General features: G+C 47.5%; 57 protein-coding genes and 1 other annotated feature (1 of these 58 cut by a window edge). Of the genes, 33 read left to right on the top strand and 24 right to left on the bottom strand.

The features are described from left to right. Positions 1-351: 351 nt before the first annotated feature. Complete coding sequence (locus KNQ18_RS14225) at positions 352-1,701, top strand: FAD-dependent oxidoreductase (RefSeq protein WP_058713917.1); 1,350 nt, start codon at positions 352-354, stop codon at positions 1,699-1,701. Between the two features lie 287 nt (positions 1,702-1,988). Here KNQ18_RS14225 and KNQ18_RS14220 read toward each other — a convergent pair whose 3' ends face one another. Next, positions 1,989-2,471 (bottom strand): VOC family protein, encoded by a 483-nt coding sequence (locus KNQ18_RS14220; RefSeq protein ID WP_214772248.1) that lies wholly within the window; start codon positions 2,469-2,471, stop codon positions 1,989-1,991. A gap of 131 nt (positions 2,472-2,602) precedes the next feature. Here KNQ18_RS14220 and KNQ18_RS14215 point away from each other — a divergent pair, with 131 nt between their 5' ends. The 8 genes from KNQ18_RS14215 to KNQ18_RS14180 all read left to right on the top strand — a co-directional run bounded on the left by KNQ18_RS14215 (position 2,603) and on the right by KNQ18_RS14180 (position 10,688). Continuing rightward, positions 2,603-3,487: an SDR family oxidoreductase gene (locus tag KNQ18_RS14215; RefSeq protein WP_214772250.1), complete on the top strand. Its 885-nt coding sequence runs from the start codon at positions 2,603-2,605 to the stop codon at positions 3,485-3,487. 341 nt (positions 3,488-3,828) lie between these two features. Beyond that, positions 3,829-4,380 (top strand): maltose acetyltransferase domain-containing protein, encoded by a 552-nt coding sequence (locus KNQ18_RS14210; RefSeq protein WP_035395634.1) that lies wholly within the window; start codon positions 3,829-3,831, stop codon positions 4,378-4,380. Positions 4,381-4,477: 97 nt separating this feature from the next. After that, positions 4,478-5,362 (top strand): hypothetical protein, encoded by an 885-nt coding sequence (locus tag KNQ18_RS14205; protein ID WP_251133431.1) that lies wholly within the window; start codon positions 4,478-4,480, stop codon positions 5,360-5,362. 19 nt (positions 5,363-5,381) lie between these two features. Further along, positions 5,382-6,065 (top strand): response regulator transcription factor, encoded by a 684-nt coding sequence (locus KNQ18_RS14200; RefSeq protein WP_214772252.1) that lies wholly within the window; start codon positions 5,382-5,384, stop codon positions 6,063-6,065. After that, positions 6,062-7,333, top strand: a complete 1,272-nt coding sequence (locus tag KNQ18_RS14195) for a HAMP domain-containing sensor histidine kinase (protein ID WP_149427992.1) — start codon at positions 6,062-6,064, stop codon at positions 7,331-7,333. Before KNQ18_RS14200 ends, KNQ18_RS14195 begins: the two co-directional genes overlap by 4 nt. A 67-nt stretch (positions 7,334-7,400) precedes the next feature. Beyond that, on the top strand, positions 7,401-8,474 hold the full coding sequence (locus tag KNQ18_RS14190) for a site-2 protease family protein (RefSeq protein ID WP_149427993.1): 1,074 nt from the start codon (positions 7,401-7,403) through the stop codon (positions 8,472-8,474). A gap of 150 nt (positions 8,475-8,624) precedes the next feature. Continuing rightward, entirely contained in the window at positions 8,625-10,013 is a 1,389-nt protein-coding gene (locus KNQ18_RS14185) for an MATE family efflux transporter (protein WP_149427994.1), read from the top strand. A 108-nt stretch (positions 10,014-10,121) separates the two neighbouring features. After that, complete coding sequence (locus KNQ18_RS14180; protein WP_053452136.1) at positions 10,122-10,688, top strand: 3'-5' exonuclease; 567 nt, start codon at positions 10,122-10,124, stop codon at positions 10,686-10,688. Between the two features lie 415 nt (positions 10,689-11,103). Here KNQ18_RS14180 and KNQ18_RS14175 read toward each other — a convergent pair whose 3' ends face one another. The 3 genes from KNQ18_RS14175 to KNQ18_RS14165 form a co-directional block, all read right to left on the bottom strand. Next, complete coding sequence (locus tag KNQ18_RS14175) at positions 11,104-12,219, bottom strand: NADH-dependent flavin oxidoreductase (RefSeq protein WP_058265686.1); 1,116 nt, start codon at positions 12,217-12,219, stop codon at positions 11,104-11,106. Between the two features lie 92 nt (positions 12,220-12,311). Further along, entirely contained in the window at positions 12,312-14,402 is a 2,091-nt protein-coding gene (locus KNQ18_RS14170) for an MMPL family transporter (protein ID WP_214725094.1), read from the bottom strand. Positions 14,403-14,471: 69 nt separating this feature from the next. Further along, positions 14,472-15,266 (bottom strand): hypothetical protein, encoded by a 795-nt coding sequence (locus KNQ18_RS14165; RefSeq protein ID WP_082663182.1) that lies wholly within the window; start codon positions 15,264-15,266, stop codon positions 14,472-14,474. Positions 15,267-15,381: 115 nt separating this feature from the next. On the opposite strand from KNQ18_RS14165, the gene KNQ18_RS14160 reads away from it, so the two are divergent. Continuing rightward, on the top strand, positions 15,382-15,555 hold the full coding sequence (locus tag KNQ18_RS14160) for a YycC family protein (protein WP_023469668.1): 174 nt from the start codon (positions 15,382-15,384) through the stop codon (positions 15,553-15,555). A gap of 46 nt (positions 15,556-15,601) precedes the next feature. On the opposite strand, the gene KNQ18_RS14155 is transcribed toward KNQ18_RS14160, so the two are convergent. Next, positions 15,602-16,084: a site-2 protease family protein gene (locus KNQ18_RS14155; RefSeq protein WP_058265683.1), complete on the bottom strand. Its 483-nt coding sequence runs from the start codon at positions 16,082-16,084 to the stop codon at positions 15,602-15,604. 180 nt (positions 16,085-16,264) lie between these two features. Continuing rightward, complete coding sequence (gene pulA, locus KNQ18_RS14150; RefSeq protein ID WP_251133430.1) at positions 16,265-18,271, bottom strand: type I pullulanase; 2,007 nt, start codon at positions 18,269-18,271, stop codon at positions 16,265-16,267. Positions 18,272-18,382: 111 nt separating this feature from the next. Here pulA and KNQ18_RS14145 point away from each other — a divergent pair, with 111 nt between their 5' ends. Next, positions 18,383-18,877, top strand: coding sequence for a YajQ family cyclic di-GMP-binding protein (locus KNQ18_RS14145; RefSeq protein ID WP_023469671.1), 495 nt, complete (start codon positions 18,383-18,385; stop codon positions 18,875-18,877). A 109-nt stretch (positions 18,878-18,986) separates the two neighbouring features. Here KNQ18_RS14145 and KNQ18_RS14140 read toward each other — a convergent pair whose 3' ends face one another. Next, positions 18,987-19,772 (bottom strand): 3-hydroxybutyrate dehydrogenase, encoded by a 786-nt coding sequence (locus KNQ18_RS14140; RefSeq protein WP_023469672.1) that lies wholly within the window; start codon positions 19,770-19,772, stop codon positions 18,987-18,989. 121 nt (positions 19,773-19,893) lie between these two features. On the opposite strand from KNQ18_RS14140, the gene KNQ18_RS14135 reads away from it, so the two are divergent. From KNQ18_RS14135 to KNQ18_RS14125, 3 genes are all read left to right on the top strand, one after another. Beyond that, positions 19,894-20,772: a LysR family transcriptional regulator gene (locus tag KNQ18_RS14135; RefSeq protein WP_050678448.1), complete on the top strand. Its 879-nt coding sequence runs from the start codon at positions 19,894-19,896 to the stop codon at positions 20,770-20,772. 91 nt (positions 20,773-20,863) lie between these two features. Further along, a complete protein-coding gene (locus tag KNQ18_RS14130; RefSeq protein WP_023469674.1) occupies positions 20,864-21,277 on the top strand; it encodes a carboxymuconolactone decarboxylase family protein in 414 nt (137 codons plus the stop codon). Positions 21,278-21,353: 76 nt separating this feature from the next. Then, positions 21,354-21,947 carry a metallophosphoesterase family protein gene (locus KNQ18_RS14125; protein WP_214725099.1) on the top strand — a complete coding sequence of 198 codons (594 nt, stop codon included), beginning with the start codon at positions 21,354-21,356 and terminating at the stop codon, positions 21,945-21,947. A 62-nt stretch (positions 21,948-22,009) separates the two neighbouring features. Here the strand turns inward: KNQ18_RS14125 and KNQ18_RS14120 are convergent, their stop codons facing one another. Together KNQ18_RS14120 and argS are read right to left on the bottom strand one after the other, a co-directional pair. After that, entirely contained in the window at positions 22,010-22,615 is a 606-nt protein-coding gene (locus KNQ18_RS14120) for a hypothetical protein (protein WP_214725101.1), read from the bottom strand. A 30-nt stretch (positions 22,616-22,645) separates the two neighbouring features. Further along, positions 22,646-24,328: an arginine--tRNA ligase gene (gene argS, locus KNQ18_RS14115; protein ID WP_214725102.1), complete on the bottom strand. Its 1,683-nt coding sequence runs from the start codon at positions 24,326-24,328 to the stop codon at positions 22,646-22,648. Between the two features lie 60 nt (positions 24,329-24,388). Then, positions 24,389-24,607, bottom strand: a binding site (T-box leader). A 129-nt stretch (positions 24,608-24,736) separates the two neighbouring features. Between argS and KNQ18_RS14110 the strand changes: the two genes are divergently transcribed. Next, entirely contained in the window at positions 24,737-26,413 is a 1,677-nt protein-coding gene (locus tag KNQ18_RS14110; RefSeq protein ID WP_214725105.1) for a GGDEF domain-containing protein, read from the top strand. Positions 26,414-26,428: 15 nt separating this feature from the next. Beyond that, positions 26,429-27,211 (top strand): alpha/beta hydrolase, encoded by a 783-nt coding sequence (locus KNQ18_RS14105; RefSeq protein WP_215085222.1) that lies wholly within the window; start codon positions 26,429-26,431, stop codon positions 27,209-27,211. A 61-nt stretch (positions 27,212-27,272) separates the two neighbouring features. Here KNQ18_RS14105 and trhO read toward each other — a convergent pair whose 3' ends face one another. After that, positions 27,273-28,187, bottom strand: a complete 915-nt coding sequence (gene trhO / locus KNQ18_RS14100; RefSeq protein WP_082627445.1) for an oxygen-dependent tRNA uridine(34) hydroxylase TrhO — start codon at positions 28,185-28,187, stop codon at positions 27,273-27,275. 238 nt (positions 28,188-28,425) lie between these two features. Here trhO and KNQ18_RS14095 point away from each other — a divergent pair, with 238 nt between their 5' ends. From KNQ18_RS14095 to KNQ18_RS14080, 4 genes are all read left to right on the top strand, one after another. Then, positions 28,426-29,073 carry a TVP38/TMEM64 family protein gene (locus KNQ18_RS14095; protein WP_023469681.1) on the top strand — a complete coding sequence of 216 codons (648 nt, stop codon included), beginning with the start codon at positions 28,426-28,428 and terminating at the stop codon, positions 29,071-29,073. Positions 29,074-29,336: 263 nt separating this feature from the next. Further along, the gene (locus KNQ18_RS14090; protein ID WP_023469682.1) at positions 29,337-29,663 is read left to right on the top strand and encodes a DUF485 domain-containing protein; all 327 of its coding nucleotides are present in this window, start codon (positions 29,337-29,339) and stop codon (positions 29,661-29,663) included. Beyond that, entirely contained in the window at positions 29,660-31,216 is a 1,557-nt protein-coding gene (locus tag KNQ18_RS14085) for a solute symporter family protein (protein WP_149428001.1), read from the top strand. The genes KNQ18_RS14090 and KNQ18_RS14085 overlap by 4 nt, the downstream gene beginning before the upstream one ends. 114 nt (positions 31,217-31,330) lie before the next feature. Next, positions 31,331-32,188 carry a sulfite exporter TauE/SafE family protein gene (locus KNQ18_RS14080; RefSeq protein ID WP_214772254.1) on the top strand — a complete coding sequence of 286 codons (858 nt, stop codon included), beginning with the start codon at positions 31,331-31,333 and terminating at the stop codon, positions 32,186-32,188. Positions 32,189-32,243: 55 nt separating this feature from the next. On the opposite strand, the gene KNQ18_RS14075 is transcribed toward KNQ18_RS14080, so the two are convergent. Further along, the gene (locus tag KNQ18_RS14075) at positions 32,244-33,620 is read right to left on the bottom strand and encodes an alanine/glycine:cation symporter family protein (RefSeq protein ID WP_214729074.1); all 1,377 of its coding nucleotides are present in this window, start codon (positions 33,618-33,620) and stop codon (positions 32,244-32,246) included. A gap of 144 nt (positions 33,621-33,764) precedes the next feature. Here KNQ18_RS14075 and KNQ18_RS14070 point away from each other — a divergent pair, with 144 nt between their 5' ends. The 3 genes from KNQ18_RS14070 to KNQ18_RS14060 all read left to right on the top strand — a co-directional run bounded on the left by KNQ18_RS14070 (position 33,765) and on the right by KNQ18_RS14060 (position 37,229). After that, positions 33,765-34,982, top strand: a complete 1,218-nt coding sequence (locus tag KNQ18_RS14070; RefSeq protein WP_035395605.1) for a PucR family transcriptional regulator — start codon at positions 33,765-33,767, stop codon at positions 34,980-34,982. A 121-nt stretch (positions 34,983-35,103) separates the two neighbouring features. Beyond that, a complete protein-coding gene (ald, locus tag KNQ18_RS14065; protein ID WP_029342897.1) occupies positions 35,104-36,228 on the top strand; it encodes an alanine dehydrogenase in 1,125 nt (374 codons plus the stop codon). 140 nt (positions 36,229-36,368) lie between these two features. After that, positions 36,369-37,229 (top strand): tetratricopeptide repeat protein, encoded by an 861-nt coding sequence (locus KNQ18_RS14060; protein ID WP_064300681.1) that lies wholly within the window; start codon positions 36,369-36,371, stop codon positions 37,227-37,229. Positions 37,230-37,232: 3 nt separating this feature from the next. On the opposite strand, the gene KNQ18_RS14055 is transcribed toward KNQ18_RS14060, so the two are convergent. Beyond that, a complete protein-coding gene (locus tag KNQ18_RS14055) occupies positions 37,233-37,880 on the bottom strand; it encodes a diacylglycerol/polyprenol kinase family protein (protein WP_064300682.1) in 648 nt (215 codons plus the stop codon). A 115-nt stretch (positions 37,881-37,995) separates the two neighbouring features. Between KNQ18_RS14055 and KNQ18_RS14050 the strand changes: the two genes are divergently transcribed. Continuing rightward, complete coding sequence (locus KNQ18_RS14050) at positions 37,996-38,619, top strand: DUF1836 domain-containing protein (protein WP_149428005.1); 624 nt, start codon at positions 37,996-37,998, stop codon at positions 38,617-38,619. Positions 38,620-38,664: 45 nt separating this feature from the next. Here KNQ18_RS14050 and KNQ18_RS14045 read toward each other — a convergent pair whose 3' ends face one another. Further along, a complete protein-coding gene (locus KNQ18_RS14045) occupies positions 38,665-39,141 on the bottom strand; it encodes an LURP-one-related family protein (protein ID WP_023469691.1) in 477 nt (158 codons plus the stop codon). 171 nt (positions 39,142-39,312) lie between these two features. Then, the gene (locus tag KNQ18_RS14040) at positions 39,313-39,840 is read right to left on the bottom strand and encodes a restriction endonuclease (RefSeq protein WP_023469692.1); all 528 of its coding nucleotides are present in this window, start codon (positions 39,838-39,840) and stop codon (positions 39,313-39,315) included. 162 nt (positions 39,841-40,002) lie between these two features. On the opposite strand from KNQ18_RS14040, the gene KNQ18_RS14035 reads away from it, so the two are divergent. After that, a complete protein-coding gene (locus KNQ18_RS14035) occupies positions 40,003-42,138 on the top strand; it encodes an ATP-binding protein (protein WP_215085220.1) in 2,136 nt (711 codons plus the stop codon). Next, on the top strand, positions 42,138-43,202 hold the full coding sequence (locus KNQ18_RS14030; protein WP_251133429.1) for an SDR family oxidoreductase: 1,065 nt from the start codon (positions 42,138-42,140) through the stop codon (positions 43,200-43,202). The genes KNQ18_RS14035 and KNQ18_RS14030 overlap by 1 nt, the downstream gene beginning before the upstream one ends. A gap of 52 nt (positions 43,203-43,254) precedes the next feature. Here the strand turns inward: KNQ18_RS14030 and KNQ18_RS14025 are convergent, their stop codons facing one another. Next, complete coding sequence (locus KNQ18_RS14025; RefSeq protein WP_035395598.1) at positions 43,255-44,646, bottom strand: TrkH family potassium uptake protein; 1,392 nt, start codon at positions 44,644-44,646, stop codon at positions 43,255-43,257. 160 nt (positions 44,647-44,806) lie between these two features. On the opposite strand from KNQ18_RS14025, the gene KNQ18_RS14020 reads away from it, so the two are divergent. From KNQ18_RS14020 to motB, 3 genes are all read left to right on the top strand, one after another. Then, positions 44,807-45,046, top strand: coding sequence for a hypothetical protein (locus KNQ18_RS14020; RefSeq protein ID WP_023469697.1), 240 nt, complete (start codon positions 44,807-44,809; stop codon positions 45,044-45,046). Between the two features lie 98 nt (positions 45,047-45,144). Then, positions 45,145-45,930, top strand: coding sequence for a flagellar motor stator protein MotA (motA, locus tag KNQ18_RS14015; RefSeq protein WP_029342903.1), 786 nt, complete (start codon positions 45,145-45,147; stop codon positions 45,928-45,930). Then, positions 45,905-46,672, top strand: a complete 768-nt coding sequence (gene motB / locus KNQ18_RS14010; protein WP_029342904.1) for a flagellar motor protein MotB — start codon at positions 45,905-45,907, stop codon at positions 46,670-46,672. The genes motA and motB overlap by 26 nt, the downstream gene beginning before the upstream one ends. Before the next feature lie 42 nt (positions 46,673-46,714). Here motB and KNQ18_RS14005 read toward each other — a convergent pair whose 3' ends face one another. From KNQ18_RS14005 to KNQ18_RS13980, 6 genes are all read right to left on the bottom strand, one after another. Beyond that, complete coding sequence (locus tag KNQ18_RS14005) at positions 46,715-47,248, bottom strand: DUF420 domain-containing protein (protein WP_023469700.1); 534 nt, start codon at positions 47,246-47,248, stop codon at positions 46,715-46,717. 3 nt (positions 47,249-47,251) lie between these two features. After that, entirely contained in the window at positions 47,252-48,679 is a 1,428-nt protein-coding gene (locus KNQ18_RS14000; protein ID WP_215085216.1) for a dihydrolipoyl dehydrogenase family protein, read from the bottom strand. After that, complete coding sequence (locus tag KNQ18_RS13995) at positions 48,676-49,053, bottom strand: DUF1499 domain-containing protein (protein ID WP_050678428.1); 378 nt, start codon at positions 49,051-49,053, stop codon at positions 48,676-48,678. The genes KNQ18_RS14000 and KNQ18_RS13995 overlap by 4 nt, the downstream gene beginning before the upstream one ends. Positions 49,054-49,146: 93 nt before the next feature. Next, positions 49,147-50,532 (bottom strand): sensor histidine kinase, encoded by a 1,386-nt coding sequence (locus KNQ18_RS13990; protein WP_035395592.1) that lies wholly within the window; start codon positions 50,530-50,532, stop codon positions 49,147-49,149. Further along, positions 50,529-51,221, bottom strand: coding sequence for a response regulator transcription factor (locus KNQ18_RS13985; RefSeq protein ID WP_023469704.1), 693 nt, complete (start codon positions 51,219-51,221; stop codon positions 50,529-50,531). The genes KNQ18_RS13990 and KNQ18_RS13985 overlap by 4 nt, the downstream gene beginning before the upstream one ends. Before the next feature lie 20 nt (positions 51,222-51,241). Then, a complete protein-coding gene (locus KNQ18_RS13980) occupies positions 51,242-52,447 on the bottom strand; it encodes a hypothetical protein (protein WP_251133428.1) in 1,206 nt (401 codons plus the stop codon). A gap of 178 nt (positions 52,448-52,625) precedes the next feature. Here KNQ18_RS13980 and KNQ18_RS13975 point away from each other — a divergent pair, with 178 nt between their 5' ends. Next, positions 52,626-53,456: a Cof-type HAD-IIB family hydrolase gene (locus KNQ18_RS13975; protein WP_215085212.1), complete on the top strand. Its 831-nt coding sequence runs from the start codon at positions 52,626-52,628 to the stop codon at positions 53,454-53,456. Positions 53,457-53,829: 373 nt separating this feature from the next. Here KNQ18_RS13975 and KNQ18_RS13970 read toward each other — a convergent pair whose 3' ends face one another. Continuing rightward, positions 53,830-54,489 carry a uracil-DNA glycosylase gene (locus tag KNQ18_RS13970; RefSeq protein WP_215085210.1) on the bottom strand — a complete coding sequence of 220 codons (660 nt, stop codon included), beginning with the start codon at positions 54,487-54,489 and terminating at the stop codon, positions 53,830-53,832. An 80-nt stretch (positions 54,490-54,569) separates the two neighbouring features. On the opposite strand from KNQ18_RS13970, the gene KNQ18_RS13965 reads away from it, so the two are divergent. After that, complete coding sequence (locus KNQ18_RS13965) at positions 54,570-55,295, top strand: WecB/TagA/CpsF family glycosyltransferase (protein WP_149428012.1); 726 nt, start codon at positions 54,570-54,572, stop codon at positions 55,293-55,295. A gap of 231 nt (positions 55,296-55,526) precedes the next feature. On the opposite strand, the gene KNQ18_RS13960 is transcribed toward KNQ18_RS13965, so the two are convergent. Both KNQ18_RS13960 and KNQ18_RS13955 read right to left on the bottom strand, forming a co-directional pair. Then, positions 55,527-56,159, bottom strand: a complete 633-nt coding sequence (locus tag KNQ18_RS13960) for an NAD(P)H-dependent oxidoreductase (protein WP_023469709.1) — start codon at positions 56,157-56,159, stop codon at positions 55,527-55,529. A 145-nt stretch (positions 56,160-56,304) separates the two neighbouring features. Further along, a complete protein-coding gene (locus tag KNQ18_RS13955; protein WP_029342913.1) occupies positions 56,305-56,763 on the bottom strand; it encodes a MarR family winged helix-turn-helix transcriptional regulator in 459 nt (152 codons plus the stop codon). Between the two features lie 171 nt (positions 56,764-56,934). Between KNQ18_RS13955 and KNQ18_RS13950 the strand changes: the two genes are divergently transcribed. Continuing rightward, positions 56,935-57,195, top strand: a complete 261-nt coding sequence (locus KNQ18_RS13950) for a hypothetical protein (RefSeq protein WP_023469711.1) — start codon at positions 56,935-56,937, stop codon at positions 57,193-57,195. A gap of 17 nt (positions 57,196-57,212) precedes the next feature. Further along, on the top strand, positions 57,213-57,472 hold the 5' portion of the coding sequence (locus KNQ18_RS13945) for a LacI family DNA-binding transcriptional regulator (protein WP_064300693.1). It continues 694 nt past the right edge of the window; only the first 260 of its 954 coding nucleotides appear in the window; its start codon is at positions 57,213-57,215; its stop codon lies beyond the right edge, outside the window.

The following is a 57,472-nucleotide window of genomic DNA, read 5'->3' as shown; positions in this document are numbered from 1 at the left end:
TTCATCTATTTTCGCTCTCCCTGATTTTTATAAGCCATTACCGTCTGTTCGTTATGACCGGTACTGCTAAAAATCAGGTAAGCTGAATAGATGATTGGTCCTCTCGGTATCCATCGGTTTCCACCCCTTCATTAAAAATCTATTTTCATTATAACCCGAATTTCAGTAACTAAAACAGTTTTACGCATTCTTCACATAATCCAAACACTTTTGCTCACTCATTCACAATTTAGACAAGATTATGCTCAATGTTGAACAAACTACTTGAAAACGACCTTGTGAAGGATTACACTAAGTATATCAAATGAATGTGATATTTATCACAAACAAAACACAAAGGAGACTTTACCCATGAAAGTAGCAGTCATCGGATGTACACACGCAGGAACAGCAGCAGTCAAAGAACTCGCTTCACAACAAGACGTCGAGATCACCGTTTATGAGCGGAATGACAATGTATCGTTTCTCTCTTGTGGAATCGCGCTTCACGTCGGTGGTGTCGTCAAACATGCGGAATCGCTTTTCTACTCATCACCAAGTGAACTCGCTGAACTCGGCGCTGAGATGCGTCTGAAACATGATGTACTTGAAATCGATAGTGAACGCCAAACGATCGTTGCGAAAAACCTCATGACTGGTGAAGTCGTTCACGATACGTACGATAAACTCATCATGACGACTGGATCATGGCCAATCATTCCGATGCTTCCCGGCATCGAATTGAATCAGATCGAGCTCTGTAAAAACTATCACCACGCTCAAACAATCATTGAAAAAGCGACAGATGCAGAGCGGATCACAGTCGTTGGTGCAGGGTATATCGGTGCTGAACTCGTCGAAGCGTTTGAAGCATACGGAAAAGACGTCACGTTCATCGATAGTGCGGATCGCATTCTCAACAAATACCTCGACCGCTCGTTCACTGACGTCATCGAACGTGAATTGACAGACCGTGGTATTCGCCTCGAACTCGGACAAACCGTCCAAAGCTTCAAAGGGGAAAACGGCGCCGTGACACACGTCGTCACAGACAAAGGAACGTTTGAAACGGACCTCGTCATTCTCTGTGTCGGTTTCCGCCCAAGTACGGAACTCTTAAAAGGACAGGTCGACATGCTACCGAACGGTGCCATCATCGTTGACGATTATATGCGGACAAGCAACCCGAACATCTTTGCTGCTGGTGACAGCTGTGCCGTCTATTACAATCCAGCTCGGACACATGCCTATATTCCACTCGCAACGAATGCTGTCCGGATGGGAACATTAATCGGTAAAAACTTACGCGCACCAAAGATTCGTTACCAAGGAACACAAGGCACATCTGGTCTTCGCCTATATGATTTGAACATCGCGTCGACTGGTTTGACAGAAGAAGCGGCACCCTTGTTCGGACTCGAAGTGAGTAGCACGACAGTCACAGATGCGTATCGCCCAGAGTTCATGCCAACAGCAGAAGACGTCCAATTGAAGCTCGTCTTCGAGACAGCAACCCATCGTGTCGTCGGTGCACAAATCATCTCAAAAGTGGATTTGACACAAGCGATGAACACACTGTCAGTCGCGATTCAAAATGATATGACACTTGAAGAGCTCGCTTTCGTCGACTTCTTCTTCCAACCGCACTACAACAAACCGTGGAACTTGCTGAATCAAGCAGCTCTGCAAGCGATGAATGAGCGTCAATCCGCTCGTGTCTAAGCGCATTACACGATCAATCAAATGAGGCTGACTTAAAAAAAGAATGACGCGTCTTTTCACGCCCTTTCCTCAGGCGAGACACAAGCCAGTTTTCCTGCTTCGTTGAAGCAGGAAAGCGGGTCTTGTTCGTCTCTGACAGCGCATAAATGCGCTTGTTCCTGTAGGAGTGGCGTGTGACGCGTCATTCTTTTTGTTACGAGATAAGGATGGCAGATCATCATTCTGCCACACTTATCTTTGTAGAGACTGACTTTTGAGTCAGCCCCGTTTTAGACTGAAGACACCAGTTATATCGTCTTTTTCTCCGATTCAGTCTCAAATAGATGTTGCCAGTCTTGATACGGCATCGTGCCATTCACTGTTTCCATATCAAAGCGTAACGGTGCAATCAATTCGAGCGAATTGCCATCTGGATCCTCGAAGTAGATCGCCGCGTGCGCATGTGGATGGTTATCGAGAACAAGCGGTTGATCGGCTGCCGCTACACCAAAGGCGGATCGGACTTCAATCCCTCTCTCCTTTAACCAGTCCTGTGCTTTATCGATATTTTCTTGCTCCATCCGAAACGCCACATGTCGAATCGATGGATGATACGGTAACTCGGCTTGACCAGCTCTCCATAAACCTAACCAACTCTTGCCATGCTCGATCCAAAAGAAAGCGACGCGTTCATTTCGGAACGCACATGCTAGACCTAATTTTTCGTAAAAGACAATCGATCGTTCAAGTTCTTTGACCGGTAAATGAGCTTCATACAGTCCAGTAATCATCTTCTTCACACTCCTTTTTTTCTAGTGTAAACCATCAATTTCCAAATTTACTATCATCAGAAACGTTTAATCCGACCTGTTGAGGGAACATACACCCTATACCAAAACCAACTTTCAGGAGGAATGTTTACATGGCTGCATCGAAAAATCCGTTAACCCAATACTTCAATGACGATTTCCCAAAACAATATCAGGACGCACCAGCGGTTCAAGCAAAAATGGAACCTGTTCCCGATTGTGGCGAAGAGAGTTATAAAGGCTCTGGCAAATTGATCGGCAAAAAAGCACTGATTACGGGTGGCGACTCCGGCATCGGCCGAGCAGCAGCAATCGCCTACGCTCGTGAAGGGGCTGACATCGTGCTCAACTACTTACCAGAAGAACAACAGGATGCTGAAGAGGTCAAAGCACTCGTTGAAGCAGCGGGACAAAAAGCATATCTCTTACCTGGTGATTTAAGTGATGAATCGTTCTGTGGACAACTCGTCAAAGAAGCACACAAATCGCTCGGCGGGCTCGACATTTTGGCACTTGTCGCTGGTAAACAACAAGCTGTCGAAGATATTCTCGACCTGTCAACGGAGCAATTACGTAAGACATACGAAATCAATGTCTTCTCCCTTTTCTGGGTCGTCAAAGCAGCCTTGCCACTCTTAAAAGAAGGGGCTTCGATCATCACGACGACATCCGTTCAAGGATACAACCCAAGCGCGAACCTCTTGGATTATGCATCGACGAAGTTTGCCATCAACGGGTTCACGCGCGGACTCGCTAAACAAGTCGCGCCAAAAGGAATCCGTGTCAACTCCGTCGCACCTGGTCCGATTTGGACACCACTTCAAATCTCGGGCGGTCAGCCAAGCGAGAACATTCCAGAGTTCGGACAGGAAACACCACTGAAGCGCAGTGGTCAACCGGTCGAACTGTCGGATGTGTATGTTTTCCTCGCTTCAGACGCTGCGAGCTATGTTACAGCGCAAATCTATGGTGTCACAGGCGGAATCGAATTAGCATAAGAATTGCATTTGACGGGAATGACTCAAAAGTCAGTTTCTACAAAGACCAGGGTGGCAGAATGATAATCTGCCACCCTTTTCTCGTAAAAAAAGAAGTGCTCGTTACACGCGACTCCTACAGGAAAAAGCGCATTTTTGCGCTGTCAGAGACAAACAAGACCCGCTTTCCTGCTGAAGAAAGCAGGAAAGCTGGCTTGTGTCTCGCCTGAGGAAAGGGCGTGAAAAGACGAGTCACTCTTTTTTGAGTCAGCCCCCTTTACGTATATCTTAACGGGATATCAGTTGCATCACCGGGTACCATTTAGTCTAATGAAAGTATTAACGATGAAGGAGTGAATCAGATGACTGAAAAAGAAAAGATGATTCAAGGGGAACTCTACTTAGCACAAGATCCGGAACTCGTAGCTGACCGTATCCGAGCACAATCGCTCTGTTATGAGTTCAATCAATTGAGTGTTCATGATGGGACTAAACGGAAAGCACTTCTTCAACAATTATTCCAGACGGAGCAAGCCGACTTTTACATTGAACCGACCTTTAAATGTGATTATGGCTATAACATCACATTAGGGGCTCGCTTTTATGCCAATTATGACTGTGTCTTGCTCGATATTTGCCCGATTACGATTGGTGACAACTGCATGCTTGCTCCAGGAGTACATATCTATACTGCGACCCATCCACTCGATCCTGTCGAGCGCAACAGCGGTTATGAATTCGGAAAACCGGTCGTCATCGGAAATAATGTCTGGATCGGTGGACGTGCGGTCATCAATCCCGGTGTGACGATCGGAGATAATGCTGTCATCGCCTCAGGTAGTGTCGTCGTCAAGGATGTACCGGCAAACAGCGTCGTCGGTGGAAATCCAGCCCGAGTCATCAAAACAATCTAATTCTCATCAAATTCTAATCTGTTCCTCAGCTTCCTTTCACATGGTCTGGTTATTCTATGTATAAGAACAACAGCCACTACTAAAGGAGGACATCATCATGACTGAAAAACGAACAGATAAAGGGAATAAACGTTTCAAAAAAGGAATCGCTACACTTGCCGTAACGGGTACAGTCTTAACAGGAGCCGGAGCGTTTCTTCTCTTCACAGGTCCAGGACACTCTCTCGTCAACTCGACGGTCACCACTTCACAGCAGGCAGAGCAAAAAGTCGAAGCTGCTTCGCGCCAAGTCGAACAAAAGCTTCCTGCTTCGATGCGTGACGATCAAGAAATCGAAGGCACATTGCAAAAAGTATCGGATCGTTCGATGACGATTGACGTCAACGGTGACACTCAGACGTATGACTTTGCTTCGTCAGTCGAACGCGAAGCCGTGCAAGAAGGCGATTGGGTCAAAATCGATCTGAATGCGAATCAGCAAATCACGGAACTTGAGCGAGAAGATCAAGATGATCGGAATGACCGAGAGGACGATGGCAATCGCTCAGATGATTCATCGGATGATGCGAATGAACGATACGGCATCCTTCGTGCCCTATCACAAAGTGAATTGACACTCGAACAAGATGGACAAGAGACGGTCTACGCGATTGCGGATCGTGCGGAACGCGACGCTGCGAAATCTGGGGATATCGTAAAAATCGAATTGAATGCGGACGGTCAAGTCCGTGAAATCGACCGTGACGATGACGACGAGGATCGTAATGCTACACGCGACGAAGACCGTGACGATGCACGGGAGCAAGAAGTCCGCGGCACGCTCGCTAAAATAACGAATCAAGAGATCATCATCGAACAAAACGGTGCACAAAAGTCATACTCTCGTGCATCAAACATGGAACAAGATGATGACGTCCGCGTCGGTGGTTCCGTCAAACTTGAGTTGAACGCGTCAGACGAAGTAACAGAAATCGATGAATGATCATTAAAGGAGGATGTTTATGCCAACCACCATCTTAATCGTTGAGGACGATGCGAAAATCGCACGCCTCCTTGAACTCGAACTCCAATATGCCGGGTACGCGACACGTGTCGCCTCTAACGGAAAAGATGGTCTCGCTGCCGCTGAGCATTCGGTTGATCTCGTCTTACTCGACGTGATGATGCCGGAGCTGAGCGGCTTCGAGGTGTTGCGCAGGCTCCGCGGAAAAGGCATTCATGTCCCCGTCATTATGCTAACAGCACGTGGAGAAGTTTACGATAAAGTCGCAGGACTCGATCTTGGTGCGAATGATTATGTGACGAAACCGTTCGAGATGGAGGAACTCCTTGCCCGGATCCGGGCGTTACTCCGCACTCCGGCTTCAACGAATAACGCATCGCGCACGTTACAGTTCGCTGATCTTGTACTCGACCTTGATCGACACGAAGCATTTCGCGATGAATTGCGACTCGATTTGACACCACGTGAGTTCGAACTCCTGACGTATTTACTCGAAAACAAGGAACATGTCCTGACACGCGAACAAATCCTAAATCGCGTCTGGGGGTACGATTACTTCGGCGAGACGAATATCGTCGACGTCTACATTCGTTATCTTCGGAAAAAAGTCGATGCCCACCCTCCTGCTTTGATTCAGACCGTTCGTGGAGTGGGGTATGTGCTACGGGAGGCGACGTCATGAAGCTTCGAACGAAACTTGCTTTATCCGTCACCGCCTTCACGACACTCTTATTGTTACTTTCGTTCATCGTCGTGACCTTCGTCGTCCGCAATCATTTGATTGAATCCCGTTATACGCAGCTTGAACAGGCAGAGGAATTGATGGAGGATGATTCATCGGTCCGGGCATTACTGACGCTTCATGAAGATTCCGTCGTCTTATCGAACGAAGATGGACGATGGGTCATTTCAAACGATAAAGAGGATGACAACTCTTCTACCGTTAACGGAGACGTACGAGCAAGTGACCTCCCTGGTATCCCGCGCTCGAACGAACCTTTCAAGTCTGGCGATTGGTTCGGTATCGTCTATCAGGATCAAGCCTATTTATTCGAAGATGAAAGCGTCGATGATACGGTCTCGACACTCATCTTGACCTTCACCATCGTGTTGGTCGTCGGAATCGTCATCGCGTTCATCAGTAGCTTCTGGATTGCATATCAGACGCTTCGCCCGCTCAGGCAACTGAATGATACGATGCAACGGATCTCGTCTTCTGGAACGCTTGAGACTGTGCAGACCGAACGCGATGATGAGATCGGTCGCCTCGGTCATGTCTTCAATCAGATGATTGGGCGTGTCGATCAGACGATGGAACAACAACGGCAGTTCGTCGCCGATGTCTCGCATGAGATGAAGACACCGCTGACCGTCATCGAAGGGTATGCGCAATTATTGAAGCGATGGGGCAAAACGAAGCCGGACGTCCTTGATGAATCGATTGAAAATATCTTACAGGAGACGCATGCGATGCGGACGACCTTGATCGAGCCCATGCTCGAACTGTCTCGTCTCGGTTATGAAGAAACGTCTGTCGAAGAGATTGACTTAGCCGAGCTTGGGAGCGAACTCGCTGATCGGATGTATCACGCGACAGGGACGATCATCCCTGTTGATGCCTCTGGAACAATCCTGGCGAATCGCGAAGCGGTGCTACGCATCTTGACGATTTATATCGATAACGCCCTGAAATATGCCACTTCTCCTGAATTGCATCTGCGCAAGGAGCGACTCGCTGTTCTTGATCGAGGAACATCTCTAACGAACGAAGAACGTACCCGGTTATTTGACCGGTTTTACCGACTTGATGCAGCACGCGATCGTTCAGGAAGTGGACTCGGATTGTCGATTGCTGCTGCACTTGCGACGACACACCATTTTCAGGTCGGTAGTGAAGCGCGTCAGCCAGATGGCAGTTGTTTCTATCTGATTCCCGAGCAGTCTAAATGAAACTTTTTCTACATTTGTGTCGTACACTTAAGGAAGAACGTCACATGATGAAAGAAGGAATTTCACGATGGCTAAAAAACGTTGGGGTGGACTTGCTGTTGCCGGCGCCTTTCTCTTAACGAAAGGAAAGGTCATCCTTGCCTTATTGAAACTTTCGAAGTTTGGAGGCACTCTGATTTCGTTCGGAGTTTCGCTTCTCTTTTACGCTCAAGTATTCGGTGTCTGGTTCGGAGTCGGATTGCTCTATCTCCTATTCATTCATGAGATGGGACATCTACTCGCTGCGAAACGACTCGGTTTTAAAACGGGTCCCGCGATTTTCGTACCGTTCATGGGAGCCGTCATCGGAATCAAAGATACGTTCCGGACACCAAAACAAGAAGCGATTCTTGCGTACGGTGGACCACTCGCGGGTCTTGTGTCCCTGATTCCGCTTGCGATTGGATACGCTGTGACGGGAAATGACTTTTGGCTCGTCATCTTCCATCTCGGAGCTCTATTGAATCTCTTCAACCTACTTCCCGTCAGTCCGCTTGACGGCGGACGGATTCTTGCGGGACTTCCGATCATCGTTTGGGTCGCTGGTCTTGCTGCCTTGATTGCTTACGGCATCACGAACTTCAGCCTGATTCTGCTCTTGATTGCTTTCTTCGGCGGCAGTGCTGTCTGGAAACGGTATAAGTTCGCAAAACAATATGAGGCGAACCGATCGACCTTGATGTTATACCGTGCTGCACGCGAACGCGTCTTACGCGCAAAGGCGGAGCAGGAACGTGCAAACGCTGAAGTCGTTCTTGCACCGGAAGTGGAGGAAGAACAAACGGTCGAAAGTACGTACGATCCGATTGCTTGGTCGCTTCGTCTCGATTTACAAGATTTGCGACAAGCGAGTCCAGAAGAGGCACGTCAGGAAGCGGACGATCTGTTACGGTATCAATATGATGCTGCGAACGACTACGATGCGTTGTTGCGACGAATCGATCAGCGGATCGAACCGCTCCGACTCGCTGAAGAGTCGGTCCAGTATCACCAGATGCCGAAAAAACAACAAACGATCACCTTACTCGCTTACTTGGCGCTCGGTGCCATTTTATTCATTGCTTTCGAGTACTCGAAAGGGTACTTGCCTACACCATCTTAAAACGAGTTCCATCGGATGCGCTTCATGGCGCATCCTTTTTTCATGGAACGAACACATTGACTAGAGTGATTTCTTGCATCTCTTCATAGAAGCGACTACTCTGAGTAAAACCCTACTTACCACTTGTCTAAAAAAGGAGGCTCTCCTTCCATGAATAAAAACACTGCCCGTTTGGGTGAAGCACCTGTCAACCAGCTCTTACTTAGTCTCTCCTTGCCGGCAATGGTCGGGATGCTCGTCACGGCACTCTATAATATCGTCGATACGATTTTCGTCGCTCAAGGCATCGGTACGGCTGCCGTTGCCGCTGTCGGAATCGCTTTCCCCGTCCAGCTCGTGTTGATGGCAATCGCCAACTCGATTGGGATCGGGGGGGCTGCGATTGCGTCACAACGGCTTGGTCAAAAACAGACGGATGGTGCCAGTCGTGCTTATGCGAACGTCTTGATAGCGGTTTTCTTCATCAGTATGCTCGCCATCATCAGTGCTTTCATCTTCGTCGAACCGTTACTTCGTCTCTTTGGAGCGACAGATGAAATCATGCCGTATAGCATCGATTTCTTACGCGTCCTCTTGATCGGATCTCCTTTCTTCATGTTGACGATGGCGTCGAGTGCAATGTTACGCGCAGAAGGACGCGCGAACTATCAGATGCGCGTCATGTTGACGACGGTTGCCATCAACATCGTCCTGACACCTCTGTTCATCTTTGGTCTTGATTGGGGCATCCAAGGTGCTGCACTCGGGACAGTCGTTGCGCAAATCGTCGGTGCTGCACTTGTTTTCCGATTCTTCTTTACGAAACGTCGGCAAACGGGGTTAACACTCGATCGGAATGCTTTCAAACCCGATTTCCGTTTAACGTTTCGGATGATGCAAATCGGATCATCGTCGTTCATCATGCAAGTCTCCCAATCGATTTTGTTCATCACCGTCAACCACATGCTCGTCCGGTACGGGGGTACGACAGAACTAGCGACGTTTGCGGTCATCAATAAGTTCATGGCGCTTGTCGGTATGCCGATCATGGGGATCGTACAAGGGATGCAACCGATCGTCGGGTATAATTTCGGTTCTCGGCAATTTAGCCGGATGTCGCTTGCCATCAAACTCGCAATCCGTTACGGCTTATCGTTATCAATCAGCTTGTGGTTACTGATTCAACTGTTCCCCCGTTTTTGGGTCGGCTTGTTCACGGAAGAAGCAACACTGCTGCAGGAAGGCTCGAGTGCGATGCGCATCTTATTCGCTCTATCGTTCGTCTATGGGATTCAAATGATTGTCAACGGGATGTATCAATCGCTCGCCAAAGCAAAAGTCGCTTTATTCTTGTCCTTGTCACGCCAAACGTTATACACGATTCCACTCGTCCTAATCTTACCCCTGTTCTTCGGTGTCAATGGTGTCTGGTTCGCTTTCCCGATCGCTGATGCGATGGCTGTCTTGACGGCCCTTGTCTTCGCCTATAAAGATCGCGTTCTGTTATTTAAGCCGGAGGAATACGTCGCAGAGGAACAAAAAGTCGCCACCGCGAAGTGAATGGAAGAGATATCAGATCATCTGCCTTGCAGATGGTCTTTTTTGATGGACTTCTATAATACGAACATGTATTCTGTTACTAGTGAATGACAGAAAGGAGCCTGCTACATGTATACATTAGCGATTGACTTTGAAACGGCAAATCGGAATAGCCGAAGTATTTGTGCGTTTGGTTGGTCCGTTCTCTCTAACGGTCGCGTCACGGAGAGTAAACAGGTCTTAATCAATCCAGAAGAAAACTTCGATGCCGGAAACATCCGGGTTCATGGAATTCGTCCGAGTGATGTCTTCGATGCACCGACGTTACCTGAAGCGATGGAAGCACATGGCTTATACGATTTAATTGCAGGTGCTCAACTGGTCGTCGCCCACAATGCATCATTTGATATGGGGGCGCTCCAAAAAGCGATTCAAAAATACGATATGTACCAGATGCCTGCTTTCACGTACGGTTGCACGGTCAAGTTATCCCGCAAACTGTATCCGTGGTTGCCGAACCATCGATTGAATACGATGGCAGAATTCCTCAACGTCTCTTTCCAGCACCATGATGCGAAAGAGGATGCCTACGTCTGTGCCTTGCTCTTAAACGATATGTTGGAACGAACGAATCTACAGGATCCGGTCACCTTGCATACGTTTTGTGGCGTTCGGATGGGACAGGTTGCCTATTAATAAACAAAAAAATTGTAGACAACAGGGCTGACTCCAAAAAATGATGCATCTTTTCACGCCCTTTCCTCAGGCGAGACACAAGCCAGTTTTCCCGCTCTATTCGAGCAGGAAACGGGTCTCGTTTGTCTCTGACATCGCATAAATGCGCTTTTCCCTGTAGGAGTGGCGTGTGGCGCGTCATTCTTTTTATACCGAAGGATCAGAGAAGCGTTTTGTTCACTCGACATCGCTTCCTAGGGAAAAACAAGCAAGAGCGACCCTGCAGCGAAGCGAAGCGGCGCGATGCTTGTCCCAGGAAAATGATGCGAGACGAACAAAAAAGCGCAATCCTTCTCGTTAGAGAAAAATTGCACTTTACCTTCAGTCTCAAAGCACTCTAGACACGAGATCTAGAGTGCTTTTTGATGCTGTTCTATTATTTGCTTGTTTGTTTGATCGGGAACCAGCCTGGACGACTTGTGATACCTGCCCATAACGCATCTGGAACGACGAGTTCTGCTTGTGCTTCTGGATCAAGTTCGGTCCGGATTGACGCAAGGTCACCCGCTTCGACTTTCTCAACCCATTTCGGTTCCATGATCAGTTCACGACCGAGGGCGATCATTGGAACGACAGCCAAACCTTGTTCGACTTCGTCCGCTGTGTGCAACGATCCGACACCGATGACAGGTACTTGTTCGCCAACACGTTCTTGGACGAGCGTGATTGGTGATGTCGTTGCATTTTCGTCACGAATCGAACCTGCGAAGAAGTCCATCACGGAAACGTGCAAGTAATCGAGGTCTTTTTTCGCCAGCTCATCGACGAGGCGCATCGTATCATCGAGTGTGATTCCTGGATTTTCGATCTCTTCTGGAGAGAAACGGTATCCGACGATGAACGAAGGATCCTGTTTCGCGACAGCTTCGACTGCATCCACGACCGCTAATGGGAAGGCGAGACGTTTTTCTAAGCTACCGCCCCATTTGTCTTCGCGACGGTTTGAGTGTGGTGAGAAGAATTGTTGAATCAAGTACGTGTTCGCACCGTGAATCTCAACACCATCAAATCCAGCTTCCATCGCACGACGTGTCGCTTGACCGAATGCTTCAACGATTGCTTCAACTTCTTCTGCCTCTAATGCACGAGGTGTCATTGCCCCTTCACGTACGGGTGCGACAGCACTTGCACTGACTGTTTGCCCACCGACGAGTTCTGGTGGTGCCATGCGACCAGCGTGGAAGATTTGTAAGATCGCTTTTGCGCCTTTATCTTGAATCGTTTTTGCAAGTCGCTTCAGACTTGGAACGAGATCGTCACGATGCGCACCGAACTCATTCGGGAATCCTTGACCGTCTGCCGTGACGTTCGCACATGCTGTAATGACCGCACTGACGCCGCCTGAACGTTCCGCATAGTACGCGAGTTCCGCATCCGATACTTCGCCGTTCTCTTGTGCCGCATAGTTCGTCATCGGTGCCATCAAGACGCGGTTTTTCAGCGTCACACCGTTTGGTAATGTAAATGGTTCAAACATTGCTTGAGTTGCCATGAGTGAAGTGCCTCCTCTAATTTCTTGAATTGAATATCGACAGTATACGCTCGTCTTCCTCTGAATAGCTACTGATGTGCTTACGTGATGTGTCACTTGCGGATCGCTTTACGACGACCACCCGGCCACCACCAGTTCCAGTGACCAAATAGTTTCATCAGTGCGGGGACGAGTAGCATCCGGACGATCGTAGCATCAATAAATATCGCAAGCGCGATACCGACGCCAAGTTGTTTAATTGGACTGACGCCCGTGAAGGCAAACGCCCCTGTGACGACGATCATGATCAAGGCAGCAGACGTAATGATTTTACTCGTCTTCGCAAGCCCCATCTCGGTCGCGTAATCGTTATCGCCTGTCTCGTCATAATACTCTTCCATTCGCGAGACGAGGAACACTTCATAATCCATCGATAAACCAAAGACGAGTGAGAAGATGAAGACCGGTGTCAGAATGCCGATCGTCTCCTGCGGAAGAACTGCGCCGGACTCGAACAAGATGACGAGTAATCCGAATGTCGCTCCTAGACTAAGCAAATTCATCAGAATCGCCTTGATTGGGATCAAGATGGACCGGAACGCAATCAGCAGGATGATGAATGTCGCCAAAACGACGACACCGACTGCTAGTGGGAGTTTCGATTCAATGGCATCATAAATTTCCTGATTGAAGGCTGCCGGTCCCCCGACAAGATAACCGTCCGCTTGCATCTTTCGCACCCAGTCTTGCGAAGCAGCATCGCCGGGATCTCCTTTTAAGTTAACATCAATTCGTGCTTGGTCGTTCTCTGATAGAAATGCCGTCAAAGCTTCGCGCCCGGCCGGAACAGCGACTAACTGCTCGAGCGTCACTTGTTGCTGTTCGGCAATCGTTGCGGCGGATACGACGGAACGTACATCGGGATCCGACTCGAGTCGAATCGTCACGTCTTCGATTTTTTCTCGTCCCACCTCTGAGGAAGCATCAGCAGATAAAATGAGGACGGCGTCCGTTCCATCGTTTCCGAATGTTTTTTCCCACGACTCAAAGGCGAGACGCGATGGATACGATTCCGGTAAAGCGGTCGCTTGCGGAATGTTCAACGTCAAATCACGTAACGGCAATAAACAAGGTAACAACAGCAATAAGGACAAAATCGTGACTGCGACCGGGCGCTTCATGACGAAACGAGCGAGGCGACGCCAACGATCTTCACTACGACCTGCTCGCTGCCGGAAGAGTCGTCCTTTCTCTAACACCTTCCCGAAAACGATCAATAGTGCCGGTAGTAACGTTAATGCACTGACGACTGCCCCGAGGACCGAAACGAGCGTCCCGATCGCAACAGCGCGGAAGACATCCACATCAATCAGCAATAGCCCGGCAAGTCCGACGAATACACAGATTCCGGAAAATAAAATTGAACGCCCTGCCGTCTCGACCGAACGGATCGCCGCCTTCCGAATATCTTGTCCGTCCTGCCGTTCTTCGCGAAATCGATTGACGTATAACAGCGAAAAATCAATTCCGAGCGCCAGCGAAATCATCGCGACCGCATTCAAGACGAAGATTGATAACTCTTGTTGCCCGGCGACGAAATAAAGAACACCGGCACCAAAGACAAAAGTAACGAGTCCCATGATCAACGGTAGGATGGCGGCAACCGGAGTACCGAAAACGAGTAGCAAGACGATCAACGCTGCTGGAATTCCAATCAACTCAGCCCGGATGAGATCATTTTTCGACGCTGTATTCAAATCATCGACGACGACTGGTTCACCCGTTAGTCGAATCGTTCCGGTATCATCCAGTTGACGTGTGACCGCAGCTGCCCATTTCGCATCAAGTGTCGGTACCCCGACCGTCACGTATCCCTTATCGTTCCGAATCGCTCGCGGATTTTCAACAGGACCAGTGACGTTCCCGACACCTTTGATATCACGGAAGCGCTCGACATGTTCCACCATCGTTTGTTGTAGATTCTCTTGATTTTCAAATAGAACGATGATCGTATGCGGATCCTGACCGAAGTCTTGATCGAGTACTGTCTCGACGCGTTGAAAATCACCGTCACGCGTAAATCCGTTTCCTTCTAGCCGATCGGGTAGTTGATAAGCGAAATATCCAAGCACGACGAGCAGGATTGCCCAAACAATCAACACTCCTCGAAAATACGTACTCATCAGATGACCAAGCCGTTGCATGATGCGTCCCCTTTCTGTATAAACGTACAAAAAACATCCTTCTTGCTGAAAAGCGAAAAGGATGTTTCATTACGTCTTTTGAAAAATTTGAACCCATGTGTTGCCGAATGTCGCCGATGTCGATACGATCGCAAGACGTCGCGCCTCTTCATCGAGTAACACACTTTTGAGTAAAACGGAGGAATGACATCCCTCGAACTTATATTTCAGCTGACTCTTCTCATACAAGTAAAAACGAGATGAATCGGTGATCGAAAACAATTGGTGCCGGTGATCAACGAGCGAGTACTCCGCGTAATCTGAAAAAGGAATGATCGATTCCTGATTCGTCGCAGCGTCCCAAATCACATACCGTTCTTTTAGATCATCATAAGAAATGATCGTCGTAGGTGCGATGAATCGTTCGAACGTCAAACGTGTATCATATCCTCGCTCCACTAAGCGCCCGAACAGTGGCGCCTCTTCATAATTTGAGTACCGCCAGTCCCCTGTTTGAACGTTCACACAGACGACGTCTGTTTCTGCCGTGTACAGGAAGATCTCATCATCTTGCCACAAGAATAAATTACTGAACCATGCCTCGGAAAAAGCAGCGGGTCGCTTGATATAATCTAAATGCCCTTGCTCTAAATCTAGTAAACCAAAATAAGCTGACTCTTCAAATACGATGAACAATCGTCCACCGCCTGGCTCAATGTACCAGGAGAATGGAACATACGCACATGCTGTTTCCCATAGTGGTCTTAAATCCGCATCACATTTCATAAATCCGTGGCGATCTCGAAAAAGAAGCAAATCCTCCCCGATTCGATCAAACAGTGAGACGGATTCATGGAGTAACAGCTCTGCAGCAGGTTTATACATATGCATCACTTCCTACTTCATACGGTATCAACCTTCTCAGTTTCTCGCTACTATTGATGCGCTCGGCTTGCACCTCCTGTTATACTAACTTCATGGAAAAAGGAGGACGAACACGATGAAACCTTTACAATTATCAGCAGAGACGGCTGTCGAACTCGCAAAACGTCTGAACGTACCACTTGAACAACTGATGCATATGCCGCGCCATATCTTGATTCAAAAGCTCGTCGAACTCGAGCAGGAACAAGCGAAAACAGAATCGGATTCGTCTAGCGAATCGGAATCCTAAGTAAAAAGCCTCTTTTCCAATGACAGAAGGAGGCTTTAATCTTCGTTTAAGATTGTGGATGATAGTCTGATTTACCGTAACGGAAGACATTGATGATTGCTTTTCCGTCACTCGGATAACCATTCGGATGATCGATCGGGAAGAGGGAGAAAAAGACGAAATAAAACGAGAAATACGCAAATTGGTACGTAAAAATCGACGCCTCGAACACGCCGGCATAAATAAGACCATTTACGACTAAGATACTCACCAAGTTCGCGATCGATCCACCAGCATAGACCATGATATTAGCAAACTTCGTTTCGTGACGTAGCGCCTCATATTGACACCATCCATCCCAAAAATAAACACGATTCAGTCGAATTGGACCAACACGAAGCAATGATTTGCCTGAACCAATATTGATTTCCATGTTTCCACCGAACAATCGGGCAAAAAAGTAATGACCCATCTCATGAATCAATGTCACGATAGGTAGCAGTAAAAAGAACGATAAAAAGAATTTCCATAAATCACCGAAACCGAACATACAACGTACACCCTCTCACTTCAAAACAACATCTTAAATACTACATATAATTTTCCCGAAAGATGTATCTTCAAACAATGTTTCGATGATTTTCGCAAGTCAATTGCATGACAGACTGACATCGGACTGTCATCCACGTAAAAAAAGGACGAAGTCTTATAGCGCTTCGTCCTTCTTGATTTAATCGGTTTTCTTACGACGTTTGTTCGCTGCGTACAACAATCCGATAATTGTCAGTGCTGCACCACCTGCCACCGCATACTTCTTGTAGTCCGCTTTTCGTTCGGCGATGACCGTCGTCGTCAATGCTGGAACGACCAACTGTTTCTCTTCATGCAGTCGTGGTGCGTGCAACTTAACGGCACCCGACTCCACTAACACCTCGAATTCACCGTTTGGCAATTCAATCGTGATATCCTCTTCCGTCGCATTATGATAGACACGCTGCCGTTCGACGTATCCTTCATATGTTCGCTTCAGTTCAAAGGCAATGACACCTTCCCCTTCTTCGAGGAAACGAAGATGCTTTTTGATCATCGATGCGTTTGCGAGACGGAACATCGGATACTGACGACGAAGGGCAATCAATCCTTTGACGTACTCGACGGCCGGGCGCTCTGTTTCTGCACGTTCATAATCGAGACGATTGACGACCTCTCCGGCATTGAAGCTGTCACGAATACCGTCCTTCGTCCGGAAAAACTCTTGTCCGGCATGAAGGAACGGAATCCCTTGTCCCGTCAAGATGATCGCATTCGCGAGCATTTGCCGTTTCCGACGAGTCTCTTCCGTATCCTCTGGGCGAGACACCGTTAATTTATCCCAAATCGTCAAATCATCGTGAGCTTCGACATACGAGACGACCTGATTCGGCTCATCAGCAAATCCTTGTGAAGAGACGTTACCAGCGATTCCCCGTTTGACTTCACTCGTCCGGTCGAATGCCCCGCTGATGAAACCACGGTCTTCCGGCGTTTGAACATCTCCTTTGACCCCGTCTCGTAAACCGTTATTGAAGTGAGCGATTCCTGGCATTTTCGGTGCATTGAAGTAGTTCGCTTTTTCTTCTGGATCAAGTGGCGTATCGAGATCCCAACCTTCACCGATGATCAGAATCGACGGATCAATCCGGTCAAGTGCATGGCGCACCTGATTCATTGTCTCGACATCATGCAGTCCCATCAAATCGAATCGGAAACCATCCAGATGGTATTCTTTCGCCCAGTACGTCACACAATCAAGAATGAACTTTCGCATCATCAGACGTTCAGATGCCGTATCATTTCCACAGAAACTACCATTTGAGAGACTACCATCCGCCTCTTGACGATAGAAGTATCCAGGAACGAACTGACCGAGCGGAACCGTTGCTACATCATACGTATGATTGAAGACGACGTCCATGATGACACGGATCCCGCGATCGTGTAACGCTTGTACCAATTGTTTTAATTCAAGAATCCGCGTTCGTGGATCATCTGGATTCGACGAGTATGAACCTTCCGGCGCAAAGTAGTTCACCGGGTCATACCCCCAGTTATAGTTATCCGGGTCGTTCGGCGCTGTCTCATTGACTGAGCCAAAATCATAGATCGGCAGTAACTGGACATGTGTCACACCGAGATCCGCTAAATAATCAAGTCCTGTCAATCCGCCATTTGGTGTCCGTGTCCCTGCTTCCGTCAGCCCAGCGAACGTACCACGTGCGACGACACCACTAGCCGGATGACTCGTTGCATCGCGTACATGTAATTCATACACAACTGCGTCTTGCGAAGAATGGAACAGTGGGCGTTCTTCGATCCATCGTTCTGGTGTCACACTTGTCGGGTCGATCAACGCACCGCGTTTTCCATTCGTTCCGACGGCTTTCGCATACGGATCGACCGCCTCGACCTTTTGTCCGTTGATGCTCGCTTGAAACGTATAGAAATAACCTTCATATGCCGCTCGATCGAGTTCAACGACGTACGTTCCCCGTTCGCCTGCCACCATCTCGACCTCTTCGACTTTTCGTGCGCGTAGTGTCTTGTAGAGACGAATCACGACACGTTCTGCCGTCGGCGCCCATAAGCGCACGCGAATCGCTGTCTCTGAGAAGGTCGCTCCTAAATCATTTCCACTATAGGCAAATCGCTCATCCAGTTCTTGCGGTGTGAGCGTCAACATGTCTGCTGTTTGTTTCAAAGCTAAGCACCCCTTTCATTTCATGGTTTTTATTATAACAAAATTTCAAAGCAGTGGACGCTTCCGGTATTCCTCTCTAAAATAGAGAGTGGAATGAAAGGGGAGATTAACATGGCAGCAAAAGATAATTCATTTGATATCGTGTCACAAATCAACATCGAGGAAGTCAAGAATGCAGTTCAGATCGCACTAAAAGAAATCACGAACCGCTTCGACTTCAAAGGTTCAAAGAGCGACATGAAGCTCGAAAAAGAGGATTTGATTCTAATCTCAGATGACGATTTCAAACTCGATCAAGTCAAAGATGTCTTAACAGCAAAATTGATCAAGCGCGAAGTCCCGACCAAAAACCTGCAGTACGAAAAAGTCGAACAGGCTGCTGGCAATACGGTTCGCCAACGCGTCATCCTTAAGAGCGGGATTGATCGTGACGATGCGAAAAAGATCAACAATGCCGTCAAGGAATCGAAATTAAAAGTGAAGACACAGATCCAAGATGATCAAATCCGCGTCACAGGTAAATCACGTGACGACTTGCAACAAGTCATGCAAATCGTTCGTGAGCTTCCGTTATCGGTCGACGTTCAATTCATTAACTTCCGTTAATCTACTCGCGTTAAATCGGCTGAACGTTCTTGTTCAGTCCATCAAACAAAAAAGGGAGGTGCTTTCTGGATCGTATCCAAGAAGCACCTCCCTTCATTTATATTGTTGCTTATTGCGCTGTGTAACCACCATCGAGAACGACAGCTTGACCCGTGACACCTGCTGCTTTGTCACTTGCAAGGAAAATAGCGTAATCCGCGATTTCTTTGACTTGGAGTAACCGTTGTTGCGGGACAAGTGGATAGATGACTTCTTCTAATACACGTTCGAGTGGTACATTCCGTGTTTCAGCGAGCGAAGACAATTGGTTTTGGACGAGTGGTGTATCGACATATCCTGGGCAAATCGCGTTGACCGTGATACCCGAAGTTGCCCCTTCTAATGCTGCGACTTTCGTTAAACCGATGACACCGTGTTTCGCACTGTTATAAGCAGCTTTCCCTGCAAAACCAATCAATCCGTTGATCGATGACATGTTCAAGATCCGTCCAGAGCCTTGTTTTTTCATGATCGGGAAGACATATTTCGTATAAAGGAATGGTGCACGAAGCATGATGCTTTGAAGCAAGTCGAATTTCTCAGTCGAGAACTCTTCGATTGGTGAGACGTGTTGCATTCCCGCGTTATTGATGACGATATCAATCGTTCCGTAATGTGCGACAGTCTGATCGATACTTGATTTGATTGCCTCTTCACTTGTCACATCACCTGCGACAGCAAACGCATCGAAGCCTTTTTCACGAAGCGTTTCAGCAGAGCGTTTTGCAGCTTCTTCCTGAAGATCGACGATGACGACCTTCGCACCTTCTTGAGCGAATTCTTCAGCGATCTCAAGACCGATTCCGCTTGCTGCTCCTGTAATTAACGCGACTTTTCCTTCGAGTTGTTTCATCATGATGGATTCCTTCTTTCTTTATCTTTACGTGTTCGGTCTCTTTACTGTACGCTGATTGAAAGAATAATAAAAATGAATACTTGTTATGACATCTATAACTCAAAAGAATAGGAGAATACTGATGGATTTCCGCCAACTGGAATACTTTACGGAAGTGGCACGCTTCAAAAGCTTCACTCGTGCCGCTGAACATCTCCACGTCACGCAACCGACACTCAGTAAAATGGTCCGTCACTTAGAAGAAGAACTTGAGATGGAATTGTTCGACCGGAGCAAACGACAAATCGTCCTGACGGATGCCGGCGAGACCTTATTGATTGAAGGTGAAAAGATTCTGCGACAGTTATCTGATCTGCCTTCTCATCTCTATGATGTCATGCATCTGACGAAGGGAACGATTCGGCTCGGCGTACCCCCACTAATTGGTTCGCTGTTTTTCCCGGGTCTACTGCGTCGCTTCGAAGAGATGTATCCGATGATTCAAATCGAATTAATCGAAGCCGGTGGACATGCGTTAGAAAAAGCGGTCGTCGCCGGTGAAGTCGATTTGATCGCAACGGTGCTGCCTTCGGATGAGCATTTAACGACACACCCCTTCATTGAAGAAGAACTTCATTTATTCTTACCGAGTGATCATCCACTCGCTGATCGGTCGATGATTGCGTTAGAAGAAGTTTCCGACATGCCGTTCGTCTTGTTCAACGAAACGTTCTCGCTACACGATGTTGTCTTGAACGCCTGCCAAGATGCCGGATTTACGCCTAACGTGTCTCGGGTGAGCTCGCAGTGGGACTTCTTATGTTTACTAGTCGCAGAAGGAAATGCCGTGACTGTCCTGCCGCGTTCGATCGCGGATCGCTTTTCGATTCGTGGCGTCAAAACGATCCCACTTGAAACACGAGTCCCGTGGCACTTAGGAATCGCTGTTCCAACCGGTCGCTACCAATCGTACGTGACGCGGAAATGGATTCAATTCGTCAGCGATATGTATTCCAAATAAGCATACTTTTCATAAAAACCATGTATTTGTAGAATGGAAATTCTTCCTTTACGATGAGAACATCGTTAAAAAAGAAAGGAAGTCCTTTACCATGGCAACTCATTTTGAATCACGTCACGAAACAGGCGTTAAAAAACTCAGCGAATTCACAGACGCAAACGCTGCACAATCGACGCATGACAAAATCTCTGAATCCCTGAAAGATATCGCTCCAGCAGTCGGTGAGTGGATCACGGATTTCGCATACGGTGAAGTTTACAGCCGCGATGGTCTCGTCAACCGTGACCGCGCAATCGTGACGATTGCTTCTCTCGTCACACAAGGTACAGAACCACAGCTTGCTCTCCACATCAATACTGGATTGACAGCTGGTTTAACAGGAAACGAAATCGTCGAAGCTATCATGCATCTTGTTCCTTACACTGGATTCCCACGTGTCTTGAACGCACTTGAAGTCGCAAAAGTCGTCTTCGCAGAACGTGGCGTCACAGTCGAAACAGAATAAGATCCGTACGACTTAATTGAAAAAAGATGGGCATGACGCATTTTCGGGTATCTCCTTAACAAAGGAGTGGTCGATCATGCGTTATGCCCTTTTTGCGGATCTTCACAGCTCAGTAGCCGACACAGCGGCTGTCCTAGCTGACATACGGCGGCTCGCTCCCGATGCGCATTTGTTTTGTCTCGGTGATGTTCATGAATGCCATGTCGGTAAAAAGCGAGCAAAGCGCTATTCTTTCGAATCGCTCTCCCTCGTCGTGACGCTCGATGATGATTTTTTAAAGCTGATTGATTTTAAGACGTTACTTGGTAATCAAGAAGAGCGCATCCTGTCGCTCGTTCCACCGCATCTATCTCCTGTCATCGATGTATTACGCGATTGCCCTCGAAAACAACGCATCGAGGGGGCATTGTTGATTCATGGAGACCAACTCAGTTGGTCGCGGGATTTTCTACCCGACCTGTCACAACAACGCGAACCGTTACTCTTTTTTGGTCATAGTCATATCAGAGGTTTGTTTCGAAATGGCATCGCCAAACCGAGCCCACTAGGTCAAACTTTATCCATCAAAGGAGGACGGTATGCCGTCAATCTAGGTCCCGTCGTGTTCGAACGAGAATGGTGTCTTTACGATTCAGAGCAACAAACGATCGTGTTCTATCAGGCGAAGTAAGAAGATACGACAAAAGCCGTCGGGCACAGGGCTCGACGGCTTTTGTTCGTGTATCTTATTGATCAGAGATAACGGACAAGCGATGCCTTGACGACATCCACTTGTGTGAAGTTCGTCTCTTCCGCGAATGTTTCGATGACTTGACGGACATCCCCTTGACGACGTACGAAGCTCGTCGGGACTGGTGTCGTACCGACAAGTTGCTCATGCAGACTCGTCAATCGATGATCATCGATGATCGTCGTCATCAAATCAAGGAACAGGAGAACATGCAGACGGTTCAAATAATCCCATGGTTTGTCTTCCGAACGGAATTCATTACGAGCGAGCCATTTTTTCAATCCGATCGCATCGATTTGACTCAACGTCTCTGTCGTACGTGCTGACTTCCAAAGCGTCAACAGTTCACCCAGTTTTTTCCGTGTCTGTTTCTTACGCATGAAGAATTCAAAATTGTCTTTCGTCCGTAATGCGTCTCCTTCAATCGGAGCAATCAAATCGGCTTCCGGCGCCGTCACGAAATCGTGAACGAAATCGACAGACTCTCCCGGTAACCAAGCAGCGACTTTCCCGTGAAACTCAGCCATGAAGGCGACCGTTTCTGCCAAAGGCTCCTGCTTCATCTGTGAAGCAGCTTGCTGTAATCGTTCTTTCGTCTCAGTCTTCATAATCTACCTCTTCTTATTCGTGGATTGGTCTTACATTTCTTCTGGAGCGCCGACACCAAGCAAACGAAGACCCTCTGTCAAGACGATCGTGACAGACTTGACGAGTGCAAGACGCGATTGTTTTGCTGCGTCATCTTCGAGAACACGGACGTGTCCGTAGTATTTATTGAAGCTTTGTGCAAGATCTAAGACGTAACGGCTGATGATTGATGGCTCACGACGTGTGAACGCGCGATCGATGACCGTCGAGAATTGGTTTAGCATCGAGACGACACCCCATGCATGATCATCTGCACTACCAGCGAATGGTGTTCCATCATAGCCACCTTTACGGAGCAATGAGTGCGCACGGGCATTCGTGTACTGGACATACGGTCCTGTTTCGCCTTCGAATTTCAACATCTGCTCAAGATCGAACTCGATGTTGTTCATCCGTTCGTTCTTCAAGTCATGGAAGATGACCGCGCCAACACCAACTTGGCGAGCCGTGGCTTCGGCATTCGCTAAGTTCGGATTTTTTTCCGCGATGTTTTGCTTCGCAACATCGATTGCTTCTTGTAGTACTTCTTCAAGCAAGACGATCCGACCTTTACGCGTCGACATTTTCTTTCCGTCCTTCATGATCAAACCGAATGGGACATGGTGCATTCCGTCGACGTTTTCGAATCCAAGTTTCTTCAAGACTGCGAACAATTGCTTGAAGTGAAGCGCTTGTTCCCCACCGACGACGTAGAACGCTTGCTCAAAGCGGTACGTTTCAAGACGATAGACGGCAGCTGCTAAGTCACGTGTCGCATAAAGCGTTGCGCCATCTTTCTTTTTAATCAAGGCAGGTGGCATACCTTCTGCTTCGAGGTCGACGACCATTGCCCCTTCTGATTCGACGAGGAGATCTTTTTCTTCGAGCAAATCGATGACGTGTTGCATCTTATCGTTGTAGAAGGCTTCTCCGTTCAAACTATCGAATTTAACACCAAGCATCTCATAGACACGGTTGAACTCAACGAGTGAGACTTCACGGAACCACGTCCAAAGAGTTGTCGCCTGCTCATCACCTTGTTCGAGTTTTTTGAACCAGAGACGTCCTTCGTCCTCAAGTGCCGGATTTGTTTCCGCTTCTTCGTGGAACCGGACGTATAATTTCAACAATTCCTTGATTGGTTCTGCACGGACCGCTTCTTCCTCACCCCACATCGTGTAAGCGACCATCAATTTCCCGAACTGAGTTCCCCAGTCCCCTAAGTGGTTGACACCGACGACGTCGTACCCTTTTTTACGCGAAATCTGGTTGAGCGCGTTCCCGATGACTGTCGAACGCAAGTGACCCATCGAGAAGGGTTTCGCGATGTTTGGTGATGAAAAATCAGTGACGATCGTTTTCCCGTTGGCTTCACTTGATCCGAACGCCTCTTTTTCCGTCAAAACTTGGTTGACGATTTCTTGCGAGACGACATCCCGGTTCAAGAAGACGTTGATGTAAGGACCAACAGCTTGAACGTTCGAGAACAACGGCGCGTCAATTTTTTCTGCGAGCTCCGAAGCAATCATGTTCGGTGCTTTACGGAATGCTTTAGCGAGCATGAAACATGGGAATGCTAGATCTCCATGATCTTCATGTTTCGGTTGCTCAATCAGTTGTTCGATTTGTTCAACTGATAAGGCACCTTCCATGACTTGATGTAATACTTCTGCATACTGCGCTTTATAACTCATCTTTATTTCCTCCTGCTTCACTGATTTTTTGGCAATAAAAAACGCCCCTTGCGCCACGCGCAAAGAGACGGAATGACCGCGGTACCACTCTTCTTGGTGTCATTTCGACACCCACCTTGTTTGGGGATAACGGGGTTCCCCCGGCTACGCCTTTTCCTTCTGGAATCGGGCAGCGTCTCAGAAGTGCGCTTCACGACCGGTTCGTCCTCAGGCTTCCACCATTCCCTGATTCGCTAGTTGACGAATATCAACCGTTACTCTCTTCATCATTGACTGTATTCGATATCTTTCACATTATACGCAATTCTTTCTTTTCTCTCAACCTTATTTTTTTGGTAAATGGCTCATCAAAATTTCCACAATTCGGGTATAGGAATAAAAGATACTTCTCAGGGGGAGGGATGTTTCATGCGCTACTACCAACATGTAGCCCGGACGAGCTGGATCGTCTTCGGTCTCGTCGCCTTGACATTATTAGTGATCGGCATCGTTCATCCACCAACCTTCCATCCTTCTGTCTCCATCATCAACACTCTTTATTTATTCGGACTCGTTCTCCTGTTTCAGTTCGATAATGTCCGTCGTGGTGGCATTTACTATACATTCCAAGAAGGCATCATCTTATTTTTATTCCTCAATTACGGTTTAACGTACGCCTTGATTTTAAGCCAAGTCGGTATTCTCGTCTTTCAATTCATGTCTCACCGAAAAGCGATTCGTTGGAAACGTTTCGTTTATCTCTACCCGATCAACGCCTTGTTCGATTTAGTCTACATCTCGCTTCCAGCCTTTGCGTATTATGCGCTCGGCGGACCAATCGGCTCAAACTTTACGTATACGAAAGCCTTACTCCCTTTCATCGGCTTTTTGATCACCGTCTTCCTTGTCTCTTATTTCCAATGTCTGTTCGTCAATCGCTTCCTCTACTTGAAATACGATTGGCAACGTCTCGTAAAACTTCAGTCCCTCGTCTACGGGATTAGCATGTTAAGTGCTCTACTTGGAATCTGGTTCTACGATGAAAGTCCGCTCGTCGCGGCTACAGTTTCCGCATTGATTCTCTTTTTGTTCAAACGTCTGTTGCAAGAGCGTGGTGACTCCCTTGAAGCAAACGATAATGCCAAGCGATTTGATGATGCGAAGGAACACTTGTTGATTTCCCGCTTCGAGCGCGAGACGATCGATTCGTTGCTCCTCGATTTACCGCATCTATTGCCGTTTTCTGAAGGTTGGATCTCGATTCAACAACAGCGGAAACAAGTCATCTATAACATCCGGACGAAACAACCAATCGACGTGTTACCACTGTTTCATTCCTTGTCAGCCGACGATTTGCATACCCCGATCATCTATGGGCTGCGTTGCGACTGGGGAAACGATATTCAAATCGGATTGCCTGTCGATCGTCACTCGATGCTAGCGATTCCTTCGATTACGAGCGGAGAGGTCGATGTTTCGATCATCCTATTCCATCAAGTCGCAGACGCCTATGATGTGACAAATGCCGACGAATTATCTCGTTTGCTCCGTATCTTTTGTCGCGTCTTAGAACGCTCACGTGAAACGGTCCAACTCTATACGGAAAGTCGGACCGATGCCTTGACCGAATTACCGAATAGTCGGGCTTTTTATGAACACGGTCGGCAGGAATTTGCCGCTGACTGCTATCCGCTCTCCGTGATCCTGTTCGATATCGATCATTTCAAACGTGTCAATGATACGTACGGTCATAAAGTAGGCGATCTCGTCCTTCGTGAACTCGGTCGACGTATCCAGGCGATCCAATTACAATATGATGATGTCTTTGCTGCTCGTTATGGTGGGGAGGAATTCGTACTTCTGTTGCGAAATGGTAGTCAAGAGGCTGCTATCCAGATTGCCGAGACGGTCCGCCATGCGGTCATGGATCGTCCCTTCCTCGTCGATGGTCACCGACTGTCCTTAACGGTCAGCCTCGGAATTGATACAGTGGAGGAAAGATATCAACGGACGTTCGAAGAATCGTTACGTCAAGCCGATCATGCACTCTATGTCGGCGGAAAACACAATGGGCGCAATTGTACCGCGCATTATGCAAACCTTTGAAAGGTCGTGACTCTATTGTCGATTACTGAAATTGAAATGACGCTACCGACATCACAAACTCATCGGACGATTCGGATTCATCGGCCACCCCATTTAGATCCTTCTGAAGCGTTACCTGTGATTTATATGCACGATGGACAAAACGTCTTCAGTGGAGAGACCGCCTCGTTCGGAAAAGGCTGGGAGATTCATCTTGCGCTACAACAGACACAGATTTCGGCAATGGTCGTCGCGATCGACAGTCCAGAAGACGGAATGGATCGTTACGATGACTACGCTCCTTGGAGTGATGAAGCTTTATTGATGCGGACTGCTTATCCTTCGCACCGGAAGTCGATCGGGGGAAACGGTAAGGTCTACATGGACTGGATCATCCGCGAGTTAAAACCGTACATTGATGCCAACTACGCGACACGCCCTGACGATACGACGATGATCGGCAGCTCGATGGGTGGCGTCATTTCGCTCTATGGATTGTTCGCATATCCGGAAGTCATCACGCGCGTCGCTGCCCTGTCGACGGCCGGATGGGCAAACTTCTCCTCACTCCTTGAATTCATCGAGCGCAGTCCGTCGCTGTCTGCTACCCATCGCTGTTATATGGATGTTGGGACAAAAGAAGTGAGTGGTCCGATGACCGAAACGGATTATTTACACACAAATGATGTCTTAGCGCGAGCGGTCGAACAGAAACTTACTCAAAGTCGCTATACGATCATTCCGGAAGCGATTCATCATGAAACGGCCTGGGCCGAGCGTTTACCGGATATTTTACGTTACTTGTTTCCTTCCTCGTGAATACACAAAAAGCCGGGCGATTTCTACTAATAAAGAAATCTTCCGGCTTTTTACGCGTGCCTTATACTAATTCTTCTTGTTGCTCTTTTTCATAACGGTTGCGCGGATGCTCCCGGCATTCATCGGAACACGAACGCATGACTTTTGGTTCGCATTCTTCACAGCAGAAGTGCTGTCGATTACATTCCGGGTTTGCACAATTAACGTAGCGCGTCTCCGGTTTTCCACAGTAGTAACATTCTGAGACGACAGAAGGATTAACGGCATTAACAGGAACTTGTACACGCTCATCAAAGACGTACAGTTCGCCTTCCCAGTCTTCTCCTTGCGTCTGTTCATCTTTTCCGTACATGACGACTCCACCTTTAAGATGGAAGATATCATCACTCTGTTGCCGTTTACGGAAGTACGCCGTGAATTTTTCACAACGAACGCCACCCGTACAGTATGTGAGAACCTTTTTCCCTTCAAACAAATGCTCGTTCTCGTCAAGCCACTCCGGGAATTCCCGTGAAGCATCGACATCCACTTTTACAGCATTCTTGAAGTGTCCGAGGTCGTATTCATAGTTGTTGCGTACATCGAGAATGACGACATCATCTTGTTTCATCATTTCTTTCCACTCTGCTGGTTCAAGATACGCAGCGTGTTCTTCTGGTACGTTGAATTCATCCTCAAAACGCCATGTGACGAGTTCTTTTTTGTAACGGACGAACGTCTTTTTGAAGGCGTGCCCTTCGACTTCATCGATTTTGAATTCGATGTCAGCGAATCGTGGATCCGCCGTCAAGTCCTTCATGTATTGTTCCGTTTGTTCGACCGTTCCAGAGAGTGTACCGTTGATTCCTTCTGGTGCGATCAAAATCCGACCTTTAATACCGAGCTCTTTACAGTAAGCAAGATGCTCTTTCGTTAGCTGTTCCGCATTTTCGATCGGAACATACTTATAAAATAATAGTACGCGATAAGGTTTCATATTCCTCATTAGCCCCCATGTCAGTTTTTTGCAGTAAAACGAACGTTGGCAAACGAAGCGTCTAGCTATTGACTAGCTGGGAACGCCTGCAAAACGCACCCATTTAAGTATAATACCAACTCCCTTTCGAATGTACAATCTACAATTCCTGAATCCCTTTCAAGGAATTTCATTCCCTTTCTGAATCAGAAAGAGGTAAAATAAAACACAGTAGTACATCTCGCAAGGAGGATTCCGAATGCTCCATACACTTCGTGACTGGATCGAGCAGATGATTTTCTTTCTCCAAGACTTACCTGGAGGAGCTGCCACCGGTTTGATTGCCCCGTTTCTTGAGTCTCTATTTCCTTTCCTGCCACTCGTCCTGATCATTTCCGCGAATGCGGCAACCTATGGTTTTGGTATGGGTGTTCTCGTATCATGGGTCGGGAGCATGCTTGGATCACTCGTCGTCTTCGCTTGTATTCGATATCTATTTCGTCGTCCGGTTACGCGTTGGCTTGAAAAACACCATGCCGCACAACAGTGGATCGAACGTGTTCGTCACATGAGTCCCATCTCACTCGGATTCTTTTTCTCGCTTCCGTTCATGCCTGCGTTCATCATCACGTCCATTTCCGCCATGATTCAACTATCGCTGCGGACGTATTTGATCGCTGCTGGTGCCGGTCGTCTGATCGTCGTCATCATCTTCTCGCTAATCGGAAAGGAATGGTCCACGTTCCTTGAACGTCCGATGCGTCTTGTCCTTCTATTTTTAATTTTACTCGCCATCTGGGGAGTCAGTCGCGGTACGGAAGAATGGCTGAAGCGTCGTGCGCTCTCAAAACGTGCGGATCATTTACGGGAAATCGAAGATAAGATCGAACGTCCATCTGAAAAATGACTCAAGCCTGTCTATGATTCCATAGGCAGGCTTTTTAAGTTGTTCTCATTTTCCGGGTAATAGGTCTTTTGAATCATTTTCCGACATAATTAATATATAAAAATAACGTTCAAACAATGTTCAATATTGAAAACGCTTACATTAAATTGGTATGACCAATATTAATATAATAATGAGCTTTTCTTCTTAAAAATTAGGATAGCTTTTCCAGAAACGACATCCTTATAATGAATTTACATTCATTCCTTAAAGGAGGCGTCCTCATGCATCAAGTGTCCGAAGTTCAAAAAAATGAAGCGACTCAATCCGCTCCAGCAATCGTCGAGAGCGCTACTTTTCAACAATTGATGCGTCAAAAGAATGGCTTCATTCTTCCAGCCATCAGTTTCTGTCTTATTTTTTATTTTACGCTTCCGATTTTAACAAGCTACTTCACGATTTTAAATCAGCCGGTGTTCGGTGATATTACAGGTGCTTGGATCTTCGCTTTTGCTCAGTTCATCATGACGTGGACGTTCTGCATGATGTACAGCAAAAAAGCACGTGCCTTTGATCGACTCGTCGAACAGATCAAGGAGGAGTCGAAATGAATTATACTGCCGTTGCCTTATTTGCGGCGATCGTCGGTTTGACGCTCGTCATTACATACTTTGCTGCTCGTAAAACAAAAACTGCTAACGACTTTTATACAGCGGATGGCGGACTCACTGGTGCACAAAACGGGATGGCGATTGCCGGCGACTATATGTCCGCTGCCTCGTTCCTCGGAATTGCTGGGATGATCGCTTTAGCCGGATTTGACGGATTCTTCTACTCGATTGGCTTCCTCGTTGCCTATCTGGTTGTCTTGTACCTCGTTGCCGAACCACTTCGGAACCTTGGGAAGTACACGATGGCGGATATGATTGCCGCTCGTTTCAATGCTTCAAAAGTTCGAGGAGTCGCCGCCATGAACTCCATCGCGATCTCGATTTTCTATATGATTGCGCAACTCGTTGGTGCGGGTGCCTTGATTGAACTGTTATTAGGAATTCCTTACACGACAAGTGTCATCATCGTCGGTATCTTGATGACAGTCTACGTTGTCTTCGGTGGTATGACAGCGACCTCATGGGTCCAAATCATCAAAGCGATTCTCTTGATGGCAGGAACAGCTGTCATTTCGTTCATGGTATTCGCCAAGTTCGATTTTTCGATCTTCAAGATGTTTTCAGAAGTCAAACAAGCGACACCGCTCGGTGATTCATTCTTGAATCCCGGAAACAAGTTCAAATTACCGCTCGATACGATTTCATTGAATCTCGCACTCGTTCTCGGAACGGCTGGATTACCACATATCTTGATTCGTTTCTTTACTGTTAAGGATGCTCCGACTGCTCGTAAATCCGTCGTATATGCGACGTGGATCATCGGTGCCTTTTATATCTTGACGATCTTCCTCGGCTTTGGTGCCGCTGCTTTCGTCGGTTCTGAAGATATCATTGCTGCCAATGCTGCCGGTAACATGGCGGCACCACTTCTCGCTCAAGCACTCGGTGGCGATTTACTCTTTGCGTTCGTTGCCGCGGTCGCCTTTGCGACGATCCTCGCCGTTGTTGCGGGACTCGTCTTATCCGCAGCATCCGCCTTTGCCCATGACTTCTACAGTCATATTCTTCGCAAAGGACAAGCAACGGAAAAAGAACAGATGACGGCAGCACGACTCGCTTCCATCGCCGTCGCCTTGATTTCGATGGTACTGGCATTGTTCGCACAAACGATGAACGTCGCGTTCCTCGTTTCGCTTGCCTTTGCTGTCGCGGCAAGTGCCAACTTGCCAGTCATTCTCTTGACGATCTTCTGGCGCCGTTTCAATACTGGCGGAGCTGTCACAGGTATGGTCGTCGGGTTATTCTCTTCACTGATTCTCGTCGCACTCAGTCCAAATATTTGGGCAGTCGACGGTTCAGCCTTGTTCGTCGGGGAAGCCCTCTTCCCGCTGACGAATCCAGGAATCGTCTCCATCCCACTTGGCTTCCTCGGAGCCATCGTCGGGACATTGTTGACGAAATCGAACGAAGTTGCCGGTAACTTCGAGCGTATCTTAGTCAAGGCCAATACCGGTATCGATGCAGCCACGGAAGTCGCCGCATCAAAAGAATAAGTTCCCCTTAACGGCTCCTTCAACCCCCTTGAAGGAGCCGTCCCCTTTTACATTCTTCTCATTCATTGCCATACTAAGTGGATAATAGAGAAGAAAAGGAAAGGAAGACTGTACATGGATCTCGCTTTTTATTATTTCTTAATCCTCGGATTTTTCATTGGAATCATCTCCGGCTTTTTCGGAATCGGTGGCGGTATCATCTTGACGCCCCTACTACTCATTTTAGGATATGCTCCAAGCGTTGCGATCGCGACTAGTCTCATGTTGACTCTCGGATCAACGGTTTCAGGTACGATCTCTCACTTACGTCTTAAAAATGTCGTCTGGCGCGATAGCCTTGTCGTCGGGGGTGTTGGAATCATCGGTTCGACGATCGCGACACCACTTGTTCTTCGTTTAGAAGAAGTCAACGGTGCTCATCTCGTCATCTCGATCGTTTATATCGGACTCTTACTCTACTTCGCGAATAAGTTCTTACGTCCGAAAACAACGATCGGTGAACAGACGGGTTGGAAAAATCGATATCTCGCTCTTGCCTTCACTGGTCTGTTCGCTGGATTCATCTCTTCGCTTCTCGGTGTCAGCGGTGGATTCATCATCACACCGTTACTCGTCGGGATCGTTGGCTATGAGTTGAAACGTGCAGTCGGAACGAGTATTGCTTCCGCGTTACTGATCGTCCTATCGGGACTCGTCAACTATACGGTCGCGAGCACGAATATCGATATCCTCGTCGGGATCATGCTAATCGTCGGCGCCTTGCTCGGAGCACCGATTGGCGCGAAGCAGTTGACGCATTTCGAAAGTCCGTTCGTCAAAAAGTACCTCGGTATCTTCTATTTGACGGTTGCGGTCAGTGTGTTACTCGAGGTCATCGGCTGGAACGTCGCTTCACTCTCCGTTCTCGTTGCGCTTAGTTTGATTTTCTTACTGACACTCCTCATCTACAGCCGTCATCGAACGAATGGATGAATCGTCTCATCAGAAAAGCGGTGATGCCCCTATCAGGCATCACCGCTTTTTTCCGTTAAGCCACTCGTTTGTGACCGGCTCGTTCATAGTCTCTCGTTTGTTCAATGACTAAGTGCGACAAGAACAACATTCCAATCAAGTTCGGAATCATCATTAATCCATTTGCAATATCCGCGACCAGCCACAACGGTTCTAATTGCGCGACCGCACCATAACAGGCTGCGAGCGCAAAGAACACGCGGTATCCTTCGTTGAAGCGTGTCGTACCGCTCAAGTACTCCAAGCACTTCTCTCCATAGACATACCAACCAATGATCGTTGAATAACCGAAGAAGAAGACGGAGAAAGCGACCGTCCATTCTCCAAATGATCCAAGAACACTCGCAAAGGCGGTTGCTGTCAGTGCTGCCCCGGAAAGATTCGCATCATGCATCATACCTGAATGCAGCCCACCTGACGGATCCCAAAAACCTGTCGTCAGAAGGACGAGTGCCGTCATCGTACAAACGATCAAGGTCACGATGAAGGTACTCGTCATCGAAATCAATCCTTGTTCGACCGGACGCTCACTTTTCGCAGATCCGGCAATCAATGCTGCTGTCCCAAGTCCTGCTTCGTTCGTGAAAATACCACGTGCTACACCGACTTGCATCGCCATCATGATTGATACACCGGTGAAGGCTCCCGCTGGCGCAAGCGGCTGGAAGGCGTACTCAAAGATTAAACCAAAGGCTGGTAGAATCTGATCTGCCTTCAATACTAAAAGGACACAAGCGGCACCGATATAGAGTAAGCTCATGATCGGAACGAAGATCGTCGAGATCGCACTGACGCGTTCGAGCCCACCACGAATTGATACGTAGACCGCAATCGCGAGCAGAATGCCGAACACTAGCAGCGGCACACGGAACGATTGCTCAAGCACCGTTGCCATCGCATTCGCTTGCACCGTATTCCCAACACCAAATGATGCGATCAAACCAAATACCGCAAACAGGATGGCGAGTAGTTTAAATTTAGGTCCTAGTCCCTTCTCGATATAATACATCGGTCCACTGACGGCTTCGCCGCGTTCGTTTCGACTTCTAAAGAGAATGGCAAGGAGGCTTTCTGCATATTTCGTCGCCATTCCAATTAAACCGATGACCCACATCCAAAAGACTGCGCCCGGTCCGCCCATCGTCAAGGCGACTGCGATCCCTGCGATGTTTCCGTTTCCGATCGTCGCCGCGAGGGACGTCATCAACATCTGAAAGCTACTGATTTCACCTTCACCTTGCCCTGATTTTTGAACAGATAATTGAAACGCTTGTTTTAAACGCCGAAACTGAAGACCACGTAAGCGGATCGTAAAGTACACTCCTGTTCCTACCAACAACATCATACTCGGAATCCCCCAGACCCAAGCCGATATCAGACGTAACACTTCCATGCCATTTCATCCTCTCTCTCTTTTCCGAGGCTTACCGTAGCATGTAGTTGTGTTTTCTTACAATACAAAAGAATACTTTTTGTGATTTTACACAATAGAAGATATACTAAAACTATCGAGTGAAAGAGAAAGAAGGGAAATCCCATGTTAGAAGCTTCATATCATTCCTTAGACGACTTAGCGGAAGCGATCGGTATTGCCTTGAATGCCCCGATTACGATTGAAGATCGCAATCACCGCCTTCTTGCGTATAGTACGCATACGGCCGATACAGACCCTGCCCGTGTCGCAACGATCATTGGTCGCCGGGTACCGGAATCGGTCATCGACCAACTCTGGAAAGATGAAGTCATCCAGAGCCTTGCTACACAAGATGATCCACTCATTATTTCTGCACGCACGGATGTCGGACTGAATGACCGTGTCGCCATTGCGATCAAGCAAGATTCAGAAATTCTCGGCTATATCTGGTCGATTGCCCGAAGCACGCCGTTTACTCCTTCGGAACTAGCGGACTTAAAGAAAGGAGCTCTACTTGCTCAACGTCAGTTACTGGCGATCGACATGCAGAAAAAACGGAAGGAAGAGCAGACGGAACAGTTTTTCTTCGAGTTATTACATGAAGAATTATCCGAGTCGGAAATCCTGAAGATGTTCTCTAAACTCCATGTCGCACCACCTGGCATCAGTCGTTTGACGGTCATTCGGTTTTCAGAGGCAATCACACCGCGTCTCGCCGATCGCCTGCGCTATTTATTGACGATTCAGCAGACGGTTCGTCCGTTACTTTATGCGTATGATGAGACGGATTTCATCTTGTGGATCAGCACAAACGACCGCGACGCAGAACAAGAACGTCTGCAGTTTGACGCCTTCATCCAGTCGTTTCGACAATTACTCGCGGAGCGGTTCGATTATACGGACTTCGTCGCAGCAAGTAGTGAAGTCTTCACCGGCGTCCAAGCGATTCCCGAGCGCTATGAAGAAGCGGGCATTGTCTTGCGTCTAAAAGACGCCTTCCCATTTGAGCTGAAGAACGTGACCCGTTACGAACGCCTCGGCTTATTCCAGCTCTTACCGATTTTCTCGGAGCGTCTGCGACGGCGGACGGTTCGCTTGGAAGAAATCGAACGGCTGCGTGCTTACGATGTGAAACATGCCTCCTCCTTATGTGAGACGCTAGAATGGTTCCTTCATTATGATGGAAACGTCAAACAAGTCGCTTCCCATCTCCATGTCCATCCGAATACGATCCTCTATCGGATGCGACGGATCGAGGAGGAAGCGGGCATTCGAATGGAATCTTTACCTGAACGCTCCTTACTTTATTTGTATCTAAAAGCAGACCGATATCCTTTGTGATTTTTCACAAAGGATATCGGTTATTTTTGAAAACACCGATAAAGTAGAACGCTTTCATTTCTCGTATACTGAAGATGAAGAGAAATTGATTTGTTTATTTGCGAAAGGGGATCGCGTTCACATGATCATTGGAGTATTAAAGGAAATCAAAAACAACGAAAACCGTGTTGCATTAACACCTGCCGGGGTAGCAGCGTTACATGCACAAGGACATCGCGTCATCATTGAATCAATGGCAGGTATGGGGAGTGGCTTCACGAACGAAGAGTACGTCAAAGCAGGTGCTGAAATCATCGCGACTGCTGCTGAAGTCTGGGCAACAGCCGAACTCGCTTTAAAAGTTAAAGAGCCGATCGCTTCAGAGTACCAATACTTCCGTCCGGATCTGACATTGTTCACGTATCTTCACTTAGCGGCTGAGCCAGAACTGACACGTGCACTCGTTGATTCGAACATCACAGCAATCGCTTATGAGACGGTTGAAAAGAACCGCACCCTTCCATTGTTAACACCAATGAGTGAAGTCGCAGGACGTATGGCATCGCAAATCGGTGCACAGTTCTTGGAAAAACCACACGGTGGTATGGGCATCCTGCTTGCAGGTGTTCCTGGGGTTCGTCGTGGAAAAGTCACAGTCATCGGCGGCGGTGTCGTCGGAACGAATGCTGCGAAACTCGCGGTTGGTCTTGGTGCGGATGTCACAATCATCGATGTCAGCCCAGAGCGCCTTCGTCAGCTCGATGATATCTTCGGTAACTCGATCAACACGTTGATCTCCAACCCGTACACGATTGCTGAAGCGGTCGCTGAGAGTGATCTCGTCATCGGTGCTGTCTTGATTCCAGGTGCAAAAGCACCGAAACTCGTCACTGCCGACATGGTCAAACGCATGAAGCCGGGCGCTGTCATCGTTGACGTTGCCATCGACCAAGGTGGTATCTTCGAGACGGTCGACCGCATCTCGACGCATGATGACCCAACATATGAAAAATTTGGTGTCGTTCATTACGCGGTCGCGAACATGCCAGGTGCTGTTCCACGTACGTCTACACTAGCATTGACGAACGCAACGCTTCCGTATGTCCTTGAGCTCGCGAACAAAGGCACACACCGTGCGCTTGCTGAAAACGATGCTCTTGAAAAAGGATTAAATGTCGCGCAAGGATTCGTCACGTACGAAGCGGTCGCACGCGATCTCGGATACACGTACAAATCCGTTGAAGATGTGCTTCACCTACACGCATAATCTTGAAAGTAGAAATAGTCGATGATTCCTTTTTGAGGAACCATCGACTATTTTTTTTACTTCTTGAGGCGCCACTCGGCTTGTCATATGATGAGAAACGAAGACTTATGATTTTGAACTAGTAGAGGGGATCTCATTACATGACACAAACCATAACCGCTCATTCTCATGAACTTCAGAGCCACGTCGCTGAAGTCGCGTTACTCGAAACACTGACATCCGATACAGAAGAGAGCGTACGTATTGCCGCAACTGAGCGCTTACGTGTTCTCATCCCATCTCATCCATTGCTCAACATTGCTACAGCTCATTCTCTTTACTTCAAGAACGAACACACTCAAGCGCGCCGGCTGATCGAAGAGACACATCAGCAACTCGGCGAACATGTGCAAGGATACATCCTCCTCGGTATCATTAGTGAAGATGAAGGATATATGCACGAAGCAGAACAGTTTTTCCTTTCAGCCATCACACGGTTCCCTGAAGAGCCAGCAGGACATCGTTTCCTTGCCGTCCATTACAATCATCGTCAATTTTATGGGGAATCCGCCATTTATGCGTTTACATATTTAAAGAAGGTTGGCGCATCTGGAATCGATACGCTGATGGCCATTGATTCCATCCAACAACTGGACGGTCATTCGATCGACATATTGGAAGCACTCTATTCCTTAATCCTTGGCGTATCTCATCTCGACAAAACCACCGTCTTTCATGCGACAGCTTCTGTCAATCAAAGTATTCAATATGAGAAGCTACATGCTACATTGCGCGAAGACAGCGACGAGACCCTCTACGCTAAACTCGACGAATGCCTTTCCAACATGCTCGAGCATGGCTTGTTCGCAGCTGTTTATGACGATTCCGAAGAAAAGATCTATCGCCATGTCTTTCAGGATATGTGTCGGGATATGACCATCCGTCATGCAGGTTGGCGTGCGTATCCGGACTATATTCGATTACGCTTTCTCTATTTCAAACAATTGTTGTTACGCGACTGAACGTCAAAAAGCAAACGCGACGAGTGCCGCGATCGTCCATGGCAAGATCAAGTTGTCGAGATCGCGATATGAGATGGCTTCGATCAAGGCTGCGATATTCGCAAGCAAGAAGCCATAACTGACAGCGAGCCAAACCGGTTGTCCATAAAACAAGAATGTCACGGTCAACACGAGGAATGACGCCAAAAATAGGGCGATACTTCCTTCAAAGGATCGTTTCGTCTCACCACGGACGTAAAACGTCTTTCCGTAGCGTTTTCCGACGAGAGCCGCGAGACCGTCACCCCAAGCAAGCACCATGCTTCCCGCAATGAGCGCCATCGGCTGTCGCTCGAAGAAGAACAGGACGAGTCCCGCTAGAGCGAGTGGATAATAGACCGTTCCGTAAGAAGGACGATCGACGTCGTGCATCTGACCGATTCCTTTTCGTAGTGTCACTAGATTCACGACAGCAAAGAATAACAACGGTACGATCGCAACGTACCAGTGATCCAGCCAGAGCAGCGCAAGAAATACCCAGTGACCGACAGCAATATGAATCCATTTTCGAACCGTCTCGGGAGAAAAGCCGAAACGGCGTCCAATGACTTCCAGGATGACGAGAACTAGCCCGACGATTCCAATCGTGCCAAGAGCAGCTATCCATTCCATCGTCATTCCCCCTTTCTTTCCTATTATTGTACGTTGTTTCAGTTGCCATTTGCCCTATTGAACCTTCATTTGATAACATAAGGTCAAATGACGTCCTAGAGAGGAAGTTTTGGAAATGTATGATGCTCAAGCAGTCCAAACATTATCAAGTTGTCTGCAACGCTTGAACGAAGGAAAAGGAATCGAACCCCTCGTCGCAACGGAAGGCATAGAATTGCCGAAGGTCATCAATCGCTTGAAGCAATTCGATCCATTAAAAAATGGTCTATCCATCAATGAAATCGTTCATTTGGCAAATGCCCTGATCGGCGAACATATGTCAGCGACGACGATCCAGAACTGGACAAAACGTGAAGTCCGGGACATCATCGGCGTACCGCATCGCGGAAAGAAGTACTCGATCAATCAGGCTTCGATCATCTATTTACTGGATGATTTAAAACACCTCTTCTCGTTAGAAGAAACACGAGAACTGCTGACGATCGTCTTCAAGAATCCGAATATTGATGAGGATGATTTAATCAGTCCGCTTAATTTTTATCTCGTCTATACGCAACACGCGGAGACAAGTGGTCCGATCGAATTGACGGAGAAGCGTCTCAGACGCTCGCTCGAGCGCATTAACGCTTACCGCCCTGAAACTGTCCACGTTCTCCAACTGTGTCTCTATGCCCGTCGTGTATCGCATTTAACACACGAAGCGAAACAACGCCTCCATCATGTTCTGCAAACGACATGATGAAAAAAAGATGCCATCCATGTCATGGAAGGCATCTTTTTTTATTTAGACGGCTGTCAGTGATTTATAGTGGACGTTGTTCGTCAGACTTTTCAAGACAGAGAGTAGTTCGTACATCGAGAGTTTGTCCGCATCCTTGACGAGACGGTACTCATCACCGTCTTGCAACAATTCAGCAACGACTTCTCCAGCTGCACTCCGTACGGAGAATTTTCCTTTTGTCAGGTCGAAGGAAATCGTGAATGTACCACGCTCATACACGTTGTACTCACATTTCTTCGAGAAGAGCGAAAACTTCTCACGCATTTGACCTACCTCTTGTCCATCATGGTTCATCACGACCCACTTCTTACACGTCGGAATGAACTTACCAAACGCTACCCCTCTACCTTCACCATTCATTACTTGAACACGACCATTCTCGTCGTGTTGAACCGCACCGATCATTTGGTGCGCTTCATCATAAATCGCGGCATGACCTTGCGAAAAAACGCAACCCTGCACATAGACAACTTTGCGCAACAGAAATTCTCCTCTCACTGCTAAAACGTGCTGGTTTTTCGTCCCCAGTTTATTTAGACATCCTGTATAGTTTAACTTTCTTTATCTGTATGATATTTCGTTAACGAAAATGATTATTGCACCGTTTCTCCAAATTGACAACCCCCTTTTGTCGACAATCATTCGACATGTTCAATGCAGGTTCATCTCCTTTGCAAATGCGAGCAATTCTTCCCGATCAATGAGGCGAACCTGATTTGGTTCCGCTAGCTGATACGCAGCTTCCGTAAAGGTCGAATTCGTAACGACCCACCCCTCGTCCATCCCGTAGAATGGAACCGAGGCAGCGACCTGTTGAACCGCTTCGAGCCCTACAGCCGCACTATATCGCTTTGCCTGGATGGCAATCTTATACCCTCGTTCATCCTCTATCAACAAATCTGCTCCGAAGTCGCGTGAAGCAGGTGTTAACTCGACCCGATATCCTGCTGTTTCAAATAAATCGGCAAGCCATTCTTCAAATTCTCGTCCTTCCATTCGATCGAGTCGTTTTTCAAGCGACGGCGTTAAAATGGACAAAAGAAGAAAAAGGATACACCCTACTATACTGATGATTAAGATTAAAGGTTCCCAAGAACTCGAAAAAAAATAAGTTCCGAAAATTCCTATCATTGCAAACAAAGCTGCTAGTAACAATCGTTTTCGTTTTAATCGTTTCATCGTGCTTTTCCCCTCTACTTCGTCGTGACCTTTTTTTCACTATACTAAAATTCTTCGTCGGTTGCTTCCTTCAACAGGAAACACGACTCGTCTTGCAGAAGTAAACTAACGAGGAAAGACTGTCTTAAAATCCATGGTCGAAGACCAGTCAGGAGGTAGCTCATGGCAGAACATTCATCCCCTTCATCGCTACGAATCATTCACGCGACGTTACGTGCTATGAAAGACCCCGTTATTCTTGTCGATGCAAATGGAAGGATTCAATTTCATAATGACGCGTTTCAACACCAGTTCATGAACACTCCGAATATCGAAACCGTTCAGGAGCTGTTTCCCATCACGGATGATTTCTTTCCATTACAGAAGGAAGCCGTCATTTCAACGACACATCAATTAACAGTCACAGCGATTGAAGCGACGGACTATTTTCTTGTCCATGTCGCTCCCCTGAAAATCGAGGACTTATTCAATTCAACACTAGATACTGCTCTATTCATCACCGACTCGGAGTTTCGGATTCAAACTTGTAACGAAGTGGCAAGCACCTTATTCCGTTTCGAGCATGCCGAAGACATCATTGGTCTCCAAGCGACGATTCTACATGATGCGAAGGAAATCGCTACCCGCCGTCAACATCTCGAACAATTGAACTTAAAAGACTTATCGGACGCGCAACTTTTTTTACTGCATGGACGGGAAGCCGAAAATGAATGGACCTATCATCGTTTGGATGGCTCAACGTTCCATGGACGCCTTTATATGACACGGTTGCCAAACGATACGTACTTCCTTCTCATTCAGGACATCACACCGCAAAAACAAATCGAATGGCATCTGACGAAAAGCGAACGCCGCTTCCGACTCTTCTCGGAATCCGTCGTTGAAGCCGTTATCTTTCATGACCACGGCATCATCATCGATGCCAATCGCGCAGCAGAAGTCATTTTCCGGACGAAACTCGAGAAAATGAAAGGCAAGACGACGCTTGAATTGATTCATCCGGATCATCACGCGCGTGTCTTACAACGCATCGAGGAGCATCGAGAAGAACCATACGAAGTCCTCGGTCAACGTGCCGATGGAACTTCTGTCGAAATCGAAGTGTTTCCGCGTGAAATCATCTACAACAACATCCGGATGCGTGTCGCCGTCGTTCGTGATATTACAGAACGAAAAAAGATTGAGAAAATGCTTGAACGCGAAAAAAATGCCATCATGCGTCAGCGTGATATCACACAATCGATTCTTCAGGCATCCAATGAAGGGTTCCTACTGACAGAAGAGGATGGAAGTTTCATCTTCATGAACGTCAAAGCACGCAAATTACTCGATGTCCCAGGCATTGCACCAAGTAAGATTCAAGAACGAATCAGTCTGATTCCGAATCTCGATTTGAACACTCGATTCGAGATGCTCCGACAAGTAGAGGAATTACTCGCAGGAAAACATTCTGAACTATCGTTTCGTTTCACGTTACAGCGACCAAATGAGTCCAGTCCACTTTATTTCGAATTTTATGCGACTGCGATCAAAAAGGAGAAGAGTCGCATTTCTCGTCATGGCTTCCTATTTGTTTTCCGTGACCGGACAGAGGAAGCAAAGATGGATCAAGTAAAGGATGAACTCGTCAGTACAGTATCGCATGAGTTGCGCACGCCACTGTCCTCCATTCTTGGCTATATGGAATTACTACGATATAAGAAACAATCGGCTGATCGAATCGAACGTTATGTTGAGATCGTCCACGAAGAGACGAAACGATTGACGACGCTATTAAATGAGTTTTTAGACATTCAGCGTCTAGAAGGTGGAAAACAGGAGTATACCTTCACGTCGTTCTCGTTGCGCGATCTTCTCGCATCAACCGTCGATGCCTATGGCGAGACCGTCGAGACGCATCGAATTGATCTAGAACTACCAGAGGATCCTGTTCTGATTTTTGCGGACGAGCACAAAATCAAGCAGGTGATCTTGAACTTGCTTTCGAACGCCATTAAGTACTCTCCACAGGCGGATCATATTCGAGTCCTTCTTTCAGCAAACCCGGAACAAGCAACGTTCTCTGTGACTGATCATGGACTCGGCATTCCACAAAATGCTTTTGAAAAGCTCTTTACGAAATTTTACCGGGTCGATAACTCAGACATCCGGAAAATCGGCGGAACCGGACTCGGACTTGCCATCTGTAAGGAAATCATCGAATCACACGGAGGTGCGATTTCCGTTGAATCAGAAATCAATGATGGTTCGACGTTCACCGTTGTACTCGAACGTGATCCAAGAAAGGAATGGAATTGATGCGGACCTACTTCATGACGGGTTTCCCCGGTTTTTTAGCGACCAAACTGATCGAACAACTGGCACGTGTACCGGATCAAATCGCTTTTTTTCATTTGCTTCATTTATCATCAGAGCGGAATACGGCCGCTGAGCGACGCCAGGACCTTCTAGAACGTACATCCTTACGACCAGATCAACTCGTGTTACATGAGGGGGATATCACGGTCGAACAGCTTGCTTTATCATCAGAGACGCGGATGATTTTGCAACAAGATGTCACACACATCTTTCATCTCGCAGCGCTATATGATTTAGCAACAGCATATGAACCCGCCTTTCGGATCAATGTGATCGGTACCGCGAACGTGACACAGTTTGCTCATACGTGTCGGACCTTAGAGCGTTACATCTACTTCAGTACAGCGTATGTCTCGGGTCTTCGTTCCGGAATGGTTCTAGAAGATGAGTTACAAGCTAGTGCCTTTAAAAATGCTTATGAAGAAACGAAATACCTCGCTGAAGTACGTTTCCGTAAAGAAATTGGAACGATCCCCTATACGATCATCCGTCCTGGGATCGTCGTCGGCCATTCCGAAACGGGCGAAACACCGAAATGGGATGGGGTTTATTTCGTTTTGAACGCGATGCGTCTCCTGCAATCCTTTGCTCCTCTTCCGTATCCCGGTCGAGCAAACGCACTCGTCAATCTCGTGCCCTATGATTACGTCATTGAAGCGACCGCTTATCTCAGTCATGCACCGGTCGGAAGAAATAAGACCTATCATCTGACGGATCCATTCCCACATGGCGCACGCGCGATTTTTGAGATGTTACACGTCGCCTATTATGGACGTTATCCGCGCGGAATCGTTCCGTTTCGACTCGTTAGCACGGCATTGACTCCAGCTGTCGCGAAACGACTTCAGGTGCAACGTCAGACACTCGATTATTTCATTCATCCCGTTCAATATGACACGACACATGCCTTACGTGACTTACGGGACACTGGTATTATTTGTCCAGATCTTGCAGAAACGATGCCTCGACTCGTTCAGTATTACCAAACACACGCAACACACTAAAAAAGTCCAATCGTTCTTCCACAAGGGAAGTCGATTGGACTTTTTAAATCGGTTACCCGATCAACATATTTTCTTTTGGATAACGAATCGTCCGGTCTCGTTGCGTCGCGAACGTGAACAGAATCGTCAAGGAACCGACACGTCCGAGTAGCATCATGAACATGATCAAAAACTTACCAAAGCTATTAAGCTCAGCTGTTACGTTCAAAGAAAGACCAACTGTTCCAAATGCCGAAACGGTCTCAAAGAATAGACCAATAAAGGAAATATTCGGCTGGGTCAATGCCAGGAACGTCGTGATTAAAGCGATGAACAATAAACTGAAGACAGCAATCGCATATGCCTTTTGAATCGCTTGCGTCTGAACAGTCCGTCGCATCAGAACCGTTTCACGCTGTCCGCGTATATACGTCCAGACATTCTTCAAGATGACCGCTGCCGTCGTGACCTTGATCCCGGAACCTGTTGATGCGGAACCTGCCCCGATGTACATCAAAACCATCATCAAACCGATCGAGAGCGGCACCATCGTCGTTAAATCGATCGTCTGGAAACCAGCCGTTCGTGTCGTGACGACTTGAAAGAACACGATATGGAGCGCACTGAAGAACGATTCATCTTTTAATGAACCCAAGTTCGAAACCCACTCGTAGAGCATCATTGCTAAAACACCTAGTCCATTGATGACGAGTAGTGATAGCACCATCAATTTAGAATGGAGCGAAATTTTCTTGAAGTTTCGTTTACCAGCGATATCCGCGATGACCGTAAAACCAAGACCACCAATCATCAAGAGCGCTGCAATCGTCAGAATGAATGTCGTATCTTGTTGGAAACCGATTAGATTATCACCCCATAGTGCGAATCCTGCATTGTTGAAGGCAGATACGGCGTGGAACAAACCGTAATAGAGTGCTTTTCCGAAACTGTATTTGTATTGAATGAACAAATCAAGCGCAATCAAAAACATGCCGACGATCTCAACGAGGACCGTCGTGACGATGATGTTACGAACGAGACGAATCGTTCCGCCCGGACTATCGAGATTAAACATCTCTTGGATAATGATCCGCTGACGAATCCCGATTTTTCGTCCCGTGACGCTGAGCAAGACGAGCGCGATCGTCATGAATCCAAGTCCACCGACCTGAATTAAGAGCATCATGATGATTTGACCGAGTAAATTATAGGATTCGGCAATATTAATCGGTGACAGTCCTGTGACGGTTCCTGCCGATGTCGCAACGAATAGGCAATCGATGAATGATACATCTTGCCCCTCTTGCTGCGAGATCGGAAGCCACAATAAAAAACCACCCAGTAAAATCGTCAATGTAAAGCCCGTCGCGATAAAACGTGCCGGTTTATCGAACAGCTGATGATACATCAATTCACCTAAACGCCCGAAGCGTGCGAGTCGTGAACGTCTTTTATGCGAGAACATCTTACTCCCCCTAGATTGTTTTCAGACAGAATTGTCTTTATCATACTCCCTCGAATTAAGAAGTTCTATCGAAATATGCAATCGACTAAACGTTTTCGTATTTTTTTGGTAAACTAGATAAAAGTGGACGTGTAATCATTAAAGGAGGTTGAGGGAAACAGTGGACCCTAAGACGGCTGATCATTCGATTGAGGATGTCTGGCGAAGGCTGGAACGACAATCACAATGGATGCCTGCGCAATTGTATTATCAATTCGAGGAACTCTTATCATTACATTTGGAGCAACCGATTCTAAATGAATTGTATCAAGTGTTAAAAAAATACGACGTACTGACCGATATAGAGCGTGACGAACGAAACGAAAGCATTCAAATGCTAATCGACGAAAACGGCGCTTGATTCTCGGTTTTTGGATTTCCGAGCAGAAGAAGTGTCTTCTGCTCTTTTATTTTTCGTTCCTATACGGATTACATACAGAAAGGTGGCACACATCAATCATGGATATCGTGTCGATCATCGGGATCATTCTTGGTCTCATCACACTAGTCGGAGGTATGATCTTAAAAGGTGCGCCTCCCGTTGCTTTGCTTAACCCAGCAGCCCTCGTCATCATCTTCGTCGGGACAGCAGCTGCCATCATGATTTCCTTCCCGAAGGAACGATTGAAAGTCTTACCTGCCTTATTTAAAGTCATCTTATTCGAACAAAAGCTGATGACGAAACAAGTGTTGCTCGGACAATTTTTGACACTCTCGACACAAGCACGTAAAGAAGGTCTGTTATCTCTCGAGTCAGCACTTGAAGAAGTCGATAATGCCTTCATGAAGCGTGGCGTCATGATGGTCATCGATGGACAACCATCCGAATATGTCGAGGACGTCATGACACGTGATCTCGAAAACATGACGGAACGCCATCATGCAAATGCGAACATTTTCACGCAAGCCGGTACTTACGCACCAACGCTCGGAGTTCTCGGTGCCGTTGTCGGTCTCGTTGCCGCCTTATCCGATTTATCGGATATCGAAAAATTAGGTCACGCCATTTCAGGTGCCTTCATCGCAACACTATTCGGGATTTTCACCGGATACGTCCTGTGGTTCCCGTTCGCAACGAAGCTGAAGCAAAAATCAGCGAACGAGATTCAATTATACGAGATGATGATTGAAGGGATTCTCTCGATTCAAAACGGTGAATCACCGAAAAACTTAGAGGATAAGCTACTTGTGTACTTGACACCGAAGGAGCGTGCGAACTATGAAGCGGAAAAAGAAGCCGCATGACGAACATATCTCCGAAGGCTGGTTAATTCCGTACGCCGACTTATTGACCTTACTTCTGGCACTCTTCATCGTACTTTTTGCTTCGAGTAATGTCGATGCTGTGAAACTAAAAGCAATGTCCCAGTCGTTTAGCTCCGTCTTCAACGGTGGCTCAGGGATGATCACGAACAGCTCGCTCTCCACTCAAGAAGAAGAGGATTCAAAAAAACTCGATGCCCGGACGAAGGCGCAAAGCTATGAAATCGCAGAACTCGAAAAAATCAAAGAAGAAGCCAATCAATACATCAAAAATGAAAAACTTGAAAAAGACATCAAGGTTGAAATCACGAATGAAGGACTCGTCTTTACGATTCGCGACCGCGCACTATTCTCACCAGCTCAAGCAGAAGTAAGAGGACGCTCGCTTCAAATCGCAGAGGGGATGAGCGCACTGCTCGTCAAGGCAGGACAACGTCAGATTCAAGTCTCTGGCCATACAGACAACATTCCAATCAATACAGCACAGTATCCATCAAACTGGGAACTGAGTGCTGACCGGGCGATCAGTTTCATGCGCGCCTTACAACGGAACCCAAAGCTTGAACCAAAACGCTTCACCGTCAGCGGTTACGGTGAATTTCAACCAATCGCGTCCAATCAAACGGAAGCAGGTCGCAGTCAGAATCGACGCGTCGAAGTGTTAATTCGACCATTGATCGACTTAAAAGCCAATGTACTCGACGAGACAAAAGTCGAATCCTGAACGTAAAAAAGCTCCTTCGTGGTTGCCACGAAGGAGCTTTTTTTAATAATACGGACGAATCATGATATAGACGATGACACCGGTCAAACTGACGTATAACCAAAGCGGCATCGTAAAGCGTGTCCACTTTTTATGCTTCTCGAAGTTTTGATTCACAGCGTGCGCGAGTGACATCAAGACAAGTGGAACGATGACTGCAGCTAGAATGATGTGCGTAATCAGGATGAAGAAATAGACAGGGCGAACGAAACCTTCGCCTCCGAATTTCGTCGATTCACTGACGGCGTGATACGTGACGTACGAAATCAAGAACAGTGTCGTCGTCGTCATCGCACCACCAATGAAGCGACGATGGTTCACCCGGTTGCCACGACGAATGGAAATCCAAGCGCCGAGCAACAGCATGAAGGTAAAACTATTGAAGATGGCATTCAAAAAAGGAAGCAACGTCCAATCGAATCCTGAATCGACTTGTACAGGTGGCGCAAAGAATAAGAGCGCCACGAGCAAGTTGATGACAAGCGTCAGCAAGATGACGAGCGGAACGAAATTCCGTTTAGTAGCAGGTTGTTGCATGAATCATTCTCCTTGTTTCCAGTCGAAATAACGTTTCAACCATTTTGGGATCGGACCAGCGAATAGACGTTCACGCCAGTAGACATCAGCAGCACGCTGAACAGCAGCACCACGAATTGGGTACGGGTGGACGACACGCGACAATTGACCGACCTTATCTTTACGTGCCATCGCATAGACGACTTCTTGCATCCACTCACCGGCTTGTTCTCCGATTGCATGTGCTCCAATCAGTTTTCCACGTTTATCGGCGATAAGCTTGACGCGCCCTTCCGTCTGACCGTTGATGACGAAACGATCGACTTCATCGAGACCGGTCTGATAGACCTTGATCTCACCATGTTTCTTGCGTGCCTCGTCTTCCGTCAATCCGAGATGGAACAATTCAGGCGTCGTGAATGTGACCCACGGAACCGCCCGATAATCCGGCTTCGTCCGTAGACCGAATAAAGCATTCGTGACGACCGTTTTTCCTTCAAGTCCTGCGACATGCGTAAATGGGAGCGAGTTGATCGTATCTCCGACCGCAAAGATGTGTCGCTGACTTGTCCGAAGTGAACTATCGACTTGGACGAATCCTTTTTCGACGTGTACGCCAGCTCGGTCGAGACGTAGTGCTTCGATACGTGGCTTACGACCGACCGCGACAAGCACGGCATCCGTTTCGATGACATGTGATTCGCCGTTCGCTTCGACCGTCACTTCGATGCCCCCCGCCGACTTGCGGACGTGCGTGACCTTCGTATCGAGATGTAATGTCAATTCTTGTTCAAGCTGACGTTGAATGACTTCGACCATATCACGGTCTTCTTTTCCGAGTAGTGTCTTCATGCCTTCGATGACTGTGACTTCCGTTCCGAGATGCGCGTACGCTTGCGACAACTCAAGACCAATCGCACCACCACCGATGACGAGCAGACGCTCCGGACGCTCCGTCAATTCGAAGATCGTCTCGTTCGTTAAATAATCAATCGTATCAAGTCCATCAATCGGTGGAATGATTGGTTGAGATCCAGTCGAGATCGCAAACTTCTCACCTACGACAAGCTGTCCCGCCACTTCCACTTCATGGGCACTGAGGAATGTCGCTTCTCCGATATAGACATCGACGCCAAGGTCCTCAAATCGTTTTGTGCCATCATGTGATTGAATGATATTACGCGCCCGGTCGACGCTTGCCTTCGTTTTGGAATAGACCGCGTCTCCGTTCAGCGTCACGTTGTATTTTTCAGCCGTTCGCTTCATGACATGGACATCGTGCGCCGCTTCGATCAAAGCCTTTGAAGGAACGCAACCATAATGGAGACAATCTCCGCCTAGGTGCGTATGCCGTTCGATCAGGGCGACGTGCGCGCCAAGACTCGCTGCACCAGCAGCAATCGTCATTCCGGCTGCACCACCACCGATGACGACTAATTGATAGTTCTTCATCGTGATCCCTCCTCGTAGCGACGCGTAATGTCTTCCATTCGTTTACGGTTGACGCCCCAGTCGGAGTACCCGACACGTGATGCCGAACGGAAATGAATCACCTGTGCAGCTTCATCGAAGTAAAATTCGACGTCATCCTTGAAGCGAAAGACTTTACTCGTGAAGATGGCGTGGATGTATGTCCCTTCCTCCTTGACGACTTTGACGCGGTCGAGGCTTTGTAGGATACGTAAGAGTTGGAACTTCGAATCTGCAAGCGTTCCTTTGAACGGGAGCGGACGCATTTTCATATCCTGTAGATCGGTTTGAGTAGATACCGCGTTCGGTTTTCCGGAGAGCGGTTGAAGCGTACCATTTGAAACACCAAGTGCCATGACTGATTCCTCCGTTTCCTATCATCTGATCCATTTCGTACTATAATCCACTTAACTTTACCAGTTTCTGTTTCACTCTGCCCGTCTCAGTGTTTACGCTTTCGTGACAGGTAGCAGAATCGTCGCGATGACGCCGCCTTCCGGCTGATTATCAATGAATAGCTTGCCTTCATGTGCTTCGACGAGTTCTCGGCAAATCGATAGTCCGAGCCCTGTTCCACCCTTTCCTTTTTGCACTTGGTAGAACTTTTCTGTGACGTGACGTAAGTGCTCTTTCGGAATCCCGGGACCTTCATCACTGAAGGATAGGAACAACACACGCTCTGAACGAACGAGGCGAATGGTGATCGTGCCACCGACTGGAGAAAAGCGGATCGCATTATCAAGCAGGTTCAAGAAGACTTGTTTCAATCGATTTTCGTCGTATAGACCGACGACTTGCGCCGGTAACTTCTGTACGATCTGGACATTTTTTTCTTCCAGCTTTTGACGAAGTTGCGCTGTTACGGTCTCGATGATTTCCGTCAAGTTGACTTCTTGACGGTATAAGACGAGGCGACTCGTCTCGAGTTTCGAGAAATCGAGTAACTGCTCAACGAGCGAAATCAAACGCTCCGTCTCCGAATGAATGATGCCCATCCCAAGCGACGCCTCTTCCGGCAACTGATCCTGTTCGACGAGTAACGTTTCACTCCAGCCTTTGATCGATGTCAGCGGTGTCCGTAATTCATGGGAAATACCAGAAATGAATTCATCTTTCAATGTTTCCTGCTGTTTGATCTGTTGCCCCATATAATTGATCGTCCGCGCTAGTTCTCCAAGCTCGAACGAGTATTCCTCGTTCACCTTGACGTCGTAATGCTGTTTCGCGATTTGGTCCGATGCACCGATGACTTCTTGAATCGGTCGGACGATCGACGAGACGAGACGTGAGGAATAGATGAAGGCAAGTCCCCAAATAACTGTACCCAGGAGGACGATCGCTAAACAAATTTCGATCACACGTCGATCGATTCGCTCAAGCGACGTCGTATAACGAAGCGCTCCTGTCGTCTGACCAAACGATACGACAGGTTCTGTTACTTCCAGTAAATGTTCTCCCGTCGCTTCATCGTCATATCGTTTCGTGACGGTCTGTCCCGCCCTTACTTGATTGACCGCTGCTCGCGTCAACTTACGTTCCGAGATGAATCCGGTCGAAGAGTAACGCGGAATCCCTGTCGCATCCAACACTTCGATCTCGGCGTCCGGATAAGCGTAAGAATCGAGTACATCATGAATCGTCGCTTCTGAATCGGCGTAATCATAAGCAAGGCCGCTATTCGCAAATAAGACAGCACTCGCATTCGCATGACGTTTCAAGACATCTGTCGCCGTCACGTAGTAATAGTTATAGGTCACGAACGAAAGGATCCCGATGACGAGTAAGACTGTCACCGTGATGATCGTCATGAACCGCATCAATATCTGGCGCTTCATTCTTCGTTACGCCACTTGTATCCATGTCCCCACAATGTCTCGATGAACTTCGGTTCCGCTGGATTCTCTTCGATTTTTTGACGAAGACGGCGAATGTTGACATCGACCGTCTTCCGATCACCAAAGTAATTCTCACCCCATACCGCATCGAGTAACTCATCTCGCGACATGACTTGATCTTCGTTTTTGATGAAGTGGCAAAGTAAATCGTATTCAGTTGGTGTCACTTCGACGTCAACACCTTCTTTTTGGACGCGCTTCGCCCCTAAATCAATCCGGAACGGTCCAGAGACGAGTTCACGTGGCTGTTTTCTGCGGCGTAACGTCTCTACCCGTCGTAACAGTGACTGGATGCGCGCAAGAAGCTCTGCTGGACTGAACGGCTTCGCGATGTAATCGTCCGCGCCTACGCTTAGTCCCATGACTTTATCCTCTTCTCGTGTCCGTGCCGTCAGCATGATGATCCCGACGACTTCATCCTTTGCCCGCGCCTGTTCACAGACGGCAAAACCGTCGACTTCCGGCATCATGATATCGAGTAACAGAATATCGAAGGTTTGTTGATCAAATTGCGCAAGCGCTTCTTTCCCATTTTCCGCCTCGATGACATCATAGCCTGCCCGTTTCAAGTTAATGACGATGAAACTACGAATCGCATGTTCATCTTCGGCTACTAGTATTTTGGTCATTCTTTTCTCCCCCTGATTCTTTATTCCACGAGTGTGACACGATTGACGAACACTTCATAGTCCTTCGTCGCATCAATCACATAGACATAATCGATACCTTCTTTGATTTTTCGCTTTTGATCACTCGCAATGTATTGATTCTTCGGAATGACCTCTAATTCGAAATCAATCTGCTTCGTTTCTCGATTGATGAACCGAACACGATTTTCGCGTTTTTCGATCGTTTCACGCGTCGCCCAGTTGGCAGGGAACCGCATGACGAAATTGTATTCTTGATCGATGTACTGCTCTTCTCGCAGTTCGAACCCACTCTCGAGAAATGGTGGATTATCTGATCCATTCCATGTGTAGTATGCCGTGATGCGTGGTTTTGGTTCACCCTCACGCCCTTTACTGCCTTCTGGCGTGTATTGATGACCAAACTCGACGATTCCGTCTTGATCGACATCTTTCGGGAAGGTATACATCGGTTCGACGATCTCATCGACCTGACCGAAACGGACCTGTTCCAACGTATCGTTCGCTAAGCGGAATAATGCGATGTGCATTTTTGCATCTCGTGTATACGAGACGATCAAGCCTTTATTCCGAGCGGCATTGATCGTATCGACTTCAAATAAATCATGTTCTGCGAATAAATCGCCATCCTGCGTCGAAAGCGTCGTCTCTTGGTGCTCTTTCGACAGGATGTCTTTATAATAGATCAAACGAGACGGACTGCCCTTTTGCAGAAGCACCATATCCCGCTCTCGATCTTGATTCAAATCAGCTACCGACAGACGATCGTATCGATCGACTTTCGTGACGTCTCGTTGCTTCGATAGTAACTGTTCAATGATGTATAACGTATTTTCACCATAACTGGTAATACCGATGACCAGGTGGTTTTGTTTATGTCGTGCGTCAGTTATGACTTCGAGTCGATCGATGGCTCGACCGTCAGCTACCGTCTGTCGCGCCACGAGTCGCCATTTTTCGCCTTGTCGTTCATGGACGAGAAGATGAATCGTGAAGCGCCCGTCCTGCTCACTACGGTAGAAGGTGATTGCTTCATCTTTACCGTTTCGATCTAAGTCGACGAGTTCGTATAGGCGGGATACCGCTTGATTTCGTGGCGCCACGATCTCTGCCTGTTTCGGCAAATCGCGGTCAATCCGTTCTTTCAACGACTGCTCCCATGCCGGAAGGGACGGATGTTCGAGTAAAGAGGCGGGATGCGGAAACATCGTACTGCATCCTGCTAATAATAGACTTGATATGATCATGAAGAGATATTTCATAAAGTTGGAATCCTTTCCGTACGGGCTCTGTTTCCACTTTATCATACTCTCTTCGAGGAGAGTATATTGTCGAACGGGGGACAAGTTGTTACGATATACAGATAATTGAAAGGGGTTTGAATGTATGACGTATAAAATGATTGTTCTCGATTTAGATGATACTTTGTTGACAAGTGACCATACGATTTCACCACGTACGAAAGAAGCTTTACTCGCTGTGCAGCGTCGCGGGAAGAAAGTCGTCCTCGCTAGCGGTCGTCCGACATTTGCCATGCTCGACCTCGCAAAAGAGCTGGAACTCGCACGCTACGGAAGTTACATCCTAAGCTTCAATGGCGCTTCCATCATTGATTGTAAAACGAACGAATCGCTCTTCCTCAGCACGCTTTCCCCGGAGACGGTCCACCGCCTCGACGATTTGAGTAAACGGGAGGGTGTCTACATCCACACGTATGTCGGACATGAGATCCTGACAGAGGAACCGAATGAATATACGACGCTCGAAGGACAACTGACAGGCATGGAGGTCATCCCTGTCGCTGATTTTAAGGCAGCGATTCAAACACCTGTCGTCAAGTGTTTAATGATGGCAGAAGAGACGCACCTCGCGCGCGTCGAACAGACGCTTCAGCAGGAACTTGCGGGTGAACTCGCGGTAGCTCGCTCGAAGCCATTTTTCCTTGAATTCACAGAAGATGGTGTCACAAAAGGAACAAGCCTTGCCTTACTGTCTGAAAAACTGGGAATCGCTCAAGAAGAAGTCATTGCTTGTGGAGACGGCAACAACGATCTATCGATGATCGAATGGGCAGGTCTTGGCGTCGCGATGGCGAATGCAGCCGATACCGTCAAAGAAAAGGCACAGTATATGACCGCTTCGAACGATGAAGATGGTGTTGCTCTCGTCGTCGAAAAGTTCATGATGGATGAGGAGCCGGCTATCTCAAGCCGCTAAGTAACTCCAAAAAGAATGACGCGTCTTTTCACGCCCTTTCCTCAGGCGAGACACAAGCCAATTTTCCTGCTTCATTCAAGCAGGAAAACGGGTCTTGTTTGTCTCTGACAGCGCAAAATTGCGCTTTTTCCTGTAGGAGTTGCGTGTGACGCGTCTTTTTTTATACCTGGAAGAAGGATCAGAGAAGCATTTTGTTCACTCGACATCGCTTCCTGGGGAAAAACAAGCAAGAGCGACCCTGCAGCGAAGCGGCGCGATGCTTGTCCCTGGAAAACGATTCGAGACGAACAAAAAGGCGCAATCCTTCTCGTTAAGAGAAAAACTGCGCTTTGTCTTCAGTCTCAGGCTGACTTTTGAGTCAGCCTTTTTTGATTTACGACAAACACCAGTCGATCGGCTCTCTTCCCTGCTCTTTCAGCCAAGCATTCGTTTGCGAATATGGCTTACTACCGAAAAATCCACGACTTGCGGATAAAGGACTCGGATGGACGGCTTCAAGAACAAGATGACGATCCGTATCGATCAGCGCTTTTTTACTCTTCGCATGATTTCCCCAGAGGATGAATACGATCGGTTGTGTCTGTGTTCCTAATACTTCGATGACCCGATCCGTGAACGGCGCCCAGCCTTTTTTAGCATGGGATCCCGCTTTCCCCTCCTCAACCGTAAGCGACGTATTGAGTAAGAATACTCCTTGCTGGGACCATGCTTCGAGATTTCCGGAGGTCGGAGCCGGACAACCGATATCCGTGACGAGTTCCTTATACATGTTTCGAAGGGACGGAGGAATCGGCACTCCGTCATGCACGGAAAAGCTGAGTCCATTCGCCTGACGTGGACCATGGTAGGGATCTTGCCCTAGGATGACGCACCGGACATCTTCTGGCGCGACTGCATCGAACGCATGAAAAATCCGCTCTTTCGGAGGGTAGACGGTCGTCGTTTGATAGGCTTCCTTCAAAAAAGCCCACAGTTCTTGAAAATAGGGTTTTTCCTTTTCTTCTTTTAACACGGTTTGCCAAGATGGATGCACGTGAATCCGCTCCTTTTTCAGTCTCAAGTCGCTGTTCGTCCGTCTTGATTCTGCTATGATGGATGATGAGGTGGAAAACTATGATTCAGACAAAACAATTATTCGGACTACCATTCGTCGATGCGACACCTTCGCAATGGTATACCCATATTAAAACAATCTTACACGACCGTGGAAAAGCCTTTCTTGTCACGGCGAATCCCGAGCTCGTGTTGCGTGCATTACGCGAACCTTCTTACGATGCCATCTTACGACGGGCGACGTTCATCACACCAGACGGGATCGGTGTGACGGCTGCCAGTAAACGGATGGGAGCACCGCTCACTGCGACATTGCCGGGAATCGAGACGGCACGTGAACTATTGCGGACGGCAGACGCACTCGAGAAGCGTGTCTTTTTACTCGGTGGACGTCCGGAAGTCATGAAATCGTTGATCCGTCAGTTATCGATTCGTTTTCCGAACATCCACTTCGTTGGAACGTTTCATGGTTTTGGAAAGACAGAAGAAGCAACGCAAGCCATTACAGAAGCAGACGCTGATCTTGTTCTCGTCGCACTCGGTGCGCCAAAACAGGAAGAATGGATCGCTTCCATCTATGATCAAGTCGATCACGGCATCTTTATCGGTGTCGGTGGTGCGTTCGACGTCTGGTCCGGACACAGTAAGCGCGCGCCTAAATTATTCCGTCGCTTCAAGCTAGAGTGGCTCTATCGTATCTCGACGCATCCTCGTGGATTCGAGAAACTCAAGGATTTGTTACTTTTCCTGACGCTTGTGCTTCGTAAAAAATCAACGCTCTCTTGAGCGCACACAAAAAGGGCTGACTTAAAAAATGATGCGTCCTTTCACGCCCTTTCCTCAGGCGAGACACAAGCAAGAGCGACCCTGCAACGAAGTGAAGCGGCGCGATACTTGTCCCAGGAAAACGATGCGAGATGAACAAAAAAGCGCAATCTTTCTCGTTAAGAGAAAAATTACGCTTTGTCTTCAGTCTCAAGGCTCCCGACACGGCGGGAGCCTTTTTTTACACTTATCTTATGCGTTGACAGTCGAGAATGAACGACCGAGTTCTTTTGCTTTAGCGATTGCTGCTTCTTTGATCTCTTCTGCTTTTTCTGGGTTCATTGCCATACCTTCGATGAAGAGTGCATCGTAGTCTGTTACACCAGTGAAAGCAAGTGCTTGACGGAGGTAGTCATCACCGAAGTTGAGACCAGATCCTGTGTAGACGCCACCTGTTGCTTGGATGTGGAGTGCTTTTTTGCCTTCCATCAAGCCTTTTGGACCTTCTGCAGTGTAAGCGAATGTTTTACCTGCAAGAAGAACGCTGTCGATGTACATTTTGAGACGTGCTGGGAAAGAGAAGTTCCACATTGGTGTGACGAAGACATACTCATCTGCTTCCATGTATTGCTCGAGATGTTTTGTCATCGTACCGACTTTTGCGATCTCTACTTCTGTTAACTCTTCGCCTGTTGCGAATTTGCCCCATGCGCTAAGAACATCTGTATCGATTTCTTGGACTGTTTCGTTATATAGATCAAGAACTTCTACTTCAGCTGAAGGATTCGCCGCTTTGTAGCTTTCGAGGAATGCTTCACCGACTTGAAGGCTGAAAGAGTGTTCTGTAGCTTTCGGGTTAACAGTTACATAAAGTAATTTAGTCATTATTATTTCTCCCTTTTATTTAAAGTAAATTCTGTAACTAAACATACCAACCACCTTTTCGTTTGTCAATCAGTTTGACTTCCAAACGAATAAAAAAAGCTCAAGTCCGTGACCTGAGCTTTCTTGATCTTATGAGTGCTAATTCTTACACATTTTCGAGTGGCGTATAATGTTCGGCTCGTAAACCGATTCGTTTCAACTGATCAATCAACTGTTCCTTTTCAGAAACCGACAAATCCTTAAATAAGTCTGCTAAAAAGGCTTCATGTTTCGGGAATGTCTCTTCCATTAGTTCACGTCCCGCTTCCGTTAGGGTTCCAAACGTGACACGACGATCCGTCGCACATGATTTTCGCGCGATCAACCCACGCTTTTCAAGTTTATCCACGACATACGTCACACTTCCGCTCGTTAATAGAATCTTATCGCCAATTTGTTGTAGAGGCGTGTCCCCTTTGTGGTACAGCAATTCCAGAACTCCGAATTCCGATAAATTCAACTGATGTGTTTTGATGTCTGCCTTCACTTGCTCCGTCACCGCATGCATCGTCCGAGATAGAACAACGAGCATTTTTAATGCCAGCTTCGAGTCTGTCGATTCCATTTTACGTTCGCCCCTCTTTGTGTTGTATCGTCACAATCATAGACTTCTTTATCTAACTGGTCAATTCTTGCTGAATTTTTGCAATCGATCCACTGCGTAAAAATAGTTCTTGCCGTGAAACGCGTTTCATAGCCTATCGTCTTGATATACACTAAAAAGGAGGTAATCATCATGTCGATTCATACACGGTTAACGCAACTGTTTAAACGAAATGTTGCTTTTGAGTGGGCCATCGAACAATTGCATACACCAGCAGGATATTATTTGTGTCAGCACACGTTGGTCGATCAATACCCTGATTTGTCTCCTCAAGAAAAAATAAGACTGCTCTCAAAGATCAATGAATTGGCTGAGCAGACAGCTCCATTCTCGGCTCCCGTCTCCCGACAGGATTGGCGCCGACTTGAACGACGATTATCTCGTAAGATGTAATCCAGGAGGGATGCGCGATGACGAACATCCGAGACTTGGCACGTGAAGCCAACGTGTCCGTTACGACAGTCTCACGTGTACTAAATGATCATCCTTACGTTGCTAACGAGAAGCGACAAGCTGTCCGAGAAGCCATCGAAAAACTCGGATATATCCGTAATCAGACTGCCGTTCATCTATCGACGGGTATGACAAAAACGGTCGGAGTCATGCTCCCGTTCGTTGATCATCCGTATCACGCTGCCATTCTTCAGGGCATCGCGCAAGCTGCCTTTGA

It is taken from the genome of Exiguobacterium sp. s78 (genome assembly GCF_018618985.1).
Taxonomy (GTDB): Bacteria; Bacillota; Bacilli; order Exiguobacteriales; family Exiguobacteriaceae; genus Exiguobacterium_A; species Exiguobacterium_A abrahamii.
This window is presented reverse-complemented; position numbering and strand designations above follow the sequence as displayed.

Coding starts and splice junctions, on each gene's coding strand:
- KNQ18_RS14225 (WP_058713917.1), top strand. CDS start 352: ATGAAAGTAGCAGTCATCGGATGTACACACGCAGGAACAGCAGCAGTC.
- KNQ18_RS14220 (WP_214772248.1), bottom strand. CDS start 2,471: ATGATTACTGGACTGTATGAAGCTCATTTACCGGTCAAAGAACTTGAA.
- KNQ18_RS14215 (WP_214772250.1), top strand. CDS start 2,603: ATGGCTGCATCGAAAAATCCGTTAACCCAATACTTCAATGACGATTTC.
- KNQ18_RS14210 (WP_035395634.1), top strand. CDS start 3,829: ATGACTGAAAAAGAAAAGATGATTCAAGGGGAACTCTACTTAGCACAA.
- KNQ18_RS14205 (WP_251133431.1), top strand. CDS start 4,478: ATGACTGAAAAACGAACAGATAAAGGGAATAAACGTTTCAAAAAAGGA.
- KNQ18_RS14200 (WP_214772252.1), top strand. CDS start 5,382: ATGCCAACCACCATCTTAATCGTTGAGGACGATGCGAAAATCGCACGC.
- KNQ18_RS14195 (WP_149427992.1), top strand. CDS start 6,062: ATGAAGCTTCGAACGAAACTTGCTTTATCCGTCACCGCCTTCACGACA.
- KNQ18_RS14190 (WP_149427993.1), top strand. CDS start 7,401: ATGGCTAAAAAACGTTGGGGTGGACTTGCTGTTGCCGGCGCCTTTCTC.
- KNQ18_RS14185 (WP_149427994.1), top strand. CDS start 8,625: ATGAATAAAAACACTGCCCGTTTGGGTGAAGCACCTGTCAACCAGCTC.
- KNQ18_RS14180 (WP_053452136.1), top strand. CDS start 10,122: ATGTATACATTAGCGATTGACTTTGAAACGGCAAATCGGAATAGCCGA.
- KNQ18_RS14175 (WP_058265686.1), bottom strand. CDS start 12,219: ATGGCAACTCAAGCAATGTTTGAACCATTTACATTACCAAACGGTGTG.
- KNQ18_RS14170 (WP_214725094.1), bottom strand. CDS start 14,402: ATGCAACGGCTTGGTCATCTGATGAGTACGTATTTTCGAGGAGTGTTG.
- KNQ18_RS14165 (WP_082663182.1), bottom strand. CDS start 15,266: ATGTATAAACCTGCTGCAGAGCTGTTACTCCATGAATCCGTCTCACTG.
- KNQ18_RS14160 (WP_023469668.1), top strand. CDS start 15,382: ATGAAACCTTTACAATTATCAGCAGAGACGGCTGTCGAACTCGCAAAA.
- KNQ18_RS14155 (WP_058265683.1), bottom strand. CDS start 16,084: ATGTTCGGTTTCGGTGATTTATGGAAATTCTTTTTATCGTTCTTTTTA.
- KNQ18_RS14145 (WP_023469671.1), top strand. CDS start 18,383: ATGGCAGCAAAAGATAATTCATTTGATATCGTGTCACAAATCAACATC.
- KNQ18_RS14140 (WP_023469672.1), bottom strand. CDS start 19,772: ATGATGAAACAACTCGAAGGAAAAGTCGCGTTAATTACAGGAGCAGCA.
- KNQ18_RS14135 (WP_050678448.1), top strand. CDS start 19,894: ATGGATTTCCGCCAACTGGAATACTTTACGGAAGTGGCACGCTTCAAA.
- KNQ18_RS14130 (WP_023469674.1), top strand. CDS start 20,864: ATGGCAACTCATTTTGAATCACGTCACGAAACAGGCGTTAAAAAACTC.
- KNQ18_RS14125 (WP_214725099.1), top strand. CDS start 21,354: ATGCGTTATGCCCTTTTTGCGGATCTTCACAGCTCAGTAGCCGACACA.
- KNQ18_RS14120 (WP_214725101.1), bottom strand. CDS start 22,615: ATGAAGACTGAGACGAAAGAACGATTACAGCAAGCTGCTTCACAGATG.
- argS (WP_214725102.1), bottom strand. CDS start 24,328: ATGAGTTATAAAGCGCAGTATGCAGAAGTATTACATCAAGTCATGGAA.
- KNQ18_RS14110 (WP_214725105.1), top strand. CDS start 24,737: ATGCGCTACTACCAACATGTAGCCCGGACGAGCTGGATCGTCTTCGGT.
- trhO (WP_082627445.1), bottom strand. CDS start 28,187: ATGAAACCTTATCGCGTACTATTATTTTATAAGTATGTTCCGATCGAA.
- KNQ18_RS14095 (WP_023469681.1), top strand. CDS start 28,426: ATGCTCCATACACTTCGTGACTGGATCGAGCAGATGATTTTCTTTCTC.
- KNQ18_RS14090 (WP_023469682.1), top strand. CDS start 29,337: ATGCATCAAGTGTCCGAAGTTCAAAAAAATGAAGCGACTCAATCCGCT.
- KNQ18_RS14085 (WP_149428001.1), top strand. CDS start 29,660: ATGAATTATACTGCCGTTGCCTTATTTGCGGCGATCGTCGGTTTGACG.
- KNQ18_RS14080 (WP_214772254.1), top strand. CDS start 31,331: ATGGATCTCGCTTTTTATTATTTCTTAATCCTCGGATTTTTCATTGGA.
- KNQ18_RS14075 (WP_214729074.1), bottom strand. CDS start 33,620: ATGGAAGTGTTACGTCTGATATCGGCTTGGGTCTGGGGGATTCCGAGT.
- KNQ18_RS14070 (WP_035395605.1), top strand. CDS start 33,765: ATGTTAGAAGCTTCATATCATTCCTTAGACGACTTAGCGGAAGCGATC.
- ald (WP_029342897.1), top strand. CDS start 35,104: ATGATCATTGGAGTATTAAAGGAAATCAAAAACAACGAAAACCGTGTT.
- KNQ18_RS14060 (WP_064300681.1), top strand. CDS start 36,369: ATGACACAAACCATAACCGCTCATTCTCATGAACTTCAGAGCCACGTC.
- KNQ18_RS14055 (WP_064300682.1), bottom strand. CDS start 37,880: ATGGAATGGATAGCTGCTCTTGGCACGATTGGAATCGTCGGGCTAGTT.
- KNQ18_RS14050 (WP_149428005.1), top strand. CDS start 37,996: ATGTATGATGCTCAAGCAGTCCAAACATTATCAAGTTGTCTGCAACGC.
- KNQ18_RS14040 (WP_023469692.1), bottom strand. CDS start 39,840: ATGAAACGATTAAAACGAAAACGATTGTTACTAGCAGCTTTGTTTGCA.
- KNQ18_RS14035 (WP_215085220.1), top strand. CDS start 40,003: ATGGCAGAACATTCATCCCCTTCATCGCTACGAATCATTCACGCGACG.
- KNQ18_RS14030 (WP_251133429.1), top strand. CDS start 42,138: ATGCGGACCTACTTCATGACGGGTTTCCCCGGTTTTTTAGCGACCAAA.
- KNQ18_RS14025 (WP_035395598.1), bottom strand. CDS start 44,646: ATGTTCTCGCATAAAAGACGTTCACGACTCGCACGCTTCGGGCGTTTA.
- motA (WP_029342903.1), top strand. CDS start 45,145: ATGGATATCGTGTCGATCATCGGGATCATTCTTGGTCTCATCACACTA.
- motB (WP_029342904.1), top strand. CDS start 45,905: ATGAAGCGGAAAAAGAAGCCGCATGACGAACATATCTCCGAAGGCTGG.
- KNQ18_RS14005 (WP_023469700.1), bottom strand. CDS start 47,248: ATGCAACAACCTGCTACTAAACGGAATTTCGTTCCGCTCGTCATCTTG.
- KNQ18_RS14000 (WP_215085216.1), bottom strand. CDS start 48,679: ATGAAGAACTATCAATTAGTCGTCATCGGTGGTGGTGCAGCCGGAATG.
- KNQ18_RS13995 (WP_050678428.1), bottom strand. CDS start 49,053: ATGGCACTTGGTGTTTCAAATGGTACGCTTCAACCGCTCTCCGGAAAA.
- KNQ18_RS13990 (WP_035395592.1), bottom strand. CDS start 50,532: ATGAAGCGCCAGATATTGATGCGGTTCATGACGATCATCACGGTGACA.
- KNQ18_RS13985 (WP_023469704.1), bottom strand. CDS start 51,221: ATGACCAAAATACTAGTAGCCGAAGATGAACATGCGATTCGTAGTTTC.
- KNQ18_RS13980 (WP_251133428.1), bottom strand. CDS start 52,447: ATGTTTCCGCATCCCGCCTCTTTACTCGAACATCCGTCCCTTCCGGCA.
- KNQ18_RS13975 (WP_215085212.1), top strand. CDS start 52,626: ATGACGTATAAAATGATTGTTCTCGATTTAGATGATACTTTGTTGACA.
- KNQ18_RS13965 (WP_149428012.1), top strand. CDS start 54,570: ATGATTCAGACAAAACAATTATTCGGACTACCATTCGTCGATGCGACA.
- KNQ18_RS13960 (WP_023469709.1), bottom strand. CDS start 56,159: ATGACTAAATTACTTTATGTAACTGTTAACCCGAAAGCTACAGAACAC.
- KNQ18_RS13955 (WP_029342913.1), bottom strand. CDS start 56,763: ATGGAATCGACAGACTCGAAGCTGGCATTAAAAATGCTCGTTGTTCTA.
- KNQ18_RS13950 (WP_023469711.1), top strand. CDS start 56,935: ATGTCGATTCATACACGGTTAACGCAACTGTTTAAACGAAATGTTGCT.